The sequence below is a fragment of the Gracilibacillus ureilyticus genome (assembly GCF_900111195.1).
Lineage (GTDB): Bacteria > Bacillota > Bacilli > Bacillales > Amphibacillaceae > Gracilibacillus > Gracilibacillus ureilyticus.
The window spans coordinates 288,356-346,026 of sequence record NZ_FOGL01000001.1 but is presented as its reverse complement, the minus strand read 5'-3'; the positions used below and the strand labels follow the sequence as shown (position 1 = coordinate 346,026).

The following is a 57,671-nucleotide window of genomic DNA, read 5'->3' as shown; positions in this document are numbered from 1 at the left end:
GAGATTGGTACACGAAAAGTAATTCAGGAACATTCCACAATGGGAATAGTTGTCACTACAGATGGAAGTATTGGTGACATCCCCCGAGAGGATTATGTGGAAGCAGAAAACAGAATTGTAGAAGAATTAAAAGAAGTTGGAAAACCATTTATAATGATCGTTAACTCTGTGCAACCATACCAGCAGCAAACAGAATTACTCAGACAGGAATTGACTGAGAAATTTGATATACCTGTTTTGGCAATGAGTGTAGAAAGCATGACAGAGCATGATATCAATAATGTTTTAAGAGAAGTGCTTTATGAATTCCCTGTTCTGGAAGTGAATGTTAACTTACCTAGTTGGGTACTTGTATTAGAAGATAATCACTGGTTGAGAAAAAACTACCAGCAGGCAATTGAGGAAACAGTAAAAGATATAAAAAGATTGCGTGATGTTGATCATGTAATAGGCCAGTTTGATCATTTTGACTTTATTGAACATGCAGCATTAGCAGGAATTGAAATGGGTGAGGGAATTGCCGACATTGATTTACATGCACCTAACGAGCTGTATGACCAAGTGTTAAAAGAGATTGTTGGAGAGGAAATAAGAGGGAAGGACCACCTGCTCCAGCTTATGCAGGAATTTACCAATGCCAAAAAGGAATATGATCAGATAGCTGATGCGTTAAAAATGGTGAAACAAACAGGTTATGGAGTTGCTGCACCTGCTTTGCAGGATATGGCATTAGAAGAACCAGAAATCATTAGACAAGGCCCGAGATTTGGTGTCAGACTCAAAGCAGTTGCACCATCTATTCACATGATTAAAGTAGATGTGGAATCTGAATTTGCTCCGATAATCGGTACTGAGAAACAAAGTGAAGAGCTGGTCAGATACTTAATGCAGGATTTTGAAGAAGATCCCCTATCTATCTGGCAATCAGACATTTTTGGAAGGTCACTAAGTTCTATAGTCAGAGAAGGTATTCAGGCAAAATTGTCACTGATGCCTGAAAATGCAAGATTTAAACTGAAAGAAACATTGGAGCGAATCATCAACGAGGGCTCCGGGGGATTAATAGCTATTATTTTATAACTGGATAACTATTGAAAAGCGTTATGCAATTTGCGTTACGCTTTTTTATTTTTTCGTATACACTCTCACAAAACTGTCAATAATAATTACCGTAATACTAGATTTCATAAAATCAGTAAAATCCTTATATATCGGTATTTGAAATCACTTGCATAGCTCTGGTACATATGATAAGATTCTGATTAATTCAATTAATATTATTTTTCGATTTTCTAAAAAAACTGTTAGAAAAGATGAATTTTTGTTGAATTATATCTGATTCTCAGTTATTATAAGCCTTGTCATCAAACTATTTGGTGATAAACAGCTATAAATTCCAAGATGTTGATTGAATTGTTATAGCTTAATTTTGGGAGGAGGTGAATGTCATGAATAAAACAGATCTAATTAATGCCGTTGCTGAAAAAAGCGAACTTTCTAAAAAGGACGCTACAAAAGCAGTTGATGCGGTTTTCGAATCTATCATGGATTCACTTAAAGATGGAGACAAAGTTCAATTAATCGGTTTTGGTAACTTCGAAGTACGTGAACGTGCTGCACGAAAAGGCCGTAATCCACAAACTGGGGATGAAATTGAAATTCCAGCAAGTAAAGTTCCTGCTTTTAAACCAGGTAAAGCCCTTAAAGATATCGTAAAATAATTATGGTATTACATACGGGCAAAAAGGGTGCATTTTAAAATGCGCTCTTTTTTTACGTTAATAAGAGATTTTCTTCTGGTCTATTTCAAGATCACCTTACGGCAATCCTGAATCTGGAAATGAGAATTTTTGCCCGAAATCATAGATAATATGGCGTGAAATATGTAAAGTTATGATATACTATGTTAATATGATATTGGATTCTAATAAGAATTGCGGTGAGTTTTTTTGAAATCGACACAATTATTTAATTATTATAAAAAACTAATACATAAAAATATTAAAAATGATTATTTATCAGCTAACCTGGAGAAACCAGTTGTTGAGGAATATAAACTATTCGCATTAGATACAATAACTTCCCAGCACTTACAAAAGGATAATTACATTGTTAGTACGATGGTTGTTCAAATGGCGTTAAACACGCATGATCAGATTTTCAAAACTTTTCCTAAAAGCGATAACCAAATTATGAAGAAACAGCAGCTTACAGTATTAGCGGGTGACTTTTATTCTGGTATATACTATCACCTTCTCGCGAAAGCCAAGGATATCTCTTTCGTCCGTATACTGGCTAAAGGAATAAACGAACTTACTCAGCAGAAAGCATATGTTTATTACCGTGACTTCGAACATTCAGAAACATTTCTGGCGGAATATGAAAAGATAGAAACTGCTCTGCTGAATAAAGTAGCAGCCTACTTCAAAATGGAGCAAGGTATTGATTACCTGGACAAATGGATAATGTATAAAAAGCTAAAATTGGAATGGTCGAAATTTCAAAACAGTGAGACAACTTTCTTTCATCAATTATTGCTCCAAAATGTCATTCGTGACAACTCTATGATCAGTTTAGAAGACGTCCTCTTAACAATGTTAAATCAAACAAAAAAGAGTATAAAAAACTACCATGGGGAATTGCCGCCACAATTCGATGTTTTAAAACAGGATTTTCAGCAAGAGATGAGAAAAAATAATTTTCTGCACATTAATTCAGTATTGGAAGAAGGATTATCTAAATGAAACAATCAAAGGAAGAAAGAGTCCACCAGGTTTTTGAAAAAATATATAGTAACTATGACACGATGAACTCTATTATTTCTTTTCAAAAACATAAAACGTGGCGTAAAGATGTCATGAAGCGAATGAACGTACAAGAAGGTATGCGGGCATTAGATGTATGCTGTGGTACAGGCGACTGGTCATTTGCTCTCTCAGAACAAGTGGGAAAAACTGGGGAAGTGATTGGGCTCGATTTTAGTGAGAATATGCTTTCCGTCGCAAAAGAACGTAATAAAACTTTTGATTATAATAATCTGCAATTCATACAAGGCAATGCTATGGAATTACCTTTTGAAGAGAATACTTTTGACTATGCTACAATTGGCTTTGGACTAAGGAACGTTCCGGATTATTTACAAGTCTTAAAAGAAATGCGCCGGGTAGTGAAACCGGGAGGGCTCGTCGTCTGCCTGGAGACTTCTCAGCCTACGATGCCCATATATAAGCAATTATATTATTTTTACTTTAAGCATATTATGCCGTTATTCGGTAAAATTTTTGCAAAAAGCTATAAAGAATATGTCTGGCTGCATGAATCTGCCAAAGACTTTCCTGGTAAAGATGCGTTGAAACAATTTTTTGAAGAAGCAGGTTTAGTAAACGTTCAGGTGAAGAGTTATACTGGCGGGGTAGCTGCGATGCACATGGGGGAAAAGAGAAAAGATAGTAAAAAGTAAAGGTGACTTAGGATGAAGCTTGCTAAAACATACTCATTTATTAAAAAAGATTTAAATCAAATCGAAACAGTGCTTGAAGACTCGATCTATACTGATCATGACGTTTTACGTGATGCTTCTCTTCAACTACTGAAGGCAGGCGGAAAAAGACTTAGACCTGTTTTTGTTCTGTTAGCAGCAATGTTTGGAGATTACAATATTCACCATGTTAAAAAGGTTGCAAGTGCGTTGGAATTGATCCATATGGCTTCACTAGTACATGATGATGTAATCGATGATTCCAATATCAGAAGAGGTAAGCCGACTGTCAAAGCAAATTGGGATAACCAGATAGCAATGTTGACTGGAGATTTCATTTTTGCAAAAGCTTTGGATCAATTCACTGAAATAGAAGAACCCAGAGCCCATCAGATCCTTGCAAAGACGATGATAGAACTTACTTTGGGAGAAATTGAACAGATAAAGGATAAATATAACCTTAATCAGAATTTACGTACATATTTAAGAAGGATTCGACGAAAAACGGCATTACTTATATCATCAAGCTGTCAATTAGGTGCTATTGCTGCAGGTACCTCACGGGAAACGGAAAAGTCATTATTTAAATATGGATATAACATGGGGATGTCCTACCAGATTATTGATGACATTCTTGATTTTACAGGAACTGAGAAAGAGCTAGGAAAACCGGCAGGCGGGGATCTATTACAAGGGAATATTACTTTACCAGTACTTTACGCAATGAAAAATCCGTCGGTCAAAAATGAGTTAATTGAAATGTTTAAATATCCGGAAACTGTCGATAAAGAAATGTTAGAACCGGTGATAGATAAAATATTGAACACGGATGCTGTGGAAGAAGCAAGAATACTTAGTGACCGCTATCTCCAAAAAGCGTATGAATCACTACATAATTTACCGGATATTAAAGCTAAAAAATCTTTGGAAGATATAGCGAATTATATTGGCAACCGAAAAATTTAGAGTGGGGTGAAGGGATATGCAGAGAACTTTTTTAATGATAAAACCAGATGCCGTACAAAGGAATTTAGTTGGTGAAATTGTAAGTCGTTTTGAGAAAAAAGGGTTTAAGCTAATTGGGGCAAAGCTGATGCACATAACTGAACAGCAAGCAGAAAAGCATTACAGTGAGCATAAGGGTAAATCATTTTATAATCAATTAGTAGATTTTATTACTTCAGGGCCAGTCTTTGCCATGGTTTGGGAAGGAAAAGAAGTTATTGCGACAGCTAGAAAAATGATGGGGAAAACCAACCCTCAGGAAGCTGATACAGGAACAATCAGAGGAGATTACGGAGTGGTTACTCATCGTAATATTATTCACGGTTCTGATTCTGAAGAAAGTGCACAGAGAGAGATAGCTTTATTTTTCCATGAGAACGAATTGCTAGATTATAAAAAAGATGTCGATAATTGGCTGATGTAGCTGATAAAGGAACATGAATAAAGGGAGATCATGAATGGACGATTATCAAGCATTTGCACAGAAAGTATACAAAAAGACTGGCCTGGATCTAAGCTTATATAAAGAAGTACAAATGAAAAGGCGACTGACTTCCCTGCGAAACAAAAGAGGGTTTGAAAATTTTGATCAATATTTTGTAGCGATAAATAAGGAACAGCCGCTTCTGCAGGAGTTTCTTGACAAAGTTACAATTAACGTTTCCGAATTTTTTAGAAATCCTGGTAGATGGAAAGTTCTGGAGGATAAGATTTTTCCGAAAATTAAACAGAAACAGAATAAAATCAGAATCTGGAGTGCGGCATGTTCTACTGGTGAAGAACCATATACGCTAGCGATTTTAGCGAATCAGTTCTGGCATTTGAAAGATATTGAAATAGTAGCAACTGATATTGACTTAAATGTGCTTGCACGTGCGAAACAAGGAATATATAACGATAGAGCTGTACAGGATGTGCCGGAAGACTTAAAAGACAAATATTTGAGTCAGGAAGCATATACATACAAAGTAAATGAGAAATTAAAAAAGTGTATTACTTTTAAACAACATAACTTATTAGCAGATCCTTATCCGAAAGGATTTGATTTGATAGTGTGCCGAAATGTATTAATTTATTTTACTGAACAAGCTAAAGAAACGATTTACCATAATTTCAGCCAATCTCTAAAGCAAGATGGTGTGTTTTTTGTGGGAAGTACTGAACAGATATTCAATCCGGAAAAGTACAATTTTAACGTATTGGATACGTTTTTTTATACAAGGAAATAATAAAAACTATAATTAAACAAAAAAAATACTTACATTGTGGCAATGCTATGTTATAGTATTACAAAAAATAAAATATGGGGGGATTTATATGCGTTATTTAACAGCGGGCGAATCACATGGAAAGCAGCAAACGACAATTGTAGAAGGATTACCGGCACAAATGCCGATAACAAAAGAGGATATCAACGATTCTCTTTTACGCCGTCAGAAAGGTCACGGTAGAGGAAAGAGAATGCAAATTGAAAAGGATTTAGTAGATATAGTTGGCGGTATTCGTCATGGATACACACTGGGTTCACCAATCGCATTGGTTGTTCATAATGATGATTTTAAACACTGGATCGATGTTATGGGGGAAGACCCGGTACCTGAAGACCAAAACATCCGAAGAGTTGTTACAAGACCAAGACCAGGCCATGCTGACCTGAACGGTGCGTTGAAATATGGTCACCGCGATATGCGTAATATTCTGGAACGTTCTTCAGCCAGAGAGACAACAGCAAGAGTTGCAGCAGGTGCGGTAGCAAAAACTTTACTTAGAAATTTAGGGATTAATATTATTGGATATGTGAAAGAAATAGCTGGTATTAAGGCAGAGGAAAGAGATGATCTTTCCATTCAGGAAAAAATAGATATTTCCGAAGCTTCACCTGTTCGCTCGCTTGATGACAATGCAGGAAAGAAAATGATGGAAGCCATTGATCAAGCGAAAAAAGACGGAGATTCGATTGGTGGAGTTTGTGAAGTATATATTGAAGGAATGCCAGCAGGAATTGGATCATTTGTTCATTATGATAGAAAGTTAGATGGTCGGATTGCAGGAGCAGTGCAAAGTATAAACGCGTTTAAAGGAGTAGAATTTGGTATTGGATTTGAAGCTGCCCGCAGAAACGGAAGTGAAGTTCATGATGAAATTCTCTGGTCAGAAGAACGTGGTTATTATCGTAAAACGAATCGCTTAGGTGGTTTCGAAGGTGGAATGACAACAGGAATGCCGATTGTGGTAAAAGGTGTAATGAAACCTATACCGACATTGTATAAGCCACTTCAAAGTGTTGATATCGAAACGAAAGAGCCATTCAGTGCCAGTATTGAGAGATCAGATTCTTGTGCGGTACCTGCAGCAGCTGTAGTTATGGAACATGTGGTGGCATTTGAACTTGCTAAAGCTATTTTAGAGCAGTTTCCGAATGACCAGTTTCCTAAGTTGAAGCAAACCATTGATCAATACCGCGAAGAAATCAGGAGTTTCTAAAATGCATAAACAAACGATACAGACAAGCACGATTCAATACGATGTAGTAGTTGGAAAAGGTCTATTATCGAATATTGATCAGTATCTGCCAAAAAAATACAACAATATATTAATTGTTGTGGATGAAGTTGTAAAAGGGATATACGGGGATACAGTTATTGATACATTAAAAAGTGCAGAAAATGTTGCGGTAACCTCTGTACCAGCGGGGGAATCTTCTAAGAGTATAGAGCAATATTACCGCCTGCTCTCTGAAGCCATCGAACATCATTTAGATCGCAAATCATTAATCATTGCTTTCGGTGGTGGAATGGTTGGTGATCTTGCAGGTTTTGTGGCTTCTACTTACATGCGCGGTATTGATTTTATCCAGGTTCCGACAACTATTCTTGCTCATGATAGTAGTGTGGGCGGGAAAGTGGCAATTAACCATCCTAAAGGAAAAAATTTAATTGGCAGTTTTTATCCGCCTGTGGCAGTAATTTATGATGTAGATACGCTACAGTCCTTGCCTGCAAAGGAAATTCGCTCTGGATATGCGGAGGTAGTGAAACATGGATTAATTAGTGATCAGGCATTTTTCGAAGAAGTATTAAATGTAGATTTAACAACACCATTGGATACTGAAGTAACAGTAGACCAGTTGCAAAAGGGTATTGGAGTTAAGGCAAAGATAGTAGAGCAGGATGAAAGAGAAAGTAATATTCGGAAATTTCTGAATTTTGGGCATACTTTGGGTCATGCTATAGAATCTGAATTGGGTTATGGCAAAATAACCCATGGAGAAGCAGTGGCCATTGGTATGTTATTTGCTCTTAAGCTCAGTGAAGAGAAGTTTAACACCAGAATGCCTTACAAAGCTTTATATGATTGGTTATCAAAAAATCAATATCCATTATCCATTTCATGGCCAGGTATTAACCAGCTAATCGATAAAATGAAGTTAGATAAGAAATCGGAAAATTCAATAGTGCAAATGGTATTGCTTGAAGAGATAGGAAAACCATCTGTAGTAAATTTATCAGATCATGAGCTCCGCGCTCATTTAGAAAAATTTATAAGAGAGTTGGATTAAGGTGATCAGAGGAATACGTGGAGCAACAACAGTTAATAATAATGAAGAAAAGGAAATGATCCAGGAAACCAAAAAATTAGTAGAGAAAATGGTAGAATTAAACGATGTAGCACCCGATGACATTGCATCAGTTTTAATTTCCGTAACACCAGACTTGAACGCGACATTCCCTGCAAAAGCTTTGAGATTAATTGACGGATGGAAATTTGTTCCGGTAATGTGTATGCCGGAAATAAGCGTACCAGGCAGTTTGCCGCAATGTATACGTGTAATGATGACAGTTAATACCCACTTAAAGCAAGATAAAGTGGAACACATATATTTGAATGAAGCAGTCAAACTTAGACCAGATCTGGTGGAGAAGGATTAACCAGAAGGAAGAAAGGAAGTAATAATAATGGAAGCGAAACAAGTATTCAAGAATATGTCTCCATATACACCTGGTAAGCAAATTGAAGATGTAAAAAAGGAATTAGGATTATCAAAAATTATAAAGCTAGCATCAAATGAAAATCCTTTTGGTTATTCAGAAAAAGTAAGAGAATCTATCCCTAACATGCTTGATGGATTAGAAATTTACCCGGATGGTTATGCAAAAGCATTGAGGGAAGAGTTAGCCTTACATTTAGGTGTAAAAGAAGAACAGCTGACATTCGGCAGTGGATCGGATGAAGTAGTAGATATATTGTGCCGGACTTATTTGGAAAAAGGGACAAATACGATTATGGCCACACCAACCTTTCCGCAATACAAGCATAATGCCTTGATACAAGGTGCGGAAATTATTGAAGTTCCTTTAATAAATGGTTATCATGATCTTCCTTCCATGTTAAATGCAGTTAATCAGGAAACAAAAATTGTGTGGCTTTGCTCACCCAATAACCCAACAGGTTCATTAATTCCTAAAGGAGAATTGATTCATTTTCTTGAGGGATGTCCTGCAAATGTCTTAGTTGTATTAGATGAAGCATATTATGAATATATTGACAGAGACAAAAACCCTAATAGTGTTTCATTATTGGACAAATATCCTAACTTAGTAATTTTGAGAACATTTTCGAAAGCATACGGATTAGCTAATCTTAGGGTAGGTTACGGAATTGCGTCTGTAGAGATTACCAAGTTTTTAAATATAACACGTGGTCCTTTTAATACCACTACTATCTCTCAGCTATCTGCACTGACAGCAATAAAAGATACTGATTTTCTCGAACATACATATAATGAAAATATGACAAACAAACTCAAATTTATGGATTTCTGCAATGAGGCGGGTTTAAAATATTACGATTCAGAAGCAAATTTCCTTTTTGTAAAATTGCCAACGTCGGGTGATCAATTATTTGATTATTTGCTTAAAAATGGATTTATTGTCCGTTCAGGTGAAGCATTAGGTCATCCAAAAGGTGTGCGAATTACTATTGGATCGAGTGAAAACATGGAAGAATTGCAAACATTGATTAAAAATTATTTAGCAACGGTATGAAAAGGGGACTAAATAGTGGAAGAAACTGTATTAATTGCGGGCCTTGGTTTAATTGGAGGCTCGCTTGCTTTAAATATTAAAGAAATAGAAAATGTACATATTATAGGTTATGATGCCAACAAAAGTACACTGGATTACAGTATGATGAATGGTATTGTTGATGAAACATATGAGGATTTTTCCCAGGCAGTAAGACGAGCTGATATTTGTATCTTAGCAGCTCCTGTTTCCATTACTGTTGATCTTATTTATCAGCTTGATCAAATAGACTTGGAGAAAGAGTTACTAGTTTCCGATGTAGGTTCTGTTAAATCACAAATTATGAAAGCAGCAGAGGATTTAACTTCTGATAAAATCACTTTTATTGGCGGGCATCCGATGGCTGGATCTCATAAAAGAGGCATTCAGGCGGCCAAAGCACATCTATTTGAAAATGCAATTTATGTATTATCCCCTACAAAAAAGAGTACATCAGCCCAGTTAGAAAAATTAAAGGCATTACTTTCACCAACGAAGTGTAAATTTCTAGTACTTGATTCAGAAGAGCATGACGAAATGACAAGTGTTATTTCACATTTTCCTCATTTAATTGCATCTTCGCTTGTCCATCAAGCCCGTAATTGGCAAACGAAACATCCCTATATTCCAAAACTTGCTGCTGGCGGTTTCCGTGATATAACACGGATAGCATCAAGTAATCCATTAATGTGGCGTGATATTTTCTTTCAAAATAAAGAGAAGATGAGTCATTTACTATCTGATTGGATTGAGGAAATGCAACAGTTGAAAACAATGATTGATACTGGTGAAAAACAACAAATCCAATTGTATTTGGAACAAGCTAAAGACTACCGGGATGGACTTGACAGCAAGAAGAAGGGAGCTATGCTGTCCTATTACGATGTCTATGTGGACATATTTGATCAGCCAGGAGCACTTTTGAAAGTTGTAGAGATACTTGCAGAACATGACATAAGTATCAATAATATCGAAATATTAGAAATAAGAGAAGGTATCACTGGTGTTTTAAGATTAAGTTTTCAAAACAAAAATGATCAGCAGCTTAGTCACGCTATCTTAAAGAAAAATAAGTATGAAACTATGATAGAGGAGTAGGAGGGATTAGAGTGTCAAAAACTTTGACTTTTAAAGAAAAGAAGTTACGAGGTACGATAACTGTTCCAGGAGATAAATCAATTTCACACCGTGCTGTCATGTTTGGGTCACTAGCGAAAGGAAAGACGACAATTACTAACTTTTTAGCTGGGGAGGATTGTTTGTCTACAATTGAAGCATTTGAAGCAATGGGTGTGAAAATCACACGTAACAATCAAACTGTTGTTGTAGAATCAGATGGTATTAAAGGGCTAAAAGAGCCGATGGAACCGATAAACTTAGGTAATTCAGGTACAACAGCTAGACTCCTGATGGGTATTCTCTCAGCCTTACCATATCACTTTACATTATACGGTGATCCCTCTTTGACAAAACGTCCTATGGATCGTATAACGAATCCACTAAGAGAAATGGGGGCAAAAATAGACGGGCGAGGAAATGGTAAGTTTTTGCCAATTGCAGTAAGAGGAAGCAACCTAAAGCCTATTCATTACAATACACCAATGAAAAGCGCACAAGTAAAGTCTGGTGTTTTGCTGGCCGGGCTGTTAACAGATGGAAAGACAACAGTTGTTGAAGATACCAAAACAAGAGATCATACTGAAAATATGTTAAAAGCATTTGGGGCGGATATCGCAGTAGAAGGGAACGCTGTCACAGTTAATGGTAATCAGCCATTATCTGCCTGTGATATTGAAGTTCCAGGCGATATTTCTTCTGCTGCATTCTTTTTAGTGGCTGCAGCAATTACGCAAGACAGTGAAGTAAAGATTGAAAATGTAGGTTTAAATCCAACCAGAACAGGTATAATTGATGTATTAGAACTAATGGATGTAGATATTTCAATTAAAGAAAAAAGGACAATTGGCGGTGAGCCGATTGGTGACATTGTGGTTAAGTCATCTAAGCCCAAAGCTGCAACAATTGAGGGAGATATTATTCCAAGAATTATTGATGAAATCCCTGTGATTGCGCTTTTAGCAACACAAGCAGAAGGTACTACTATTATAAAAGATGCTGAAGAATTAAAATTTAAAGAAACGGATCGAATCGAGTCTGTAGTCCAAACATTAAAAGCTCTTGGAGCAGAAATTGAGCCAACAAGTGATGGTATGATCATCCAGGGGAATGCCCGGTTGAAGGGTGCGGAGACGAATTCCTACGGAGATCACCGAATCGGTATGATGATATCTGTTGCATCTTTATTGATTGATGAAAAAGTAGAATTAAATGATGAACAGTGTATTGCCGTTTCCTATCCGACATTCTTTGAAGATCTGGATAAATTATTACAATAAAAGAAATATGTCATGAGTTAAAGAACTCATGACTTTTTCAATAGAGAGGATAATTTTCATAGTTGCTTATCAATGAAAAGTTCGATAATATGTAACATGATTAACGGGCAATTGATTGTTAGAGAGGTGGTAGCCTGTGAAACAAATAGAAGTAGCAATTGATTTAATCCATCAAGGTGAGATGGAAGAAGCTTTAAAACTATTACAGAGTTCCGCGAAGGAAGGCAATATCAATGAAAAATTTGATGTTGTCCAAATTTATATTGAATTAGGTGTACAGGAAGAGGCAAGGATTCTCCTGGAAGATATCATTCAACTAGAGCCAGACAATGCAGAAGCGAAAATATTGCTGGCAGATATCTTTATCAATGATAACGAAGATGAAAAGGCAATAACTCTACTTAATGAGATAGATCCATCGAGTGAAAATTATGTTCAGGCATTATTACAGTTAGCGGATTTGTATCAGTCTCAGGGCTTATTCGAAGTAGCGGAAAATAAGTTAATTGAAGCGAAAAGAATGTCTCCGGAGGAACCGGTTATCGATTTTGCTTTAGGCGAATTTTTATTTTCTATCGGAGAATATCATAAGTCTGTCATATACTTTGAAAAATTAATCAGCAAAACAGATGAATTTGCAGGGATAAATATACAGGCAAGGCTTGCTGAGGCTTATGCGCTGAATGGAGATTTCGAGCAAGCTTTAACTCATTTTCAAAATCTAAAGACAGATGATCCTGAATTGTTATTTAGATATGGATTCCTTGCATACAAATCAGAAAGATATGAAATTGCTATAAAAACATGGGAAAATTTATTGGAATTAGAATTAGAGTACCCATCTGTTTACCGTTATCTTGCCGAAGCTTATGAAGAAGAGGGGTTAATGAAAGAAGCTGCTGAGATGGCTGAAACTGGTGTGGAAATGGATCCTTATAATAAAGAAATGTGGTATGTTGCCGGGAAAATTTTACACAAAACAGGCAGAACTGATGACGCATACCGGTTAATCGAAGAAGCGATTCATATTGATCAGGATTATTATGAAGCGCTGTTGTTTTTAATTGAGTTATACAAGAATGAGGGAGAATTTGAACGACTCATTGATTTACTGGTAAATAAAGTTGATATTAACCAGCTGGATGGTATTTTTCATTGGGAACTTGCTAAAGCATATAATGAAGAAGAACAATATAATGATGCATTAATTGCATACCAAAATGCATACAATAAAATGGATAAAGATATAGACTTTCTTCGTGACTTTGGTTATTTCCTTGTAGAAGAGGGGAGGATTTCAGAGGCAGTCAATGTATTTGATCAATATATAAAGATGGAACCAGCCGATTTTGAAGTAGAACAATATCTCGAGCGGTTAAGAAATCAAGATAGTACTCTCTAATAGGAATGGAGGGGAGTTGGATTTTGGAAACATCCATAAAAGTGAAGGATAAGAAATCATTTATACACTGGTTTCTAGGTAACTTTCAATTAAAAAAACGGGAAAGTGTATGGATACTTAATTACTTGATGAATCATGAACAAGTGCTGTCAAATGTTCACTTTGTACTCGAAGCACGTTTTTGTCCCAGAGCCATGATTATCTCTACCCACTGCTCGAAAGAAATTGCGTTTCGTTTTTATAAAAAACATATTGTTACAACAGATGCAGATAAATCTTTTCATGATATCAGACTGCATAACAAAGAGCCGATCTATATTCAGTTAAATTTTAAAAATTCAAACCAAAGTGTCGAGTATATGAAGGTACTGGAAGACAACCCTTTCATACCAGATGATTATTTTCTTTCTAAACGGGATAAAAAACAAGTTGACAACTGGCTCAATTATACTTTATATGAATTTAGAAAGCAGAAAATAGTAGAAAAAATAAACATGGCACTTGATGAAAGAAATGAAAGTTTATTTAATGAATATGCATCAAGATTAAACAAACTGGAAACTATGTATAAAAATAAGTATAATTAGAAAAGGAATATACTGATCGAATTTCATGGAAACAGTGAGATTCGGTTTTTCTATTTTGTCACCGTTTAACAAGATTCTGGACCTTCTTTATGGGGTCCTGCAATGAATGATAGTAGGGAGAGAAATGTTATGAAATGGGATACAATTGATTTGAAAACATATTTTAAATCAAAGGAATACGTTGATACGGTTTGTATACCACTGGTTCCTTTAAACTTATCTAATGAAACAGATGCAATCAAATTTGCTAATTATCAACAAACAATTCAAATTATAGCAAAAGAGGTTGAAAGAAACTTTACTGGAAGGGTACTTTTAAGTCCTGTATATACATATTTTTCCGAGGGATCGTACGAAGCGGAACAGGAAAGGATTAATCAATGGACAGAGTTAATGTTCGGAGAAGATTTTAAGCATAAGTTCTTTTTAACATTTGATTTAAAATGGAAAAAAGAAGAAAAGGGATTGGATGGAACATTATTGTGGCTGCCGGCTTCGATGATTGAAGATTACCAGTCAGAAGTGACCAAAAAATGGATAATGGATCAGAAAAGCCAGGTAAGTGAATTAATACGCTCATTTTGGCAATGAACTGTTATTCAGTAAATGGAGCTTTATGTTGGGAAGTCTGTATATCTTCTAAAGAGAGTACTCTGATATGACAGATGGGAAAATAGAATTCATAAATTAAATGGAGAATTTATTGACCCTAGCTTAAGTTTACGCTATCATAGTAATGTCCTAGTATAATAAGAGATTATAAAACCATGATGTCGGAATATGTGTAGAGGGGGGTAAATGATGTCAGAGAAAAAACAACAAGTTTCCCGTCGCCAATTTTTAAATTATACTTTAACTGGGGTGGGAGGCTTTATGGCAGCAAGCATGCTTGCTCCAATGGTTCGTTTTGCGATTGATCCGGTACTAAAAGCATCAGCTGGCGGTGATATGCAAGCAGTAGCTGATGTATCAGAAATTACAACTGAACCGCAAAGATTTGAGTGGACAGTGGAACAAGTGGATGCTTGGTATACGTCTGATGTAACACATAGTGCCTGGGTTTATAAAAATGAGAATGATGAAATTGTACCATTATCACCTGTTTGTAAACATTTAGGATGTCAGGTGAACTGGGCAGGGAATGAAGACTATCCAGATCAATTTTACTGTCCTTGTCATGATGGCCGTTATTTAAAAGACGGAACGAATGTACCGAATACGCCACCTGATGCGCCATTAGATTTATTTGAATATGAAGTAAAGGACGGTACTTTATATCTTGGACAACCAGTTCCACGGGAGGAGGTTTAATCAATGCTACAGAAAATGTATGATTGGATTGATGAACGTGTGGACATTACACCGCTCTGGCGTGATATAGCTGATCACGAAGTACCTGAGCATGTAAACCCTGCACATCATTTTTCTGCTTTTGTATACTGTTTTGGAGGCTTGACGTTTTTTGTTACGGTCATCCAAGTATTATCTGGAATGTTTTTAACAATGTACTATGTTCCGGATATTGAAAATGCATGGCGCTCTGTTTACTACTTGCAGACAGAAGTAGCACATGGACAAATTGTTAGAGGGATGCACCACTGGGGAGCTAGTGTGGTTATTGTTATGTTGTTCTTACATACATTGCGAGTTTTCTTCCAAGGTGCCTATAAGAAACCGCGTGAGTTAAACTGGATGGTAGGTGTATTAATATTCTTTGTTATGCTTGCACTTGGTTTAACCGGTTACTTATTGCCATGGGATAATAAGGCTTATTTCGCAACAGTTGTTACCCTTCAAATTGCTGAAGGTGTACCATTTATTGGTGAAATGGCAAAAACTTTACTTAATGGTGATCCGTCCATCGTAGGTGCTCAAACATTGGCTCGTTTCTTTGCGATTCATGTTTTCTTCTTGCCAGCGGCATTATTTGTACTCATGGGAATTCACTTTATTATGATCCGTAAACAAGGGATTTCTGGCCCGCTATAGAATTTAGTAAAAAGGAGGGATTGCAGTGAAAAAAGGTAAAGGGATGAAGTTTGTCGGCGACTCTCGTGTTACCGCTGATAAACAAAAATTTATTCCAAAAGACTATTCGGAATATCCAGGCAGAACGGAAGCATTTTGGCCAAACTTTTTATTAAAAGAATGGCTGGTGGGCGCGGTGTTTATTGTTGGCTTTCTCTGTTTAACTGTTGCACACCCAGCGCCTTTAGAGAAGTTAGCTGATCCGACTGATACAGCATATCTGCCATTGCCTGACTGGTATTTCTTATTTTTATATCAATTATTGAAATATAAATTTGCAAGTGCTTCTTACTTTGTGTTAGGTGCGATTGTTATACCTGGTTTAGCTTTCGGTGCACTATTTCTTGCTCCATTCCTTGATAAAGGAAAAGAACGCCGACCGCATAAACGACCAGTTGCCACTTCTCTTATGATCTTATCGTTTGTTGCTGTGTTCTGGTTAACATATGAAGCAGCTGCTCACGTTGACTGGGAAGCAAAGGCAGAAAACAATAAACCTGAGCCGCCTAGTACGGTGGAGATTGATACAAGCCATCCTGGTTATGCGGCATATGAAAACAGTTGTTTACAATGCCATGGTGGTGAGTTAGAAGGTGGTCCTGCTGCTCCTAGCCTAATTGGTATTGAAAGAAGTGTTGATGAAATTAAAGACATTGCAGTAAATGGTATCGGCAATATGCCGCCAGATCAGTTCCAAGGTACTGAAGAAGAATTACAACAGCTGGCTGAATTTATAGTTTCAGTAAATGAACAAGAGTAGGTTCATACTTAACCCTCGTCACATAAAATGACGAGGGTTTTTACATAGGAGAAGTGAAATCGGATAAAAAAGAGTTTCCGGAATAACGACTGATATGCCACATGTTAAGAGAGGACGTATAAGATGAAAGGACTATTGTTTCACCCGCAAATAATCATGATTGTTTTTATTATCAACTTAATTGGGACCATATACGGATATTACTGGTATTTGCCACAGTTAATGGATACCCCGCTGATATTTACTTTATTTGTCCCGGATAGTCCCACAGCGAGTCTGTTTTTTACAATCTTTTTGTATTTTTATATGAAAGGTAAAAATGTTCCGGTTATTGAGGCGTTAGCGTTTGTATCACTTTTAAAATACGGAATATGGGCGGTAGTCATGAATTTGCTGACATTTAATGTCAGTGGGACACTTAGTTGGCAGGGATATATGTTAATGGCTTCTCATGGTGCAATGGCACTTCAGGCATTGCTGTACTCTCCATTATACAAAATAAAGTTAAGGCATTTATCGTTTGCGGCTCTTTTTGTATTACATAATGAGATCATCGATTATGTTTATGGAATGATGCCTGTTTATGGCAGTTTAACTGAATATTCGGATCATATCGGATATTTTACTTTTTGGTTGAGCATTATTTGTATTCTTACCGTTTACTATGTTTCAATTTACAGAAAACAAAAGTACGATATAGCTGAAACACCTTAACAAGTGGAATATCTTTGTTCTTTCATTCATACATTATCTAAAAGAAGTATGGAAGAAGGGATATCTGTGCGTATAAACTCTATCATTTTCTTCATTATAATTATTTGCTTGTTTCATCAAACTATTCCTCTCGCAGTTCAAGCAAACACAACATCGAATGAACTTTACACATTTGAACGCTATGTACAGGAACAGAGATATCCACAAGCAATTCAAAAATTGGAGCAAATCGAAGATAGTTTGATTACATCTGTACAGAAAACACAGCCGGCAAGGGTGGAAAATTTAGAAGTACTTATTAATAATAATTTGGAGCATCTGCTTAAAGAGAATATAACGGTAACCGAGAAATCCAAAATGGCCCAGCAGCTCGTTGTAATGTATGACGCTTTAATCAACTCAGATGCACCATTATGGCATCGATGGAAAAGCGACCTTGAAACGAATATTCACACGATACTTACCGAGAAATCCATTGATAAAAAGCAGACAGACGAAATAGTTTACAGGTGGGAGGTTATTTCCCCTGTATTAAGTATGTATTTACCAGAAGAAGAATACAATGAGTTAGAGTTGATGTTTATCAATTTTGGGCATATTAACGTTGAGGAGCAGCACAGTGAGTTGCAAAGTGTTTTTAATCAAATGTCCTTAATTAATTTAGAAACCATTCAAAATAGCCAGTTTCAATCATATTCACAGTGGCTCATGTTTATAGTTATAGGTTTTATTTTTCTAACTTTATCGTATGTTGGCTGGGTGCGGTATAAAGCTGAATCAAGTGTTAATCATACAAATTGACAATTCGACTGTTTTTGACTAAAATTGACCTTAGAAAGATATTATATGGAGGTATGAAAAAAGTTGGGATATTTAATCTACTTAGTAATACTAATATTAGTTCCACTTTGGGCACAAGGTAAAGTAAAGAGCACCTATAAAAAGTATTCAAAAGTAATGAATTCAAACATGGTAACAGGTGCACAAGTTGCAAGAAAAATATTAGATGATAATGGACTATTCGATGTAAGAATAGAAGAAATAAAAGGTGTACTCTCTGATCACTATGATCCGAGAAAGAAAGTTGTTCGATTATCTAGTGATAACTATCATGGATATTCAGCTGCTGCTGCGGCAATCGCAGCACATGAAGTAGGACATGCTATCCAGGACGCTGAATCCTATGCATTTTTGCGTTTCCGCCACAGTTTAGTGCCAATAGCTGGCCTGGGTGATAAGATGTCGTTCATCTTTATTATTGCGGGTTTTATTTTAGGTCAAATGAACTTAGTACTAATTGGTGTAATCTTTATGTCGTTTGCTGTTTTATTCCAGCTGGTGACCCTGCCAGTGGAGTTCGATGCATCCAACAGGGCGATGGCGCAATTAGTATCCTCCGGAATTATCAGAAACAATGAAGAACGTCAAACTAAGAAAGTGTTAAATGCTGCCGCACTTACCTATGTGGCTGCTGCATTGGTTGCATTAGCAGAACTAATCCGTTTTGCAGCAATGTTCTTTCTATCCAATGACGATTAAAAGACAGATGTTACTACATCTGTCTTTTTCTGTTATATTCATTAATTTCTTACGTCGCAATAATAAAAAAATGAAACATTACAATTTGAAATGTTATACTTTGTTCGAGGAGGGTTTACGATGTATAATAAAGACAGTGTATCGGATATGCAAAAAAGAGTAGATGATTTTATCTCTCAATTTGAAGAAGGTTATTTCTCTCCATTAAGTATGCTAGCAAGATTTACAGAAGAGGTTGGCGAATTGGCCAGGGAAGTGAATCATACGTATGGGGAAAAGCCTAAAAAGGCGACGGAAGAAGAGAATTCCATCGAAGCAGAACTTGGTGATTTACTGTTTGTTCTTATCAGTTTTGCTAATTCTCAAAATATCTCTTTAGATGAGGCATTTGACCGTACAATGGAAAAGATTGAAACAAGAGATAAGAACAGATGGACAAAGAAAGAATAGGGGGTTATTTTCATATGAATAAAATTAGAGTAGTTGTGGCTGGACCACGGGGTAAAATGGGGTCAGAAGCATTAAAAATGATAGAAAGACAAGACGACTTGGAACTGGTTGCATGTCTCGATCATAAATTTGAGGGAAGAAAGATTAACGAGGTAGCTGATTTCACATCACTTGATGCAATAATTTTTACGGATATTCAAGATTGTCTGGATAATGTGCAAGCGGATGTGTTAATCGATTTGACAACACCGGAATATGGTTATCTACATACAAAGACTGCAATTGAAAATGGAGTTAGGCCTGTTGTTGGAACGACTGGTTTTACTGAGGATCAATTAGATGAATTAACAGAATTATCTGAAGAAAAGGGAATTGGTGTGATCATTGCTCCAAATTTTGCATTGGGAGCTGTTCTAATGATGCAATTTGCTAAATGGGCTGCTAAATATTTTCCTGATGTTGAAATTATTGAAAAGCACCACGATAACAAGTTAGATGCCCCATCGGGAACTGCTGTTAAGACAGCTCAACTGATAAAAGAAGTAAGAGAACCGAAAAAGCAAGGACATCCGGAGGAGAAGGAAACAATAGAAGGTGCGCGTGGAGCAGACGTTGATGGTATGAGAATTCACAGTATGCGTCTGCCAGGATTAGTAGCACATCAAGAAGTAGTTTTCGGTGCAAAAGGGGAGAATTTAACAATAAAGCATGATTCTTTTCATAGAGAGTCCTTTATGACAGGAGTCAAGTTAGCTGTTGATCAGGTGATGAAACTGGATTTATTAGTTTATGGATTAGAAAATATCTTAGAGTAGGTGAATGAAATGAAGATAGCATTAATTGCACATGATAAAAAGAAAAACGATATGGTTAATTTCACTACAGCATATTCTTCCATATTAGAAAAACATACGCTGTATGCAACAGGAACAACAGGAATGAGAATTCATGAAGCAACAGGACTACCTGTTGAACGTTTTCAATCAGGTCCACTTGGCGGAGATCAGCAAATTGGTGCTAAAATAGCCAATAATGAAATGGACCTCGTTATATTTTTTAGAGATCCATTAACCGCTCAACCTCACGAACCTGATATTACCGCATTAATCCGTCTTTGTGACGTTTACCAGATTCCACTAGTAACGAACCTCGGTGGAGCCGAAGTCATGATACGTGCTTTAGACGAAGGTTTATTTGATTGGAGAAATGTTCAATAAGTAAAAAGAGGAAGGACTTTTTTATGTTAAAAATAGGTATAACCTGTTATCCTTCAGTCGGTGGATCTGGGATTATTGCTACAGAATTAGGAAAGATGCTTGCTAAACAAGGGCACGAGGTCCACTTTATTACATCGAGCGTGCCATTTCGATTAGATTTATCTGATTCAAATATATATTATCATGAAGTGGAGATGAATCATTACCCTGTCTTTCAATATCCACCTTATGATTTGGCACTTGCAACAAAAATGGCAGAGGTAATTGATGCAAATAAGCTGGATATTATACATGCACATTATGCAGTGCCTCACGCAATTTGCGCTTTACTGGCGAAACAAATGGCAAAACACCCGGTGAGAATTGTTACGACATTACATGGGACAGATATAACGGTGCTAGGTATTGATTCCAGCATGAAAAAAATGATCCGTTTCGGGATAGAAGAATCGGACGCAGTTACTGCTGTTTCGAAGAGTCTTGTCAATCAAACAAAGGAAATGATTGGTGTGACGAAAGATATCAAGGTTATATATAATTTTATAAATGAAAAAGAGTATGTAGAAAAAAATGAAACAAGTTTAAAACAGCAATATGGCATTGATTCAAATGAAAAAGTACTAATACATATATCTAATTTTAGAAAAGTTAAGCGTGTAGACGATGTTGTCCGAGCTTTTAACCTTGTTAATAAACAGGTTCCTTCCCGTCTGTTGCTAGTTGGGGACGGACCGGAATATAACAACATTGTTGAACTTGTCCAGCGATTAAATTTGGAAGAGAAAGTGCACTTTTTAGGGAAACAAAAAAACATACCGCAATTATTGTCTATGGCTGATATCAAATTATTATTGTCTGAAAAGGAAAGTTTTGGTCTTGTTTTATTAGAGGCAATGTCGTGCGGTGTGGTATGTATCGGTACAAACATAGGCGGAATACCTGAAGTAATCAAAAATGGCGAAACAGGTTATATCGAGGAGCTGGGGGATATATACAGTATATCAAATCGAATAATATGGTTATTATCAGATCCTAATCAAATGAATAAGCTAAAAGAAAACGCAAGCAGATATGTGAAGCAAAATTTTTCCTCGCAAATGATCCTGAAAGATTATGAGCTGATTTATTATAAAGCACTGGGTGAAGAAAATGAATGAAAGTGCATTTCAAAAGGCACGTCCATTAATTCAGGTCTTTATAAAACAGCAATATGAAGCCTATATTATTGGAGGAGCAGTTAGAGACCATTTGCTAGGTAGACATATTTCTGATATTGATATTGCCACCTCAGCCCGTCCAGAAGAAGTTATGAATCTTTTTGAAAAAGTCATTCCTACTGGTATTAAACACGGAACGGTACTTGTTCAATACGAAGATGAATCTTATGAGGTCACAACCTTTAGGCAAGAAAGCGATTATGAAGATTACCGACATCCCAATCAAGTTCAATATGTTATGGATATTAAAGAAGATTTGGCAAGGAGAGATTTTACTTTTAATGCCATAGCGATGGATGTCAATTTCTCTATCATTGACCCATTTGATGGGACTACTGATATACAAAAACAAATAATCCGAACTGTAGGTAATGCAAATGAACGTTTTAGTGAAGATCCATTGAGAATGATGAGAGCTATCCGTTTTAACAGTCAGTTAGGTTTCTCGATAGAAAAAAAGACAATGGAGGCGATAAAACGAAACGCCTCCTTGCTTTCTCATATTTCCATGGAACGAATTGCAGATGAATGGAAAAAACTTCTGTCTGGAAAGTTCTTTTCTAAGTGTATCGATATTTTATTTTACACAGGATTATATAATTATTTGCCAGTTATTGCAGAAAATAGGACGATTCAGGAGAAGATTAAACAATTGAAAGAACCATTACCTACCTTTTCTGTAATGATCGCCTATTTAACAATATCCCAGCCGGAAGTTTCAGTTAGTGAATGGACAAACTCCTGGAAATTATCCAATATGACCAAAAGAGAAAGCATTCAGTTAATGGAAGCGATAAATACGTGGAAAAATGGCGAAAAAAATTGGGCGATTTATAACCTGCCAAAAGATCTGTTGAATCAATTTGTTTTGCTATACAATTTACTATATAAATCCGCAGTCTCTGAAAAAGAAATCTATGAAATGAAAGCAGCACTTCCAATAAGCAATAGAAGCCAACTGGCATTCAAAGGTAACCATGTTCTGGAAATATTTCCTGAACGTACACCAGGTAATTGGATTAAAGATTTACTGACTGAAGTGGAAAAATCGGTCATAAATGGACAACTGAAAAATGATAGAAAAATGATAAGTGAGTGGGTAATGGATGAAAGAGACAAAGAGGGACCAACTAATTGATATATTAGCACAATGTGATGAAGGGTTTATATCGGGACAGGAACTGTCAAGGAAACTTGAAATTTCAAGAACTGCTGTCTGGAAACATATAAATGAACTGAAAAAGGATGGCTACCAGTTTGAGGCTGTCCCGAAAAAAGGATATCGTCTGCTGTCACACCCTTTAGCAGTTAATGAAACAACATTAAAATGGGATCTGCAAACAAAGTGGTTAGGACAAAAGCTTGTTTTTAAGGATGAAGTGGATTCCACGCAGGATATAGCCCATCAATTAGCAAGAGAAGGTGCAGAGAATGGTACAACGATCATTGCAAACAAACAGTTAAAGGGAAGAGGAAGACTTAATAGAAAGTGGGTCTCTCATCACGATGACGGAATTTGGATGAGTATGATAATAAGGCCGGAAATGGCTCCATATCATGCCTCACAAATGACATTATTCACAGCGACCTCTCTCGTTGATACGATAAGAAAGTTTGCAGATCTTCCAATTAAAATAAAATGGCCCAATGACTTATTTATGGATGGAAAGAAATTTTGCGGAATATTAACCGAGATGCAGGCAGAATTAGATCATATAGAATATATGATAATTGGTATCGGCCTTAATGTGAATCAGGAGATAAACTTATTCCCTGAGGAAATACAGAATAAAACGACTTCATTAGCGGCTCAGACACAGTATAAATGGGATAGAATTCGGCTCATTCAGCAATTATTAGCAGATTTTGAAACAAATTATCAAGAATTTCAAGCGTGTGGCTTCTCTTACGTCAAAGATAAATGGACCAGTAATGCTTATAAGTTAGGTGAAAGAGTTTATATAAAGATGCCGAAGAAATCATTTGAAGCAACTATAGAGGGAATCACCGATGATGGTGCATTACTCGTAAACACAGCAGATAACATCGTAGAAAAGATCTATAGTGCAGAAATTCACTGGTAAGGAGCAATAATAAATTGAAAACAACAATACAACTCAAAGAAATGAAGAGAAATAATGAGAAAATTACGATGGTCACAGCTTATGATTTTCCTTCGGCGAAATTGGCCGAACAGGCAGAAGTGGATATGCTGTTAGTTGGAGATTCACTTGGAATGGTCGTTCTTGGCTATCAATCTACCATTGAAGTTACAGTGGAAGATATGATCCATCACGGAAAATCAGTGACACGCGGTGCACCGTCTACATTTGTTGTAATAGATATGCCGTTTATGTCCTGCCACTTATCTTTAGAAAAAGCGATGGAACATGCACAAAAAATAATGCAACTAACGAATGCTCAGGCGCTAAAAGTGGAAGGTGCTTCTCCGCTGATTTTGGAACTGGTTGAGCGATTAACAATGGCCGGAGTACCTGTAATTGGACATTTAGGTTTAACACCGCAATCAGTTAATGTTTTAGGCGGATACCGTGTACAGGGGAAAGATAGAGATTCAGCAAGGCAACTGATTACAAATGCGAATAATCTTGAAAAAGCAGGTGCAATTAGTATTGTATTAGAGTGCGTACCATATCAATTAGCAAAGCATATAACAGATCAATTATCTATTCCTACTATTGGGATTGGTGCTGGTGCTGAATGTGACGGACAAGTACTAGTCTACCATGACATACTGCAATATGGCGTGGAATTTACTCCTGCTTTTGTTAAAAAATATGCGGAAGTAGGGAAGATTACCAAGGATGCGATTGCTAAGTATTGTGCAGATGTGAAGGCACAGCAGTTCCCAGGAAATTCTCACCGTTTTACAATGGACAGCTCCTTGCTCAATGAGATCACAGGTGAGGTGAAGTAGGTAATGAAAGTGATACGCAGTTTACATGAAATGACGGAAGTAGCAACTGAAGAAAAGGCTAGAGGCCACACTATCGGATTTGTACCTACTATGGGATATTTACATGAAGGACATGCCAGATTGATTGATGAATGCAGAGAAGAGGCAGATGTTGTTATCGTAAGTATATTCGTCAATCCACTGCAATTTGGACCTGGAGAAGATTTCGAGAGATATCCAAGAGATGAGAAACGCGATAGCAGGATCGCAGAAAACCATGGTGTGGATTATTTATTCCTCCCAGCTGTAGAAGAGATGTATCCGGGGAATCCGTCAGTATCTGTCCATGTACTTAACCGTACCAGTATACTGTGCGGCAAAAGCCGTCCAGGTCACTTTGATGGTGTAGTTACCGTTCTGGCAAAACTTTTCCATATAACAAAAGCTGATATGGCATATTTTGGCCTGAAAGATGCACAGCAGATTGCTGTCGTAAAAGGAATGGTCGATGATCTGAATTATCCTGTAATGATTCGGCCTGTACCAACTATTAGGGAAGATGACGGCTTAGCTAAGAGCAGTCGCAATGTTTATTTAACAGAGACAGAAAGAATAGAAGCTTCACAGTTAATCAGGTCTTTACAAGCTGGACAGCAATTAATTATTGACGGTGAGAAAAATCCTGCTAATATATTAAATGAAGTGAAAAAATATATTAAAAAACATACAAATGGATCAATTGACTATGTTGAGCTGTGGTCATATCCGGCTCTGAAAGAGGTAACCACGATTGATCAACCGGTCATTATCGCTATTGCTGTGAATTTTAGTAATGCGAGGCTAATCGATAATTTAATCCTTAATCATTATGGTGAAATGGTTACTAATCCTTTTCAATAGGTATCATTCTAGGGGGAAATAAGATGTTACGAACAATGATGAAATCAAAAATTCATCGTGCAACGGTAACAGAAGCCAATCTGAATTATGTTGGCAGCATTACAATAGATGCAGAGATATTAGAAAAAGCAGGAATATTACCACATGAAAAAGTTCAAATAGTGAATAATAATAATGGAGCAAGGTTAGAAACATATGTCATTCCTGGAGAATATGGCAGTAAAGTTATTTGTTTAAATGGGGCAGCAGCTCGTCTAGTGCAACCGGGAGACATTATCATCATTGTTTCATATGCTCTTGTTTCAGACGAGGAGCTAGAAGGGTTTAAACCGAGGGTTGCTATAATGGATGAGAATAATACAGTAATACAACTAATTGATCAGGAACCGCCATTATCTGCATTGTAGGCAAGTATGATTACAAACCTTAAGCACCCCGATAAGTTTTACTAATGGTCATAGGAAAACCCTTATGATCAAATGTCTCACTTTATGTATGAGAAACTCTTATCAATTTGATAAGAGTTTCTTTCTATACATCATTAAATCATTAAAGTTAATAACAGAAATATGGGGTGAAGTGAATGAATAAGTATGCAATACTTGATGTAGAAACAACAGGACATGCCCCGTCAAAAGATGACAGAATTATTGAGATAGGTATTGTTATTGTAGAGAATGGAGAGATAATTCAGGAATATAATCAACTAATTAATCCCATGAAAGAAATCCCTACATTTATTTCCCAGCTAACCTCCATTAAAAACGAAGATGTTATGGATCAACCAGTATTCGAAGAGGTTGCGGGCGAAATTATGGAAGTACTATCAGGGACCATATTAGTTGCACATAACATCAACTTTGATTTAAATTTTGTGAATGCAGAATTAGAACGGATAGGTTCGGCCAAACTCCAGCCATATAAGATAGACACTGTTGAGCTGTCAAGAATATTTTTTCCAAAAGCGCCTGGCTATAAATTAAATGAGTTAGCTCATTTTCTGTATATTACTCACGATATGCCTCACCGTGCAATATCGGATGCATTGGTAACCGCAGATCTGTTTTTACTAATTTTGCAAAAACTGCATTCATTACCAAACCATTTACTTGAACAGTTAGTACAATTATCAAGTAAGCTAACGTCCGACTTAAGCCTTCTTTTGCCAAATCAACCTGTGCTTTCCCGAGACGATTTGTTGACAGTGAATGGCATCCTTCTTAGGAAGTTACCGGAAAAGAATAGAGAAGTAAATTTTGAGTATCCTTCTTATCAGGAATTTCTTGATCAGATATATGGGGAGAATGGTTTTCTTGCTAAGTTTTATCGGAATTATGAAGTACGGGAGGATCAATTGTTTATTAGTGAAACAATCTATGATCATTTCCAATCTCATAAACATGCAATAATAGAAGCAGGTACAGGAATAGGGAAAACTATTGCTTACTTAATTCCCTCTGTATATGAGGCATTAACAACAGGAAAACCCATCGTTATCAGTACATCGAACGTTAATTTACAAACAAAATTATTAAAAGAGGATCTGCAGCAAATCAATCATTTTTTTAACAGTACCATTCGGGCATCGGTGGTTAAAGGGAAAAATCATTATTTAAGTTTAACAAAATTCGATGCGTTCTTACATGATCCAGCCCAGAATTCCTATCATCATCAGCTGGTTAAAGCGATGATATTAATCTGGTTAACTGAAACGGAAACTGGTGACTTAGATGAAATTCAATTTCCTAAAAAAGACCAGTATATAAGACAGCAGCTTGTAGTAAATAACAAGCATGAAGATATAACCTGGGATCAGTACAGTTTCTATGAAAGAATTAAACAGAAAGTTGATCAGTCTCATGTCATCATTACAAATCACTCATTAATATCTCTTGAGCTAAAAACAAATGAAACAGTGATTCCGGAATATTCGAAACTGATTTTAGATGAGGCACATCATTTTGATATGATTGCATCAAAGTATCTTGGCGAATCATTAAATTATTTTGAGTTGATCGCATTCCTGCAGCGTTTAAAGATGGAACTGGACAAGAATGAGATAACAGAAGGGAACGATAAAGAGCTGCTGACTGGAATTAAGTATGAAGTGGATTCATTATTCCGGTTATTGTTTCTTTATGTTAAAAATGCCAGTACAAATGAACGTTCATTTAATGATAAAGGGAGGATGCAGCGAATATGGGATCCGGCGCATCCATCTAATGACACAACAGTTATTGAAGATGCGGTTCGACGTGCATTAATGGAGATGGATAAAATATCTGTCCGATTAAAGGATAGTAAGGGCTCCTCTAACTCACTCATTGGAGAACTCGTTTCTTATATGGAAAAAATGAAACAATTATTGCTTGTTAATAAAGGACTGTTTGTAACATGGTTGGAGATTGAACAAAATGGGGCTCAAAATGCAGTTTACATTAATCGGGAACTTTTTTCAGCTACTGAGAAGCTTGTTGCCAAGTTGTTTGAAAAAAAACAAAGTATAATATTAATTAGCGCAACACTGACAATCGGTAATTCCTTTGATCATTTTCGAAACAGACTGGGTATTGCAAGGGAAGAGGTCAGTTGTTTTCAACTGGAATCACATTTCCCATATGATCAGAATGTCCAGTTAATGATTCCATCGGATTTCCCGGAGATTAAGTATCCAAATAATGAAGATTTTATTTATGCCGCCTGTGAAACATTGATTTCCCTTGCAACTGTTCTTAATGGTAAAATACTTGCACTATTCACTTCTTATGATATGTTGAAGAAAGCTTACTATGTTTTAAAGGAATCTAATGAGTTAACTGACTACATTATTATTGGGCAAGGTATCTCTTCGGGGAGTAGAAATCGATTAATCAAGCACTTCCAATCATTCTCCCAATCGATCCTTTTAGGTACAAACACTTATTGGGAAGGAATTGATATACCTGGAGAAGATCTTTCTTGTGTTGTCATTGTGAAGTTACCGTTCCAATCACCAAATGATCCAGTGTTTGAGAAGAAATCGGTGTATTATAAACAGATAGGCAAAAATCCATTCATGGAACTGTCCTTACCTAAAGCTGTATTTCAATTTAAGCAAGGATTCGGGAGGCTGATCAGGAGAGAGACAGATAAAGGGGTTATTTTTGTTTTAGATGAGCGTATCATTACAAAAAAATACGGTAGATATTTTACAGAATCGATACCAGATGTTCCAATCCACTTTGAATCAACTCATAAGCTTATAAAAAAAGTAAATGATTGGTTCTGATAATTAATTTATCTTGTGTCATCCTATATATAAACACGAGAAAGCAGGATGGCTGAAATGAAAGGTAAATTGATCATTGGGTTTTTGATGATATGTTTGTCTATTTTGTTACCAGTAATTCTCTCTGCAGAACAGCAACCAGTCAATCAGGAAATTGATATTATTTTTTTAAATTTACCGAATGGGGAAGCCACATTAATAAGGACGGAAACTGGAGAAAATGTACTAATCAATACAGGTGCTCCGTCAAGTTACCAAAACCTTCTTCACCAATTGGAAGGATTGAAGGTAAACAAAATTGATCAGTTAATATTGACGAGTTTCAAAAAAGAATATGCGGGTAATACAGAGGCAATTATGGAAAAATTCCATGTTTCCAAATTCCTCTTTCCAGGTAACTATCCGAAAGACCAGACGGAATTTCCTGAGGATTCGGTTTTCGCTTACTGGCCAAAAATAAAAAACACATCTTTATCTGAAAATGTAAAAATAAAATTTATTGATGAGAATGCAGATGACGAAGCAACTTTTTTATTACAATACGGCAAAGAGTCTGTCCTTTTTCTTAATGATAAAGAGATATCATTTGAGGAGAAATTGTATGCGAGTATGCAGCAAATTGATATCATAAAAATTGCTGCATTTGGGAGTGGCGAATCACCTTCCCAGCAATTACTTCGGCATCTTGATCCATATCTTGGTATTATTTTTTACAGTCCTTCTTTTGACATTAATGAAGACCTTGTTGAAAGGTTGTTTGCCTCTTGGATAGACGCTTATTTTCTAAAACAGACCGGAAGTATATACATTCGATTAACAAAAGAGGATTATGAAATTATGTCCTGAAGATCTAATCATGCACAGGAAATATGATAATCTTAAAAAATTTTCATATTTCCCGTGTTAATTGCATTTTTTAGTTGAAAAAAAATCAAATCTCACTCAAAATAGAAAAAGACAGTTGTTTCTAAATAGTTGGGGGTGTCAGAAATGAATCAATCAAAAATTATTACACTATCCACAGTGAAGATTAATTATTCTGAAGATCTGTATAAAATTGTTGATAGTTTAAACCGAACGCTAAAAGAAGATGATTTAATGTTCGGACTAACATTAAGTGAGGAAGATCATGAGAAGGCTGTTTTCACCATTTATCGAACTTAAGAAAAGTATTGTCATAAGTACCATCGCTCTTATTCTGTTAGGCGGTGTGTTACTATATTGTTTACATATTTACAATCAGATTATGGAAGACAAAACCGCTCGCTATGAGGCGGTGGAAGATTATTTGATGGAACAGGAACCAGCAATCGAACAGATTAGCCGTATGGACCGGTATCATGGGGATCTTCTCTATTATGTGGCAGAAGCTGAAATACAAGGAAAGGCTGTTTATATTTATATTACGGAGGAAGATGGATTCCAACACGAAATATATAATAAGGATGAATTATATTCTGAAGAAGAAATTCTTTCTGAATGGAAGAACTCATGTACCAACTGTGAATTGATAGATTCACAAATTGGAATGTTAAATGGGTACCCAGCATTGGAAATAACCTACTCGTTTGAAGAAAATTTAGTATATGATCATGTAATATTAGAAGATAAATCGAAGTATTCACTAACAATTAACCCATCATTAAAATAGAGAAAGGTGATATACATGGAATTAGCAAATAGAGTGCAAACATTAACTCCTTCATCCACATTGGCTATTACTGCAAAAGCAAAGGAATTAAAACAAGCAGGTCATGACGTTATAGGGCTTGGAGCAGGAGAACCGGATTTCAATACACCAGACCATATATTAGACGCTGCATCTAAAGCAATGTATGATGGTTTCACTAAATATACACCAGCCGGTGGAACAATAGAACTAAAAAAAGCCATTCAAGAAAAAATGAGCACTGACCATAACCTCGATTATGACCTTGGTCAGATTATCGTTACAATTGGCGCCAAACATGCCTTATATACTTTGTTTCAGGTATTATTAGACAAGGAAGATGAAGTTATCGTCCCTTCACCTTATTGGGTAAGTTACCCAGAGCAAATAAAATTAGCTGAAGGTAAACCGGTATTTGTCGATGCGCTTGAGGAAAATGAATTTAAATTAACTCCAGAGCAATTAGAAAATGCAATAACTGAAAAGACAAAAGCGGTGATTATAAATTCACCAAGCAATCCTACTGGTGTAATGTATGAGAAAGAAGAACTGCAAGCACTAGGCGAAGTTTGTTTAAAGCATGATATTTTTATTGTTTCTGATGAGATTTATGAAAAGCTAACTTACACTGCTACAGAACATGTTTCCATAGCAGAGCTGTCTGATTCTTTAAAAGAAAAAACAATCATCATTAATGGGGTTTCTAAGTCTCACTCCATGACAGGGTGGAGAATTGGATATGCTGTTGGTAATAGCAGCATTATTAAAGCAATGACAAATTTAGCATCCCATTCCACTTCAAATCCGACATCTATTTCACAGGTAGCTGCTGAAGCTGCATATACAGGTACACAGGAGCCAGTAGCAGAAATGAAAGCAGCATTTAGTGAGCGATTAGAAAAGTTGTATGAATGGATAGTGCAAATACCTGGAATCGAATGTGTAAAGCCAAAAGGCGCATTCTATTTGTTCCCAAATGTCAAAGAAGCTGTGAAAATGAATGGATTTAATTCGGTTGATGAATGGGTTTCGGCTTTATTAGAAGAAGAAAAAGTAGCTTTAGTACCAGGTTCAGGTTTCGGAGCACCCGATAATGTTCGTTTATCATATGCAATCTCTTTAGAACAGCTAGAAGAAGCGGCAAATAGAATTAAACGTTTTGTCGAAACTCACCAATAATACATCATTGTTGATGGAGGATGTCAGATGAAAACAACTATTAATCAAGTAAGTAAGTACTTAGACCAGGAAGTTACAATCGGTGCCTGGTTAGCGAATAAACGATCCAGCGGAAAGATCGCATTTTTGCAGTTACGGGATGGTACCGGGTTTATACAGGGTGTTATTGCTAAGGCAGATGTACCAGAAGAAATCTTCACTACTGCCAAATCATTGACACAGGAGTCTTCCTTATATGTTACTGGTACAATTGTTAAGGATACACGGTCGCCATTTGGTTATGAAATGCAAGTGAAGAAGATAGAAGTTATCCATGAAGCAAAAGATTATCCGATAACACCAAAAGAGCATGGTACGGAATTTTTAATGGATCATCGCCATTTATGGCTTCGTTCTAAAAAACAGCATGCCATTATGAAAATTCGTAATCAAATCATCCAGGCAACCTATCAATTTTTTGCAAAGGAAGGATTTATGAAAATAGACCCTCCGATATTAACTGGTTCCGCAGCTGAAGGGACTACGGAGTTATTTCATACACAGTACTTTGAAGAAGAAGCCTATTTATCTCAAAGTGGACAGCTGTATATGGAAGCAGCAGCAATGGCACTTGGCAAAGTTTTCTCTTTTGGACCGACATTCCGTGCAGAAAAATCGAAAACGAGAAGACACTTGATAGAATTTTGGATGATTGAACCAGAGATGGCTTTTACAACTCATGAGGAGAGTTTAGAGGTACAGGAACAATATGTTCAATATATCGTGGAATCTGTACTGCAAAACTGTCAATTAGAATTGAATACATTAGGAAGATCTGTTGAAAAATTAGAGAAAATAAAAGCTCCTTTCCCAAGAATTACCTATGACAAAGCTATTGAACTTCTTAGGGAAAAAGGTTTTAATGATATTAAGTGGGGGGAAGACTTTGGAGCACCTCATGAAACAGCAATTGCTGAGAGTTTTGAAAAACCTGTATTTATCACACATTATCCTAAAGATATCAAAGCGTTCTATATGAAACCAGATCCGGAGAGAGACGATGTTGTTTTATGCGCTGACTTAATTGCGCCGGAAGGGTATGGCGAAATTATTGGCGGGTCTGCCAGAATCGATGATCTTTCATTAATGGAACAAAGATATATAGAGCATAATTTAGCTGGAGATGCTTATAAATGGTATCTCGAATTAAGAAAATATGGCAGTGTTCCCCATGCGGGATTTGGATTAGGATTAGAACGGACTGTAGCCTGGATTTGTGGAGTCGAGCATGTTCGGGAAACTATTCCTTTCCCTAGGCTGTTAAACAGGTTGTATCCTTAATCTTCAAAGAAAAGTAATAATTCATTGTAATAATCCTTTGCATATATTTTGTGCAAAGGATTATCATGTTTTTACACAAGGTGGTGAATAAAATGACAGGAAACTATAGTGAAATAATCGGAGATCAAATTTTCATTCCCAAAGCCCTTATGTTAAATTATCAGAAACTTGGCATAAATGAACATCAGTTAGTATTGCTATTGTTTATTCATATATCACAAACAGCAGGTATCCAATTTCCCACGCCAGAGCAGTTGGCAGAAAAGATGTCCATTTCAACGGAGGAGTGTTCCAAACATCTTCGTAAACTTATCCAGTTAGGGTATCTGGAAATCGAAGAAGATGATACAGGTGGGGTGTTGAAAGAAATGTACTCACTGGAAACTCTCTGGCATAAAATTTATGCTGGTGGCAATCAGGAAACATCAACGGAAGAAGTACAAATCGGCGAAATGTTCCGTCGCTTTGAACAGGAGTTTGGGAGACCGTTATCTCCATTTGAGATTGAACGGATAAACCAGTGGTTAGATGAAGAGAAATACTCTATTGATCTGGTGTATGCTGCACTTAGAGAAGCAGTATTAATGAGTAAACTTAATTTCACTTATATTGACCGGATACTGATTGACTGGAAAAAGAAAGGGGTAAGATCTTTAGATCAAGCTAAACAGACAAGTAAGTCCTTTCATGAATTCCAGAAAAGTGAGCCAAAACAGGATAATTCGCATAGAAAGAAGCTTTATTATAATTGGTTAGAAGAGTAACAGGGGGGGCCAGTGTTGTTAACTAAAACACAAATTAGACATGTATTAGATACTATAGGCGAAATGTTTCCAGATGCAGAATGTGAGTTGAATCATCGCAATGCTTTTGATTTACTTATTGCAGTCGTTTTATCTGCACAATGTACGGATGCACTAGTGAACAAAGTAACAAAGGATTTATTTCAGAAATATCATACGCCGGAAGACTATCTGGATGTATCATTAGAAGAGTTGCAGCAGGATATAAAATCAATTGGACTATATCGTAATAAGTCAAAAAATATCCAAAAATTATGTCGGACCCTTATTGAGGAACACAATGGAGAAGTTCCTGAATCAAAAGCAGAGTTGGAAAAGCTTGCGGGAGTTGGACGTAAAACTGCAAATGTAGTGGCATCCGTAGCTTTTAATGAACCCGCTATCGCAGTTGATACCCATGTGGAAAGGGTCTCCAAACGACTTGGTATCTGCAGATGGAAAGACAGCGTATTAGAGGTTGAAAAAACATTAATGAAGAAGATACCTATTGAAGAATGGAGCGACACTCATCACCGCCTGATTTTCTTTGGTCGTTATCATTGCAAGGCTAAAAGTCCACAATGTGATGTCTGTCCATTGCTTGATATTTGCAGAGAAGGGAAAAAAAGAATGAAACACAGCATGTCATAATTAACATGCTGTGTTTTTTATCTTTTTATTTGCTATTGTTCATTTTCACTTTCAATGTTTTCCTGTGATTGTTCGCTGTTACCATTCTGTGAGGCGGCATTCGCGTCATTTTGTTGTTCCTGCTGATTTTGCCCCTGATTTCCGTTATTCTGACTGCCATTCTGATTTTCGTTGGAATTGCCTTCGTTCGTATTCCCATTCTGTTGCTCTTCTTGCTGTTCTTCTTGCTGCTCATCTGGTGGTTCATTATTTTGTTCGTCTTCTTCCAAACCTTGTGTGTTAATCTGAATAGAAGAAGAAGGACCTGTCACGCCACCCTCATTTCTTAGCACTGGTGTTACAGTAACTGTATAAATTCTTCCAGCCTGTAATTGCGTAAGGTTTAAGGAAGTTTGATTTGTTGTAAATTCATCCACGATATTTCCTGCTTCCGTTAAACTGATCCTGAATTCGATTGGGCCATTAGGTTCATAAGCCCAGGTTATTAATGAAGATAGATTGTCTTGATCAAATGTTTGCTGCAGTTGCTGGACAGGAGGTATGTCTTCATTTTCTCCCCCTGAAACCTCTACCGTAACAGTTGCCGGTTCACTCGTTGTATCGCCTTTCCTAGCAACAACTTCAATCGTATAGGTTCCACCTTGCTCAATGTTGCTAATTTCTAATGAAGTACTTTCTGTTTCCGTAACATTACCTGCAGAGCCATCTGCCGCAACAGAAACTTCAAAAGTGGTGTTTTCCATATCTTCATATTCCCATTCCACATTTATTCTTTCTTCCTCTTCATCATATACTGCGGCTAGATTTGTAACTGGATCCAATTGATCAAATTTCTCAGAGACAGCACTTGGCTCATGACCTTTAACAAACAACTCTGTTACAATTTCTGAACTTGGTGTATATTCACTTGGTCGTTTTGCAGGGTTAGATCCTTTTTCTACTGCTACTTCCACAACAGAATCTGGTTTTTGAAAATCAGCTGTTTCCACATCACTGGACACGTGTTGCATTAATTCCCTGAAAATGTGTACAGGTAATTGGGTATTATTAATTGGTTTCCGTTCTTTACTATATCCACTCCAGATGGAAATTGTATAATTTGTGGTATATCCGGTAAACCAGGAATCAGGACTTCCATCTTGATCTTTTAAGTTCGTTGTACCGGTTTTACCAGCGATAGGTAAACCACTAATATTTGCATTTGTTCCAGTTCCGTTTTGAACAACGGATTTCAGCATATCTGTTACCATATATGCAGTAAAATCGGACATGGCTTCTTCAGGCTCTGAAGCTAATTCTTCCGTACGTCTGTCGGGGTATTCTACTTTTAATACTGAATAAGGCTCATGATACGTACCATTGTTTCCAAATGCAGCATAAGCCCCAGCTATCTCAATCGGAAGTACACCAGTATCTGTTCCACCAATAGCATCTGTAATCGTAACTTGGTTATTGGCAAATTCAATGCCTAAGCCTTCTGCAAATGTCTGTGCATTACTGTAGCCAACTTCATCAAGCGTTTTTACTGCAGGAACATTTAAGGATTCCTGTAAAGCGTATCTTGCAGACATCCATCCTTGATATGACCTGTTCCAATTTCGTATAACACTATCTGTCCCTTCTATAGGGAATGGTTTGTCATCATTTAGCTGGTGATATGTCGACCATTGCAAATACTCAATAGCAGGGCCGTAAGCAACAATCGGCTTCATGGTAGATCCACCTTGCAGTCCATCTCCATCAATGGCAAAGTTCCATCCATCACTATCACGGTTACGTCCACCGCCAATTGCTCTGATTGCTCCTGACTTCGTATCGAGTAATGTTATACCAACCTGAATATCAGGGTCTGCACTGTAATCAATCGGGTTATTTTCTTCATTACTTAATAGAAATTCTGTATATTCCTGTGCTTCCGGATCAAGTGTTGTATACACCTGCAGACTGTCTTTATAAATATCTGCACCGGTTTTTTCTTCCACTTCTTTTCTAACCTGTTGGATAAAACTTTCATACTTTACATACTGTTTCTTGCTGTCAACTAGTAATGCAGCAACATCCGTATCTCTTACTTCATTTGCTTCCGCTTCACTGATCTTATTATGCTGTACCATTAAGTTCAGTACGGTATTCATTCTTTCCTTTGTTAGATCAGGATTAACGAAAGGGTCATATGCGGATGGGCGCTGTGGAAGTCCTGCTAGTATAGCGGCTTCGGCTAATGTTAAATCATTTAAATCAGTTTTGCCGAAGTAAACTTCCGCAGCAGTGGCGACTCCGTAGGCACCTGCTCCATAATAAATTTTATTGACATACATTTCAAAAATTTCTTCTTTTGAATATTTCCGCTCTAGTTGTAATGCAAGCCATTGCTCCTGAACTTTACGCTTTAATTCTTTGTCATTCGACAGGAAAGATCCTTTCACTACTTGTTGCGTAATTGTACTGGCACCCTGTGCACCGAATCCATCCCTGAAGTTTGCAAGTACCGCAGCACCAATTCTTTTGAAATCAATACCAATATGGCTCTTGAATCGAACATCTTCTGTAGCTAATATTGCATCTTCAAGAATCTTCGGTATGTCACTATATTGGACGGTTGAACGTTTTTCTGTTCCTAAATCCGCAAAAATGTCTCCATTAATATCATATAACTTGGTAGACGCTGGGGCTGATAGTTCCGACACATCCAAATCCGGAGCAGTAGCCACATAGTAACCGAACAACCCGGCTACACCTATTCCGATTAACAGGATGCCAATGATGACTATTCTTATCAACTGTTTCCAAGTTGATTTTTTCTTTTTTTCTTTATGTTGTTTCTGTTTTCTTCTTGCCATTCTTGATTGACTATTTTCAGCCATTATTCTTTTCCTCCGTTCTACATATAATACTTTTCAATCACATTTAAGTAATCAACTCTCGTGTGAAATTGAATTGGTATTATATATCCTTCCTTTTTCACAGTATCTAAAGGAATAGATTTCCTGCCGCCATTAAACTGTGCTTCCCATTTTATAAATAATTTTTCAGCAGGATAATAGTAAGTTTCCTGGAGCATACTAAATCTGATTATAAGAAAACAAATCGCTCCATGCTCGACAACTTGTTTCATATGATCGATTTGATGCTGGTGAATGTTACTTATAGGGAAGGATGTTTTGTTTTTTGTTTCTTTAGCTTCAAAATCAATGTATCTTCCCTTAAATACACCGTTATAATCTGTTGTCGAAGTTTGCTTAAAGTAAGCTTCCTTAATAACAGCAGCGCTTCTGCGTGGATAATCAACTTTTACAATCTGCAATGGTGTAGGTTTTTTGTGTATGATAGCCCTGTTGGTTTCTCTGTAATAGTTATTTGTTTCATTAATATCCTCTTCTAATGTCATCCCCCGATTACTGTATATAGTTTCATTGTAAACAGATGGTTTTGCAGCATTTACCGAGCTTCTTTTTCCGTTCGGATAATGCATAGTTTCCCCCCTAAATGTTAGAAAAGTACAATAGAACGCTGTATTCCTTTCCTAACCATAAAATAACTAGGCATTCAGTACACTAGTTTGGATTTAGCTAGATTCATCATACGCTATGCTGGTAAATTGTTCAATAAAAAAAGCTAAGCTTCATATTGATGCAATACTATATGTATAAATTCGATAATAAGGACAAATTTGTGAGGGTTATAGTATATTGTTCGAACAACAGAAAGAATACATACGTGCTATGGCAAAAAATCGACAATGCAATGTGCACTGTCGATTTTTCGGACTAATTTACCTGTAACTTTTTAAGTTGATGGACGGTTTGGTCCATTTAACTTTTTGTCATTCTGAACAGGTATTGCTGAATCCTTCTTCTTTTTGTTGTCTTTAGCTCGTTTGTTTACACGCATAATTCTTCCTCCTTATACATAATCGGTTTCCTCACAAGAGCAGGAAACTTACTATTCATAGTTTGACTCATTTTGAAGAAAAAATTCACCAAAATAGAAAAGCTTTGTCAGACTAATACTAGTTTTGTCATACTGGAAGGATTTCACTCTCTTTTATTGAATTATGAGTTAGAAAATGAGTCTTCATTATATTTAATAATGCGAGGTGAACAAATTGGTAGCTAATAAAAAAATAGTCAAAACAGATAAACTCATTAACAGGTTAGATAAATTAATGGAATTAATGAATGAGATCGAAAATCATGCTGCTGTATCATTTTCCTACAATAAACAACAGGAAAGTGTTAATATGTTAAAGAAGATAGTTTAAGTACAATTGTACTGGAGAAAAGGTGATTCGCTTTGCAGCTACTTGATCAGATTATTCAACTGGAACAGATTCTAGAACAACTTAAACACCATTACTTAACAAACGAACGACCAGAAAACAAACGCGATCCCGAGTTCTTTCAATTTGTTAAGGAAACTACCAGTCCCGTTTTTGATCAGATCGATCAATGGTATGAAAATGCTCTTTTGTTTATTAAGGATAGGGAAGTACATGTCCATCCCCAACAATTACAATCAACAGAGGATAATTTAAAGATATTGTTACTGCACAGTTATTACATTGATGTCCGCAAAAAAAGATATATGGAATTATATCAGTCAATCAAATATGTTTTTGATTTATTGAAGAAGGATATAAACAAATAATCATGCGCTGGTGGTGAAAGATTTAATGGAAAAGCAGGAATTAATTAATTTAGCGAAAAAGGCAAGAGAAAAAGCATACACGCCATATTCGAAATTTAGAGTTGGTGCCGCATTATTGATGAAGTCAGGAAAAGTATACTCGGGGTGCAATATTGAAAATGCAGCATATCCTGTCACGGTTTGTGCGGAAAGAACCGCGATTTTTAAAGCAATTAGTGATGGAGAATATGATTTTGAGGAAATGGCAGTAGTTGCAGATACCGAAAGGCCAGTCCCGCCATGTGGATCATGCAGACAAGTATTGAGTGAATTCTTTCCGAAAGATTCTCTTATTCATACGAGTAATCTGAACGGCAACGTAAATACTGTTACAATGGAAGAATTGCTTCCATTTTCTTTCGAAGCAAGTGATATGGGTACCCAGAATTAAAAGGTTTGAATAGAAATTGATAAAAATGCGGAAAGTAGGTAGTTGTCTTAGACAAACTTCACTATCATGACATACGCTAGTATAGATCAAATATAGTGAGGTGATAAATGATGAGAAGAAGACCATGCATGCCGATGAATACGATGCCTGCTAATACGGTTGTTCATCCAACAAAGTACAATCAGGTACACACGTGCAGTGAAAGTGTTGTCAATCATATTCATCCATCACACACCAATTGTGTGAATCATCATCTGGTGAAAAATGTTCACTATTATCCGCATACCACTTCAAATCAGTATACAGTAGATCAAATCAATGTAAATGGAGGGCCAGTCCCGCCAATGTACAATCAGATGGGGATGAATCCAGGTAACTTTCCACGCTAATGATAAAAAAGCTGTCAAATGGCAGCTTTTTTATCATGTAAAAACTAGCCACTCTTCCTCTGATCTATTATAATTTAAATGATATGTTACCAAAATGGGAGCGGAAAAAGATTGATAAAAGTATTAGCAATTACCGGGAACAAACCGAACGAACTTACAATTACAGGTGAGAAAGACGAGAGAATTGGTTATATAAAAAAAGCATTGAAAAAGAAACTTATCATGTTCATTGACAATGGATTAGAATGGGTGATAACTACAGGACAGTTAGGGATTGAACTATGGGCTAGTGAAGTGGTTTGTGAATTAAAAGAAGAATACTCGATTAAGTTAGGTATATTTCCGCCATTTCTTGAATATTCATCAAGATGGCCGGAGATTTACAAAGAGAAACTTGAACAAGTGATGCTCGAAGCAGATTTTTCACAGCCGCTGTACAATCAGCCATATAAAGGACCTTATCAATTTATAAATAAAGACAATTGGCTCATTCAAAAATCTGATGCATGTTTAATTCTTGGAGATGAGGATTATCCTGGCACTGTGGGTTTTTTCCTGGATAAAGCAAAAAAGGCGGTAGAAGTGCAACAGTATCAAATTTACTGGATTACTCCTTTTGACCTTGAAGAGATCGTCAAAGAGGAGCAGGAGATTCAAGGATTTGAGTAGATACTTAAATTTTATTGACAAGCACAAGTTAATTTGAAAAAATGAAATAAGGTATTAGTGGCTGGTAGAAGTATCATGTAATGTAATGGACCAAATATATGTTTAGTTTTTAAAAAGAGGTGGATGGAATGGCAAATCAATTATTGGGAAAAGATATTCTTGAAAAGAACTTTAAGACATCCATGCGTGGATACAATCAGGAAGAAGTGGATGAATTTTTAGATACGATCATTCAGGATTATGAATACTTTCAGCAGGAAATAAGCCGGCTGCGAACAGAAAATGACCGGTTAAAGAAAAATACAGAGACGAGGCTGCGTGCAACACCGTCGAATCACCAAGTGAATTATGATATTTTAAAAAGACTTTCCAACTTAGAAAAAGCTGTATTTGGAAGGAAGTTTGAAGAAGAGTAAGCATTTAGGAATTCTTTCCATTGACTATTTATGATAGCATGTTACAATAATATTGGCTTTAAAATAATAGTAGTAATTTGAAGAATGAATGGAGAAGTAATCGCTGCATATAACTTTATATGTAGAGGAAAGTCCATGCTCACACAAGCTGGGATGCTTGTAGTGTTCGTGCTTGACGAAATCATAAGTCAAGGTAACCAGATAATGGTTAACGGCAGAGAAAGCACCTACGTTCTTATTCGAATATGGTGTCAGTATCTTGAAAGTGCCACAGTGACGTAGCTAAACAGGAAACTGTTTAGGTGGAACGCGGTAAACCCCTCGAGTGAGCAACCCAAATATTGGTAGGGGCATCTTCTATTAGGGAATTTCAGAACCGAACGAAGGACAAGCTGACTGCTTGTAGACAGATGATTACACCTTTGGTACGAGGCTGACCACCGCTGGCAGTACGAGAAGGACAGAACATGGCTTATGAACATTCATTCGGTCAATTAATGCTTAAACAGAGACCCCTTTTCATTTTGAAAGGGGTTTTGATATTATATAAAGGAATTCCAAACAATAAAAGAATACATAAAAGGGGCCGTTTTATGAAAAACAAATTCACTCTGATAGCAACAGCAGCGATGGGACTTGAGTCCATCGTTGCAAAAGAAGTAAAAGCACTAGGTTATGAGGATGTACTGGTGGAAAATGGAAAAGTTATTTATGAGACAGATTCGTTGGGAATTGCACGGTCCAATCTATGGCTACGTACGGCAGATCGAGTGAAGTTGCTAGTTGGGGAGTTCGATGCACGGACCTATGACGAACTTTTTGAAAAGACAAAGGCTCTCCCGTGGGAGAAGTATATTCCTGAAGATGGAGAGTTTCCTGTTATCGGTAAGTCACATAAGTCCACATTATATAGTGTTCCTGACTGTCAATCGATAGTTAAAAAAGCTATTGTGGAACGACTGAAGCAAAAACACGGTGTGGCAAGATGGCTAAAAGAAACAGGGGCACTTCACAGAATAGAGGTTGCTCTATTAAAGGACAAGGTTACTTTGACGCTGGACACCTCTGGCAGTGGACTGCATAAACGCGGCTATCGGGTAGGGCAGGGGGAGGCTCCTTTAAAAGAAACTTTGGCAGCTGCACTTGTACAATTAACGAATTGGACACCTGATAAAACGTTTTATGATATATTCTGTGGATCGGGAACGATACCGATCGAGGCTGCACTAATTGGGCAAAATATCGCCCCGGGATTTAACAGGGAGTTTGCTTTTGAAAACTGGGACTTTATCCCTTCGACTGTACATGAACAGGCATTAGAAGAGGCGGAGGATATGGCGAATTATGACCAGCCGTTAGATATATACGGGACTGATATAAGTCATAAATTGATCGGTATAGCTAAAGAAAATGCAATGGAAGCGGGTCTGGGCGACTTAGTTACATGGAAACAAATGCAGGCAACCGACTTTCATACTAAAGAAACAGGTGGATACATTGTCAGCAACCCGCCATATGGGGAACGGTTAGGAGACCGTAAAGAAGTAGAATCAATGTATCGGGAGTTAGGTAAAGCATTACAGCAATACCCGACATGGAGTGTCTATATTCTGACTGCAAACGAAGAATTCGAGAAGCTTTTCGGTAAGGAAGCTTCCAAAAAACGCAAATTATTTAACGGGTTTATTCGAACAGATTATTACCAATATTTTGGAACCCGCTAATAAGTTGAATTTAAATGAGGGATAATGGTGAAAAATAATGAGTTATTAGCATACTTTCTAGAAAACCTCTGGACAAAAGGTTTTAAATTGACGGATGAAGAAGTACAATTCATCTATTTTGGTATGAAGTATACCAATACTACCGCTAAACAAGTGAAAATCGCATTATCCCTCACCTTGCAACTGAAATTACAATTTGATGGAAGCTTTTATATCAGTTTATTAGAATTATGTCAGAATCATAATATAGGGACAATGAGGGAAGCACGAAATGCCCTGAAGGAGAAACAAATTATATAAGGACTAAGTTGTGCGGTTAATCAGTGCTTTTCGTGCTAACTGATCTGCATGATGATTCTGTTTTTCCGGTATCCATTTAATAAAAAAATACGGAAATACTTCGGACATTTTTGAAATCTTTTCATGATATGGCTTAAATACCTTGTTTTTCACAAATTGTTTTTCAACAGTTTCCACAACTAGTTTAGAGTCAGAGCGAAACGATAAAATTTCATTCGGGAAAAACTCCTGACAGTAGGAAAGTGCCTCAATTACTGCAATAAATTCAGCCTCATGGTTAGAGAATTCCCCAATAAATTTAGAGATCGTAAATGATTCTGTCTCATTTTTTATATATACTCCAATCCCGCTTGGACCGGGGTATCCTTTCGTAGCTGCATCTGTATAGACTTTAAGCACGCTGATCACCTAGTTTCCATTTCTTTGCAATATATATAAACGGAGTATCTATGATAGAAACAATAAACTTAATTAGATAGGTTGTTAGTAATATCTCCAACCAATCTTCCAGTTCATACAACCCGTAAAAAGCGATACTGCAAAAAATAAACGTATCAATCAGTTGACTTAGCATTGTACTCACATTATTTCTTATCCATAGAAACTTCGTATCAGGGAGCATCTTTTTAAATTTAGCATAAATCCAGACATCGATATATTGACTTACTACATATGCAAGCATACTTCCGATCGCAATATTCGGAATTACGTCAAATATTGCTTCAAGTGCAGGTTGCATTGTATCCGATTCATGCGGGGAAAAACGAATAGCAATCTGCATGACAACCGTCATAATTAACAAGGTGGAGAAGCCCATCCATACTGCTTTCCGGGCATCGTTTTTACTATGATTTTCATTTAAAATATCTGTTGCCAGAAAGACGGTACCATACATAATGTTACCAAGAGTAGCAATAAGACCGAACATTTCTACTGTCTTTAAAACCTGGATGTTCGCAATCACTGTTGCCATCCCGATCCATACAAACAGTCCGGCACGTCCAAAAAAACGGTACATGACAACTAAAATTGTAAAATTAATGACCGCAAATATTATCCATAATAATTCATTAGGCAATTGTATAACTTCCTTTCTGCTTTTCTCATACAAAATTACCATAATCCATTCACCAATGTAAACTTAGAGCATCAGAAAAGGCGATGAACGAATCATCGCCTTGTTAAGTACTATTTTCTTTCTACATTTGCAGCTTGGGGACCTCTTTCACCTTCGACAATTTCAAAAGTAACTTCCTGGCCTTCTTCTAACGTTTTAAATCCTTCCTGCTGGATGGCGGAATAGTGTACAAACACATCATTTCCATCCTCGAGTTGTATAAATCCGTAGCCTTTCTCAGCGTTAAACCACTTTACAATACCATTTTCCATGCTTGTCTTCCTCCCTAAAACCTTTTGTGTAATAGATTATGTCATCTTCACAAACGAAATGTTTGGGTATTGGAATGCAGTCATGCTTTATGAAATAAAAACCGATAAATAGCAAAAAGACAGCTTCAATAGAAGTTTAGGATCCGCTTACATTTTTTCTACTGAAGCTGTCTTATATAAATGAATCCCAGACATCTCATTTGCTTGAGTTTACTATAGCTCATTTTGCAGTTGGCGTCAAGAATCTCTCATCCTTCTGCGTATCTGTTTGAAACAGTTTTAAATTATGCTATTTTATAGTAGTAAGTATGAGTATAAGGATTTGAGAATATGTCAATAAAAATTGGATTAACTGGTTGGGGAGATCATCCGGCACTTTATTCCCAATCAAGAAACAAGCATAAATTAATAGAATACAGCTCTCATTTTCCTACTGTTGAAATAGACAGTTCTTTTTATGCTATTCAGGATAAACAAAGATATCAAAAATGGACAGAACAAACGCCTGATTCATTTTCTTTCGTTATAAAAGCATATCAGACATTAACAGGTCATGACCGTCAAAATATTACGAATAGAGAAATGAAGTTAATAATGGAACAGTTTAAACAATCGTTTGAACCTGTTGTTGAGGCTAATAAACTGAATATGGTCTTGTTTCAATTTCCCCCGTGGTTTGGTCTGACAAAACAAAATATCATTAAATTGCAAAAGTTACGTGAATGGGCAGGAGATCTGCCAGTAGCATTAGAGTTTCGTAACAGGACCTGGTTTGAAGAATACCGGGATAATACAATGGATTTTCTCCGGGAAGAAGACTGGATACATGTCATTTGTGATGAACCACAAGCGGGAACAGGCTCTATTCCAATCGTTCTTGAAACGAGTAATAATAATCAGGCTCTTATTCGTTTCCACGGCAGGAACGTACATGGCTGGAATAATCATGGACAGGAAAACTGGCGTGAAGTTCGTTTCTTATACAGATATAATGAAAAAGAACTCCTGGAATGGGTAGAACGTATACAAATATTAAAAAAGCAGGTAGACCATATTACCATTCTATTTAACAATAATTCTGGCGGGGATGCGTATGATAATGCTAAACAGTTAATCAACCTGCTAGACATCCGGTATGAAGATCTGCATCCAAAGCAAATGGATATATTTGATGAACTATTCTGAGATAACTCTTTTGGCGCCTAAATAACGTTCTGACCAATACGCTTGGTCTAATGGACTTATTTCCACACCGTTGGAGGCTCCTGCATGAATAAATTGGCCATTGCCAATATATATCCCTGCATGGGATGGACCTGGCTTATATGTTTCAAAAAATACGAGATCTCCAACTGCAGGTTGTGCAATGGGTTTTGTTGCATTCCACATTTCATTTACTGTTCTCGGCAACTGAACATTATATTGATTGAATACAAATTGAATGTACCCACTGCAATCAAAGCCCGCTGAAGTGGTACCGCCCCATACATAAGGAACCCCGTAATAGGCTTTTGCTGTGGAAATTATTCCTTGCAGGTTACTGGATGCTGCAGGGATGCTTTTTTCATTACTGGATTCGGGTACAGTCTGATCGGATGAGTTAGATGTTTGAATATATGTATGTTCAGTTTCGCTTTGCGCAGAAGATATCGTAATTTCGTTTTCAATGTGAACTGTTTCTATACCTCTGTCTTGCTTATAAGCTTGTAAAGCCTTATCTGTTACAGGACCATATAAGCCGTCAATAGAAGATTTGTAGTAACCATAATAATTAAGTGCTTCCTGAAGTTTCTCCACGTCTTCTTTATTCGTTTCATCAGCAGAATCGTTGCTTATATGTGCTGTCAGGATATTTTCATAAGTTTGTGCTTCACGCTGAATGATCCTTTGTATCGTTTCCTTATCTGCTTCACCGCTAATTTTCATTTGCTGGTCTTTCTGAAATTTTTTCAGGGCGTATTCGGTCAATGTACCAAACTTTCCGTCTATTGAAGAATCATAATAAGATAGTTTCTGCAATTTTTTCTGAAGTACTCTTACGGTATCATGATGCATTCCATATGATAACACTGGTGCCTGCTCAAAAATTTCATTTTCCACTTGTGAAAATGAGGCATCGATATAAAAAGAAAATGGCTGACTGAAAACAAAACTGTATGCAACGGAGTGCTTTACGACGGTTGACAAGTGATCGTGTAATAACATAAATAAGCCCTCCTCTTGAATAATGCTTAACAAAAATGTATGCTTAAATAATTAGAATATGATGTGAGGATCTTTTTGTTATATTTTTGTAATATTATGTATTAATGAGAGGCTGAAGATAATGAGTACAAATGAGCAGGTATATTTAGATTTATGTAAACGAGTATTAAAAGAAGGTAGTAATAAAGCTGACAGAACGAATACAGGTACTTTATCCGTATTTGGCCATCAGATGCGATTTGATTTAGCTGAGGGATTTCCACTCCTCACCACTAAAAAAATTCCTTTCCGCTTAATTGTAAGTGAGTTATTATGGTTTATTAATGGAGATACAAATATCCGTTTTTTACTCGAACATAACAACCATATCTGGAATGAGTGGGCTTTTCAGAAATGGATTGAAAGTGAGGATTACCGTGGTCCTGACATGACTGATTTTGGCCGCCGGTCACTGAGTGATCCTGTCTTTAAAGAAGTATATGAGGAACAAATGAAACTGTTTGTTAAAAGGATTCTGGAAGATGAAACGTTTGCTCGGAAATATGGAGATCTTGGTTCTGTTTATGGTTCCCAGTGGCGTACATGGAAAACCTCGAAAGGTGACACGATTGATCAACTAAAACAAGTTATAAAATCAATAAAGGAAAATCCATATTCCAGGAGACATATCGTTACGGCATGGAATCCAGAAGATGTTCCTTCCAACATGGCGCTGCCTCCATGTCATACGATGTTTCAATTTTATGTGGATGATGGAAAGTTAAGCTGCCAGTTGTACCAACGCAGCGGGGATATTTTTCTAGGGGTTCCGTTTAACATTGCCAGTTATGCTCTTCTGACCTGTCTTATTGCGAAAGAATGCAGTTTGGAACCAGGAGAATTTATTCATACACTTGGAGATGCGCATATTTATTCCAATCACCTGGAACAAGTACAAACTCAATTATCCAGGGAACCGAAACCATTGCCAACTCTTAAGTTAAAAGATTTTTCATCTGTATTTGAGGTGCAGATAAAGGATATAGAATTAGAAAATTATGAGGCGCACCCTTCAATCAAGGCACCAGTCGCTGTATAAGGAGGAAGAATATGATTTCATTATTGTTTGCTATGGACAGGAACAGAGTCATTGGTAAGGATAACGATCTTCCGTGGCACTTGCCAAATGATTTAAAGTTTTTTAAAGAGTTGACAACAAATCAATCTATCATTATGGGGAGGAAGACCCTGGAGTCGATGAATGGTCCATTACCAAACAGAGAGAACATTGTGTTAACAAGGGATAAACATTACGATCAAGAGAATTGCATGATTATCCATTCCATTAGTGAACTGCAGGTAATGAATGACAAGCAGTCTGATAAAGAGTGGTTTGTCATTGGTGGCGAGAATATATTTAGGCAGGTACTTCCGATTGCGGATCGCATCTATATGACGTTTATTGATGAATCATTTGATGGAGACACGTTTTTTCCGGAAATTGATGAATCAGAATGGGTAGTGACAAGTAAAAAAGAAGGAATTGTAGATAAGAGGAACAAATACCCGCACATATTTATTCAATATGATCGAAAAAAATTCTGATAATTTTTATTTGCTCAAGACAAGCTAGACAAAACGTGGTAAGATGGGTATGATAATAAACAAAAAGATATAAAAAAGGTGGGCAAATCAAATGTTATCCTCTATTGGAATTCCAGGGTTGATTTTAATCTTAGTAATTGCACTAGTAATTTTTGGGCCTAAGAAGCTGCCGGAAATCGGGAAGGCAACTGGTGAAACTTTGCGTGAATTTAAAAAATCTGCACGTGAATTAACTGACGAAGAAAAAGAACAGAAAAATTCCTAATGCCACTTTCAATGGACTGAGGTGAAAGTATGTTATCTAATATTGGCTTTCCAGGATTGATTTTAATCTTAATTATTGCATTAGTAATTTTTGGGCCATCTAAACTTCCGGAAATCGGGAAAGCAGTTGGCAGCTCTTTAAGAGAGTTTAAGAAAGCGACCAATGACATATTAAATGATGAACAAAAAGACCAGAAAAAATGATTCTTAAAGGTGTAAAAGTTACGATCCTTTTACATCTTTTTATTATACAATAAAAAGGGTATCCATTTTGCAGAGGTTTATGGTTGATCTATGAAGGAGTTATAATAGAATGAAGCAAGATAAATCGTATGATAAAGAAATGGGTTATCTCGACCATTTTGCGGAGTTACGTAATCGGCTAATTGTTACAGCAGTGATCTTTGTACTTTTTTTTGTTTTAGGTCTTTATTTCGTAAATGATATCCGCGACTTCTTTTTAAGTGATATAGATATCACATTGAACTTAATTTCTCCTGAAGAAATTATATGGGTAATTTTCACGATTGCTTTTACAGTGGCTATAACAGGGACTTTGCCGTTTTTATGCTTACAGTTATGGTTGTTTGTAAAACCAGGTTTAACACGGAATGAACGACGTGTTTCGGCATGGTATATACCGGCAGTCTTTCTGCTGTTTATAGCTGGTTTGGCCTTTGGCTATTACATTTTTGTAAAATTAATCTTACCATTTGTTTTATCACTCAATGACGGAATATTCGAAACACTGTTCTCAGTAGAGAGTTATTTCCGTTTTATTTTCCAGGTAACGATTCCTTTTGCCATTTTCTTCGAGGTACCTGTTATTTCTATGTTTCTAACAAGCCTTGGTATAGTAACACCGCACTTTTTAAACAGAACTAGAAAGTACGCCTACTTTATCCTGATAATTATTGGTACAATGATTTCTCCACCAGACTTTATTTTACAAATTGTTGTCGCAATACCGCTTATTGTACTATATGAAATCAGTATTGGGTTATCAAAGATAGTTTACCGGAAAAAAGAAGAGCGGCATGAAGCATTTATGAAAGAATCTTGATGAGGGGACAAATTTACAATGAAATCATTCTATCAGTATATGTTACGTTACCGGGGGGCCAGGACAGCTGGAGATGAGAGCAAATTAGCGGAGTGGATGTTTGAATCACACGATTTCCCTATACACTCTACTGATTTTGACGAAGTTAGCAGTTATTTTGAATGGAACAACCCTTTTCCCGGGTCACTCCAATTATTCGATAAATTATGGCAGGAATATAAACGTGATTCTTAACCATGAGCCTGGCCTCATGGTTTTTTTATTCTTCTATAAAAGGAACATTCGTTCTTGTATTAATAGACCAGAAATATAAGTTCATTTATAATGATAGATAAATAGTTTAACAGGGTTGGTGATTGTGATGAAAATTATTCATACAGCTGATTGGCATTTGGGTAAACTGGTTCATGGTTTACATATGACTGAAGATCAATCATATATATTAGATCAATTGCTGGAAATTCTGGAGAGGGAGAAGCCTGACGTACTTATTATTGCAGGAGATTTGTATGACCGTTCTGTTCCTCCCAGGGAAGCAGTAGAGTTGTTAAACCGGATATTAACAACAATTTGCACCGAATTAAATATACCGATTATGGCGATTTCGGGTAATCATGACAGCCCTGACCGCCTCGGCTTTGGTTCCTTAATATTTCAATCAAGGCAGCTGTATTTGCATACAACTATTGAACAAGCCTTTCATCCTGTTTTGTTGAATGATAAAGCGGGTGCGGTCCATTTTCATTTAGTCCCATATTTTGAACCTGCGGAAGTAAGGGATTATTTTGATGATAACAATATACAAACACATCATCAGGCAATGGAAAGGGTTGTTAATGAGATAAAAAGAACATTCCAGCCAAATGAACGGCATATTATTGTTGCTCATACTTTCGTTGCAGGCGGAATGGAATCAGACTCTGAAGAGCGGTTAACGATGATTGGCGGAAGTCCGTATGTGGACGCCTCTTTATTTGATAGTTTTGATTATGTGGCACTCGGACACCTTCATGGTCCTCAAAAAGTCTTTCGAGAAACAGTTAGATATAGCGGGTCCATTCTCAAATATTCCTTTTCGGAAGCTAGTCATAAAAAATCGGTAACTTCAGTTGAATTGGAAGCGGATGGAAAGTGTCACATTGAGCAACTCCCACTTAAGCCTTTAAAAGATATGAAATCAGTAAAAGGCTACTTTCAGGATTTAATGAATGAGAAGGTAATATCCCGAACGGATGATTATTTACAAATTGAACTACTGGACAATGGACAGATTCTTGATCCGGTATCGAAATTAAGAAATATATTTCCCAACCTTCTGCGCTTAGAAAGAAAGAAATACCTTCTTGGCCTATCCATAAAAGATAAAGAGAAAATACAACAAAAACAGGAGATGTCACATGAACAGCTTTTTCAGGCATTTTATCAAGAAATCAAGGGCGAAGAATTATCCAGTAAAAGATCAGAATACATTCGGAAAGTGATGTCTTCATTATTAATCGAAGAAAGGGGGAAATAAATTGCGTATCTTAACATTAGAACTTACGGCATTTGGGCCATATCGGAACAAGCAGCTGATTGATTTTACTAAGTTAGAAGAAGAAACTATTTTCCTTATTACTGGTCCAACAGGAGCGGGGAAAACTAGCCTCTTTGATGCCATCTGTTACAGTCTCTATGGTCGAGCAAGCGGGACTGACAGGGATCAGGATACTTTTCGCAGTCATTTTGCAACAATTGACGATTTAACGAGTGTTACGCTCACTTTTTCTTTACATCAGAAGATATACCGTGTAACAAGGTCACCAAAACAGCAAAAACCAAAAGCAAGAGGAGAAGGTTATACAGAAGAGCCAGCTAATGCCTCTCTCTATCAGTTAAATAATGACCAAAATTGGGATTTACTGGAGTCAAAAATTAAAGAAGTAAATGAATCGTTACAGGAGATGATTAATCTTGATTATGAACAGTTCCGTAAGATGATTATGATTCCTCAAGGTGAGTTTCGCAAACTCATTTCGGAAAATAGCAAAGAGCGTGAAGAAGTATTACAGAAGATTTTCCGTACTTATTTCTACCGTGATATGACCGAGAAAATGAAACATGATGCAAAGTTACTAAAAGAGCAAATAGAGAAGTTGGAATGGAAGCTGCAACAGGAGCATTCCAAGATATCAGCAGAGTTGTTAGAAGTGCAGGAAGGTCAATCCCTCGTTGAACAACTCGAATCAAAGATAGAAAAATTAAAAGTGGAACGTGAACGTATAAAACAAAATAGAGAACAATTAATAGAGCAGCAAGAGAGATTAGAGAAAGAATACTATGAGAAAAAGCAGATTGTCGATTTGTTTTGCCAGCTAGACGAAAAAAGGGCTGAAATGGAACAAATGAACAAGCAAGAACCGTTGATTCGCGAAAAGAAAGAGATTTTACATTTCGGGGAATTAGCGAATCAGTTATTGCCACTGGAAGACCAGTTGAAAAGTAGAGAAGAAGAATGGCAGGAACAAACAAAACGCCACAAAGAGTTGCAGGAGCAGCTATTAAGAAAAAAAGAACAATTTATGCAAGTTGAGGAAAGATATCACCAGCTGGAAAAAGAAAGTGAAACAAGGGAACAAATGAGAACAGAAATTGAAAAAAAGAATGAAGGACTCAAAAAATTTGCAGAATATCTCAAAATCAACCAAAAGTCTGCATATTTGTCTTCAACTCTTAAAGAGAAACAACAGAAAATTCATTCACTGGAAAAAACGATTGAACAATTAACCATTGAGAAAGAACGAAGCTATCAATTGAATGAAGAGATTCATCAATTTCAGCAAACCATTCAAGAGGAAACTTATAATAAAGAAAATTGGGAGCGGAGACTGTTAATTTGTGAGGATATTATCAATGAAGCTAATCTTTTGGATGGGATGAGAAAAGAATATCTTCAAATTAATAATGAAATCAGTAAACTGCATGACCAGGTGGAAAAACAAAAAGAAAAATGCCATCAAATAGAGCAGGGTTATCATCGGAATATTGCACAACTTCTTGCCAGTACACTGGAAGATGGAAAAGCATGTCCTGTTTGCGGATCAACCAGTCACTCTCAAGTAAATAATAATGAGACAAATGTAACGAGCCAGCATGAATTAGAGGAGGAACGACAAGTTCTTCAAAAATTGGAAGAGGATTGCATCAGGCTGGAAAGGAAGAAGTATGAAATAAAAGAGCAAGGTGAAGCGAAAAAATCGATTATAGCCCGATATTATCAATCATTGGAACAATCTCTTCAGGATATGGAACTCAATGACCTGCATAAAAAGATGGATGTATATAAAAATCAACAGATGAAAAGAGAACAAAAGATACAGGAATCACGTGAGGCACTAGCGGCATTAAAAACATCCAGGAAAGATGTCCATGTTATCCAACAAACAATTGACCGAAAGAAAGATGAGAGAAATGAGCTTAGCAACAATGTAAATCAGCAAATGGAGCAATTGAAGCAGTTACAAATAAAGCTTGCAACACTAGATAACCAGCTTCCAGAAGATGTTACTTCTCTTGAAGAATATCAACAACAAGTGGAACAGCTGGAAAAAGAATATCAGGTAAAAATGGAGCAGTGGAAAGAATCGCAACAGCAATTTGACGGTTTGAAACAAGAGTTAACGGAAATATATACTATCACCCAACAAACAGAACAGTTTGAACAACAGCTCCGTAAAAACTATGACAACCAATTAGTTTTATTTAAAAAATCTTTAAAAGAGAAGAACTTCGATTCGATAGAAGCGTATAAGAACGCACTGATTTCTGAAAAAGAGCAGAAAGAACTATCGGAAACTATTGAAAAATATGAAGAGAAAAGAAAGATAAACGAACAGAGAATAGAGGAAATTAGCGCTGCTCTAAAAGATGAGGAGCAGCCGGATCTCCAACCTTTGAAAGAATCAATGGTTGAATTAAATGATAAACAAATTTCACTATCAAAAGAAGAACAATCTATTGAATGGACACTTAAACAATTACAACAAACAATAAAGACAGTGAAAACACTTGAAAAAGATTTAGAGACAGTGTCTGATGAGTACTACCATATTGGAGAATTAGCTAGTCTTGCAAAAGGCGATAACCCGCAAAGACTATCGTTTGAACGATTTGTTTTATCTACATTTCTAGATGAAATTTTACTTCAGGCAAATATCAGGCTTGATAAGATGACTGATCACCGCTTTCAGTTAATTCGCAGTGAAGAGGTAGCAAAAAGAGGAGCACAAAGCGGATTGGATCTGGAAGTACTTGACCATTATACAGGCAGAAAAAGGTCTGTGAAAACTTTATCAGGCGGAGAAGGTTTTAAAGCAGCCTTAAGTCTTGCTCTTGGTATGGCAGATATTATTCAATCACATTCCGGGGGTGTTCAGCTTGATACATTATTTATTGATGAAGGATTCGGTACTCTTGATGAAGTTTCACTTGAACAAGCAATAGATTGTTTAAAAGACTTGCAACAGGACCACAGGGTGATTGGAGTTATTTCCCATGTTACGCAACTAAAAGAGGCAATAAAGGCGAAACTGGTCATTCAAAGCTCGAATGAAGGATCCAGTGCTCAGTTTGTTCTTCATTAAGTTTCATATTGTTACAAAAAGGAACAAGTGAACCGTTCAGCTATGTCATATTATGCGCTTGCCCAGGAAATAATCCACTTTATTTTATATTTCCTGTTATGGAATGCCTATACGGAAAAAAGGCAGGGATCATATACTATCCTCAGAAGATAAAGAAGGGATAGATGTGTATGAATATGTTTCGGCCTCCAAATCAGCCGCCAATGTTTCAGCAGCAGCCGTTTCAGCATGGTAACTTTATGCAAATGATGCCACAGCGTGGAGGTCTGCCGCAACAATTACCCGTTAATCAAAAAGGTATTCAAGGCTTGTTACAAAGATTTTTACCTGGAAAAGCTGCAACGACTACTGCAGGTTTTAGTGGAAGTACCGGCGGGTCCAATTTAATGGGGACATTAAATAATGTTCAGCAAGTATTGAAGGTGGCTCAGCAGGCTACTCCATTAATTAAAGAATATGGTCCGATGATAAAAAATGCACCTAAAATATTTAACATGATGAAAGCATTAAATGAAATAAACAAAGAAGATGGAGATAATGAAGATAAGGAATTCAATGAATCTGTTGATGAATTAAATATGAAAGACGTTCAATCTGAAGAAGAATTTCAGTGGGATACAGAAGAGCAAGAGTATAATACAGAAAGGACAGCAGAGTCCCGCCCAAAACTGTTTATCTAAACACGATAAACTAAACCTGAAACAGACCACTTGCTTTTTTTTTAAATCAGCCGCACAATATTACTAACATGATGTTAGGAGGGTAATTGATGGGTAATCAATCAATTGAAAAAGCTATTTTTGCAGGTGGCTGTTTCTGGTGTATGGTAGAACCATTTGATGAGCAGCCAGGAATTATTAGCATTACTTCTGGGTATACAGGTGGAGATAAGCCTCATCCAACATATGAAGAGGTTTGTTCAAATACGACAGGTCACCGGGAAGCCGTTGAAATTACTTTTGAACCGGAAGTTTTTCCATATACAAAGTTACTGGAGTTATTTTGGCAGCAGATAGATCCCACAGATCCTGATGGACAATTCAATGACAGAGGGGACTCTTACCGGACAGCGATTTATTATACGAATGAAAAGCAAAAAGAATTAGCAGAATCCTCTAAGAAGAGTTTAGCGGAAAGCGGTAAATTCGATCAGCCGATTGTTACGGAAATACTTCCAGCAAAGCCTTTTTATCCTGCAGAAGAAAAACATCAGGATTATTATAAAAAACAGAGTTTTCATTATCAGCTCTATAAAAAAGGATCAGGAAGAGCTGACTTTATAAAAAAACATTGGAAAAAGAAATTTTCTAAAGATGAGCTTAAGAAAATACTTAATCCGATTCAATACCATGTTACACAGGAAAATGGTACTGAACGTCCATTTATGAATGAATATTGGAACAACAATAAAGAAGGTATATATGTAGATATTGTGAGCGGGGAACCTCTGTTTTCAACAACTGATCAATACGACGCCGGCTGCGGATGGCCAAGCTTTACTAAACCATTGAACAGACAAAGGATTAAAGAAAACCTTGATACATCTCATGGTATGAGAAGAATTGAAGTGAGAAGCGATGAAGCAGATTCCCATTTAGGTCATGTTTTTGATGATGGTCCGATCGACCAGGGGGGGATGCGTTACTGTATTAACTCTGCAGCACTTCGTTTTATCCCAAAAGAGAAACTTGCCGAAGAAGGATTAGAACAATTTCTACATTTGTTTAACTAATTTCCCTAGTAAAAGAACTTGTTAACACCAAGTTCTTTTACTTTATTCTAGAGGTGTGAGTCGCATTGAAATCAATTGTTATGAAATATATAAAGATGTATGGTATTGCTCTCATAATAACTGGTGTCTTTTTCATATTTAAACTGCCTCTTCCCTGGATATTAGGTCCATTAATTGGCGTTTTTCTTTTAAAACAGTGGGGGAATTCGAGCTATCAGTTAAATGAGGAAGTACGCCATATCAGTTTCGGAATTACCGGGGTACAAATTGGTGCAACGTTTACTGCTGCGACCATCTCTCAGGTAATGCCGTATTTCCTGCCATTCTTATTTTTTACCATCGCTCTTATTGCAATCTCGATGTTGAGCGGTGTTCTGATTGCAAAAATTGCGAAAATGGAGCAAATTACCGGTGTACTTGGCAGTGTACCTGGAGGATTATCCGTTATGGTAGCAATGAGTGATTCTTTGAAATCGAACACAGGACTAGTAGCTATCTTCCATACTATCCGGTTACTAAGTGTATTATTTATTGTGCCGATTATCGCTACCTATATCTTCTCAGAACCAGTTGCAAATAGTTATAAAGATATAACGGCAGTTCATACTGCACCTGTTTGGACAGTCTTTTTTTACGGGGTTTTTTATTTCCTGGCACACCTGCTCCAATACAAAATACCTGCAGCACATGTGTTAATCCCAATGATTTTCATTGCCATCTTCAATATATTTGGAGTTCCAATCATCTCATTGCATCCTTTGCTATTTCATTTCGCTCAAGTCTCTATTGGTATTCATTTAGGTTTATCAATCGATTGGAAGGATATAAAGAAAGCCGGAAAATATACGATGCTTTATTTTTGTTTTACTTGTGCTATTATTCTCATATCCGTTCTGTTTGGTTACATTTTTTCTTCCATGTCAGGTTTAAGTTTTGCCACAGGAATGCTTAGTATGGCACCGGGCGGGCTTGTGGAAATGGCTATTACCGCACACGAAGTAGGTGCAGATCCAGCGATCGTCGGATCTCTGCAATTAGTTAGAATGTTACTGATTATTTTAATCATGCCATATATATTAACAAGGATTTGGAGTAAACAATAATAACATTATGTAAACTAATGTCTGCTTGTATTAATCTTGAATAGTGGTATCATAATACTATAGAAGGAGGTAAGACTAATGATACACAAAACGTGGGAAAATCATGTAACAAATAAAACAATTAAGTGCATTCACACAAATGCTAAAAAATATAAAGTGAATTCTGTCCTGACAAAAGGTAAAGAGTATGAAGTGAAAAATGAGACTGAGGAATTTTACTTTATTATTGATAACACAGACCGCATTGCCGGATTCCGCAAAGAATATTTTGAAGAGGTCTGATGTTTAAGTTTAATTTATTGTGGAAAATATAAATATTAGGTACATTTAATCATGTGGAACTTTTTATAGATTCACCTTAGGAGCTGATATTTATGAAAAGAATACTATTAATTCGGCATTGTGATGCAACGGGGCAACATAAGGATTCTCCGCTATCAAAAGAAGGAAATGTACAGGCATATGAATTAGCGAAAGTTGTGAAACAGTTAAGTTTTCCTGTTGATCGAATTATTTCCAGTCCTTATTTGAGAGCAAAGGAAACCATTAGACCTCTTGCAAGTGAATTAGAAATAGAAATAGAAATTGATGA

The 57,671-nt window shown here is 36.6% G+C and carries 68 protein-coding genes and 1 other RNA gene (2 of these 69 running past the window's edge); 62 read left to right on the top strand and 7 right to left on the bottom strand.

The window, feature by feature from the left end; genetic code table 11:
* From spoIVA to nth, 39 genes are all read left to right on the top strand, one after another.
* On the top strand, positions 1–1,080 hold the 3' portion of the coding sequence (gene spoIVA / locus BMW36_RS01715) for a stage IV sporulation protein A (protein WP_089738346.1). 399 nt of this gene lie to the left of the window's left edge; the window shows 1,080 of its 1,479 coding nt (coding positions 400–1,479); its start codon lies off the left edge, out of view; the stop codon is at positions 1,078–1,080.
* A gap of 368 nt (positions 1,081–1,448) precedes the next feature.
* Positions 1,449–1,721: an HU family DNA-binding protein gene (locus BMW36_RS01710; protein ID WP_033405291.1), complete on the top strand. Its 273-nt coding sequence runs from the start codon at positions 1,449–1,451 to the stop codon at positions 1,719–1,721.
* Between the two features lie 228 nt (positions 1,722–1,949).
* Entirely contained in the window at positions 1,950–2,744 is a 795-nt protein-coding gene (locus tag BMW36_RS01705) for a heptaprenyl diphosphate synthase component 1 (protein WP_089738345.1), read from the top strand.
* Entirely contained in the window at positions 2,741–3,460 is a 720-nt protein-coding gene (gene menG, locus BMW36_RS01700; protein WP_089738342.1) for a demethylmenaquinone methyltransferase, read from the top strand. The genes BMW36_RS01705 and menG overlap by 4 nt, the downstream gene beginning before the upstream one ends.
* Positions 3,461–3,472: 12 nt before the next feature.
* On the top strand, positions 3,473–4,444 hold the full coding sequence (gene hepT, locus BMW36_RS01695; protein WP_089738340.1) for a heptaprenyl diphosphate synthase component II: 972 nt from the start codon (positions 3,473–3,475) through the stop codon (positions 4,442–4,444).
* 16 nt (positions 4,445–4,460) lie between these two features.
* Positions 4,461–4,907: a nucleoside-diphosphate kinase gene (gene ndk / locus BMW36_RS01690; protein ID WP_089738338.1), complete on the top strand. Its 447-nt coding sequence runs from the start codon at positions 4,461–4,463 to the stop codon at positions 4,905–4,907.
* Positions 4,908–4,941: 34 nt separating this feature from the next.
* On the top strand, positions 4,942–5,712 hold the full coding sequence (locus BMW36_RS01685) for a CheR family methyltransferase (protein ID WP_089738337.1): 771 nt from the start codon (positions 4,942–4,944) through the stop codon (positions 5,710–5,712).
* An 88-nt stretch (positions 5,713–5,800) separates the two neighbouring features.
* Positions 5,801–6,967, top strand: a complete 1,167-nt coding sequence (gene aroC, locus BMW36_RS01680; RefSeq protein ID WP_089738335.1) for a chorismate synthase — start codon at positions 5,801–5,803, stop codon at positions 6,965–6,967.
* 1 nt (position 6,968) lies between these two features.
* Positions 6,969–8,042, top strand: coding sequence for a 3-dehydroquinate synthase (gene aroB / locus BMW36_RS01675; RefSeq protein WP_089738333.1), 1,074 nt, complete (start codon positions 6,969–6,971; stop codon positions 8,040–8,042).
* Between the two features lies 1 nt (position 8,043).
* Entirely contained in the window at positions 8,044–8,412 is a 369-nt protein-coding gene (gene aroH, locus BMW36_RS01670; RefSeq protein ID WP_089738331.1) for a chorismate mutase, read from the top strand.
* Positions 8,413–8,439: 27 nt separating this feature from the next.
* The gene (gene hisC, locus BMW36_RS01665) at positions 8,440–9,528 is read left to right on the top strand and encodes a histidinol-phosphate transaminase (RefSeq protein ID WP_089738329.1); all 1,089 of its coding nucleotides are present in this window, start codon (positions 8,440–8,442) and stop codon (positions 9,526–9,528) included.
* A gap of 15 nt (positions 9,529–9,543) precedes the next feature.
* Complete coding sequence (locus BMW36_RS01660) at positions 9,544–10,644, top strand: prephenate dehydrogenase (RefSeq protein WP_175480322.1); 1,101 nt, start codon at positions 9,544–9,546, stop codon at positions 10,642–10,644.
* A gap of 11 nt (positions 10,645–10,655) precedes the next feature.
* A complete protein-coding gene (gene aroA, locus BMW36_RS01655) occupies positions 10,656–11,942 on the top strand; it encodes a 3-phosphoshikimate 1-carboxyvinyltransferase (protein ID WP_245711551.1) in 1,287 nt (428 codons plus the stop codon).
* A 136-nt stretch (positions 11,943–12,078) separates the two neighbouring features.
* Entirely contained in the window at positions 12,079–13,344 is a 1,266-nt protein-coding gene (locus tag BMW36_RS01650) for a tetratricopeptide repeat protein (protein WP_089738326.1), read from the top strand.
* Positions 13,345–13,367: 23 nt separating this feature from the next.
* Entirely contained in the window at positions 13,368–13,931 is a 564-nt protein-coding gene (locus BMW36_RS01645) for a ReoY family proteolytic degradation factor (protein WP_175480321.1), read from the top strand.
* Positions 13,932–14,060: 129 nt separating this feature from the next.
* Positions 14,061–14,522 (top strand): DUF2487 family protein, encoded by a 462-nt coding sequence (locus tag BMW36_RS01640; RefSeq protein WP_089738321.1) that lies wholly within the window; start codon positions 14,061–14,063, stop codon positions 14,520–14,522.
* Positions 14,523–14,732: 210 nt separating this feature from the next.
* Positions 14,733–15,242 (top strand): QcrA and Rieske domain-containing protein, encoded by a 510-nt coding sequence (locus tag BMW36_RS01635; protein WP_089738320.1) that lies wholly within the window; start codon positions 14,733–14,735, stop codon positions 15,240–15,242.
* 3 nt (positions 15,243–15,245) lie between these two features.
* Positions 15,246–15,920: a menaquinol-cytochrome c reductase cytochrome b subunit gene (qcrB, locus tag BMW36_RS01630; RefSeq protein WP_089738318.1), complete on the top strand. Its 675-nt coding sequence runs from the start codon at positions 15,246–15,248 to the stop codon at positions 15,918–15,920.
* Positions 15,921–15,945: 25 nt separating this feature from the next.
* Positions 15,946–16,719 (top strand): menaquinol-cytochrome c reductase cytochrome b/c subunit, encoded by a 774-nt coding sequence (locus tag BMW36_RS01625; RefSeq protein ID WP_089738316.1) that lies wholly within the window; start codon positions 15,946–15,948, stop codon positions 16,717–16,719.
* 123 nt (positions 16,720–16,842) lie between these two features.
* Positions 16,843–17,433 (top strand): lipoprotein heptaprenylglyceryl N-acetyltransferase LhaT, encoded by a 591-nt coding sequence (lhaT, locus tag BMW36_RS01620; RefSeq protein WP_089738315.1) that lies wholly within the window; start codon positions 16,843–16,845, stop codon positions 17,431–17,433.
* A gap of 66 nt (positions 17,434–17,499) precedes the next feature.
* On the top strand, positions 17,500–18,234 hold the full coding sequence (locus BMW36_RS01615) for a sporulation protein YpjB (protein WP_175480320.1): 735 nt from the start codon (positions 17,500–17,502) through the stop codon (positions 18,232–18,234).
* 63 nt (positions 18,235–18,297) lie between these two features.
* Positions 18,298–18,972 (top strand): zinc metallopeptidase, encoded by a 675-nt coding sequence (locus tag BMW36_RS01610; RefSeq protein ID WP_089738310.1) that lies wholly within the window; start codon positions 18,298–18,300, stop codon positions 18,970–18,972.
* Positions 18,973–19,092: 120 nt separating this feature from the next.
* Complete coding sequence (locus BMW36_RS01605) at positions 19,093–19,422, top strand: nucleotide pyrophosphohydrolase (RefSeq protein ID WP_089738308.1); 330 nt, start codon at positions 19,093–19,095, stop codon at positions 19,420–19,422.
* A gap of 14 nt (positions 19,423–19,436) precedes the next feature.
* The gene (gene dapB / locus BMW36_RS01600; RefSeq protein ID WP_089738848.1) at positions 19,437–20,237 is read left to right on the top strand and encodes a 4-hydroxy-tetrahydrodipicolinate reductase; all 801 of its coding nucleotides are present in this window, start codon (positions 19,437–19,439) and stop codon (positions 20,235–20,237) included.
* Positions 20,238–20,246: 9 nt separating this feature from the next.
* The gene (gene mgsA / locus BMW36_RS01595; protein WP_089738307.1) at positions 20,247–20,639 is read left to right on the top strand and encodes a methylglyoxal synthase; all 393 of its coding nucleotides are present in this window, start codon (positions 20,247–20,249) and stop codon (positions 20,637–20,639) included.
* Positions 20,640–20,662: 23 nt separating this feature from the next.
* Positions 20,663–21,796, top strand: coding sequence for an N-acetyl-alpha-D-glucosaminyl L-malate synthase BshA (gene bshA / locus BMW36_RS01590; protein WP_089738304.1), 1,134 nt, complete (start codon positions 20,663–20,665; stop codon positions 21,794–21,796).
* The gene (locus BMW36_RS01585; protein WP_089738302.1) at positions 21,789–22,994 is read left to right on the top strand and encodes a CCA tRNA nucleotidyltransferase; all 1,206 of its coding nucleotides are present in this window, start codon (positions 21,789–21,791) and stop codon (positions 22,992–22,994) included. The genes bshA and BMW36_RS01585 overlap by 8 nt, the downstream gene beginning before the upstream one ends.
* Complete coding sequence (locus tag BMW36_RS01580) at positions 22,963–23,940, top strand: biotin--[acetyl-CoA-carboxylase] ligase (RefSeq protein ID WP_089738300.1); 978 nt, start codon at positions 22,963–22,965, stop codon at positions 23,938–23,940. The genes BMW36_RS01585 and BMW36_RS01580 overlap by 32 nt, the downstream gene beginning before the upstream one ends.
* 14 nt (positions 23,941–23,954) lie before the next feature.
* A complete protein-coding gene (panB, locus tag BMW36_RS01575; RefSeq protein WP_089738298.1) occupies positions 23,955–24,794 on the top strand; it encodes a 3-methyl-2-oxobutanoate hydroxymethyltransferase in 840 nt (279 codons plus the stop codon).
* A 3-nt stretch (positions 24,795–24,797) separates the two neighbouring features.
* Positions 24,798–25,673 carry a pantoate--beta-alanine ligase gene (panC, locus tag BMW36_RS01570; RefSeq protein WP_089738296.1) on the top strand — a complete coding sequence of 292 codons (876 nt, stop codon included), beginning with the start codon at positions 24,798–24,800 and terminating at the stop codon, positions 25,671–25,673.
* Between the two features lie 23 nt (positions 25,674–25,696).
* Entirely contained in the window at positions 25,697–26,080 is a 384-nt protein-coding gene (gene panD / locus BMW36_RS01565) for an aspartate 1-decarboxylase (RefSeq protein ID WP_089738294.1), read from the top strand.
* A 176-nt stretch (positions 26,081–26,256) separates the two neighbouring features.
* A complete protein-coding gene (gene dinG, locus BMW36_RS01560; RefSeq protein ID WP_089738292.1) occupies positions 26,257–28,941 on the top strand; it encodes an ATP-dependent DNA helicase DinG in 2,685 nt (894 codons plus the stop codon).
* Between the two features lie 57 nt (positions 28,942–28,998).
* Complete coding sequence (locus tag BMW36_RS01555) at positions 28,999–29,787, top strand: ComEC/Rec2 family competence protein (protein ID WP_089738290.1); 789 nt, start codon at positions 28,999–29,001, stop codon at positions 29,785–29,787.
* A 144-nt stretch (positions 29,788–29,931) separates the two neighbouring features.
* Positions 29,932–30,105: a YpmA family protein gene (locus BMW36_RS01550; protein WP_089738288.1), complete on the top strand. Its 174-nt coding sequence runs from the start codon at positions 29,932–29,934 to the stop codon at positions 30,103–30,105.
* Positions 30,071–30,592 carry a hypothetical protein gene (locus BMW36_RS01545; RefSeq protein ID WP_089738285.1) on the top strand — a complete coding sequence of 174 codons (522 nt, stop codon included), beginning with the start codon at positions 30,071–30,073 and terminating at the stop codon, positions 30,590–30,592. Before BMW36_RS01550 ends, BMW36_RS01545 begins: the two co-directional genes overlap by 35 nt.
* 15 nt (positions 30,593–30,607) lie before the next feature.
* Positions 30,608–31,789 (top strand): pyridoxal phosphate-dependent aminotransferase, encoded by a 1,182-nt coding sequence (locus tag BMW36_RS01540; RefSeq protein WP_089738283.1) that lies wholly within the window; start codon positions 30,608–30,610, stop codon positions 31,787–31,789.
* Positions 31,790–31,816: 27 nt separating this feature from the next.
* On the top strand, positions 31,817–33,109 hold the full coding sequence (asnS, locus tag BMW36_RS01535; RefSeq protein ID WP_089738280.1) for an asparagine--tRNA ligase: 1,293 nt from the start codon (positions 31,817–31,819) through the stop codon (positions 33,107–33,109).
* Between the two features lie 92 nt (positions 33,110–33,201).
* Positions 33,202–33,873, top strand: a complete 672-nt coding sequence (locus BMW36_RS01530; protein ID WP_089738277.1) for a DnaD domain-containing protein — start codon at positions 33,202–33,204, stop codon at positions 33,871–33,873.
* A gap of 15 nt (positions 33,874–33,888) precedes the next feature.
* A complete protein-coding gene (gene nth / locus BMW36_RS01525; RefSeq protein ID WP_089738275.1) occupies positions 33,889–34,542 on the top strand; it encodes an endonuclease III in 654 nt (217 codons plus the stop codon).
* A gap of 32 nt (positions 34,543–34,574) precedes the next feature.
* On the opposite strand, the gene BMW36_RS01520 is transcribed toward nth, so the two are convergent.
* From BMW36_RS01520 to BMW36_RS20475, 3 genes are all read right to left on the bottom strand, one after another.
* Positions 34,575–37,406, bottom strand: coding sequence for a PBP1A family penicillin-binding protein (locus BMW36_RS01520; protein WP_089738273.1), 2,832 nt, complete (start codon positions 37,404–37,406; stop codon positions 34,575–34,577).
* Positions 37,407–37,423: 17 nt separating this feature from the next.
* Complete coding sequence (gene recU, locus BMW36_RS01515) at positions 37,424–38,014, bottom strand: Holliday junction resolvase RecU (protein ID WP_089738271.1); 591 nt, start codon at positions 38,012–38,014, stop codon at positions 37,424–37,426.
* Between the two features lie 314 nt (positions 38,015–38,328).
* Positions 38,329–38,433: a spore protein gene (locus BMW36_RS20475; protein WP_217640944.1), complete on the bottom strand. Its 105-nt coding sequence runs from the start codon at positions 38,431–38,433 to the stop codon at positions 38,329–38,331.
* A gap of 214 nt (positions 38,434–38,647) precedes the next feature.
* On the opposite strand from BMW36_RS20475, the gene BMW36_RS20245 reads away from it, so the two are divergent.
* The 9 genes from BMW36_RS20245 (at position 38,648) to BMW36_RS01475 (ending at position 43,117) form a co-directional block, all read left to right on the top strand.
* Positions 38,648–38,803 carry a hypothetical protein gene (locus tag BMW36_RS20245; RefSeq protein WP_175480319.1) on the top strand — a complete coding sequence of 52 codons (156 nt, stop codon included), beginning with the start codon at positions 38,648–38,650 and terminating at the stop codon, positions 38,801–38,803.
* Between the two features lie 32 nt (positions 38,804–38,835).
* Positions 38,836–39,189 (top strand): DUF1798 family protein, encoded by a 354-nt coding sequence (locus tag BMW36_RS01510; RefSeq protein WP_089738269.1) that lies wholly within the window; start codon positions 38,836–38,838, stop codon positions 39,187–39,189.
* 25 nt (positions 39,190–39,214) lie between these two features.
* Complete coding sequence (locus BMW36_RS01505; protein WP_089738267.1) at positions 39,215–39,619, top strand: cytidine deaminase; 405 nt, start codon at positions 39,215–39,217, stop codon at positions 39,617–39,619.
* Positions 39,620–39,726: 107 nt separating this feature from the next.
* Positions 39,727–40,008, top strand: coding sequence for a CotD family spore coat protein (locus BMW36_RS01500; protein WP_245711550.1), 282 nt, complete (start codon positions 39,727–39,729; stop codon positions 40,006–40,008).
* 111 nt (positions 40,009–40,119) lie between these two features.
* Positions 40,120–40,677: an SLOG family protein gene (locus BMW36_RS01495; protein WP_342707239.1), complete on the top strand. Its 558-nt coding sequence runs from the start codon at positions 40,120–40,122 to the stop codon at positions 40,675–40,677.
* Positions 40,678–40,805: 128 nt separating this feature from the next.
* A complete protein-coding gene (gene gpsB / locus BMW36_RS01490; protein ID WP_089738262.1) occupies positions 40,806–41,093 on the top strand; it encodes a cell division regulator GpsB in 288 nt (95 codons plus the stop codon).
* Between the two features lie 88 nt (positions 41,094–41,181).
* Positions 41,182–41,573, top strand: an RNA gene (gene rnpB / locus BMW36_RS01485) — RNase P RNA component class B.
* Positions 41,574–41,686: 113 nt separating this feature from the next.
* Positions 41,687–42,817, top strand: a complete 1,131-nt coding sequence (locus BMW36_RS01480; protein WP_089738844.1) for a THUMP domain-containing class I SAM-dependent RNA methyltransferase — start codon at positions 41,687–41,689, stop codon at positions 42,815–42,817.
* A 24-nt stretch (positions 42,818–42,841) separates the two neighbouring features.
* Complete coding sequence (locus BMW36_RS01475) at positions 42,842–43,117, top strand: DUF6123 family protein (RefSeq protein ID WP_245711549.1); 276 nt, start codon at positions 42,842–42,844, stop codon at positions 43,115–43,117.
* Positions 43,118–43,120: 3 nt separating this feature from the next.
* Here BMW36_RS01475 and BMW36_RS01470 read toward each other — a convergent pair whose 3' ends face one another.
* The 3 genes from BMW36_RS01470 to BMW36_RS01460 form a co-directional block, all read right to left on the bottom strand.
* Positions 43,121–43,516, bottom strand: coding sequence for a ribonuclease HI family protein (locus BMW36_RS01470; protein WP_089738260.1), 396 nt, complete (start codon positions 43,514–43,516; stop codon positions 43,121–43,123).
* Positions 43,509–44,195 (bottom strand): queuosine precursor transporter, encoded by a 687-nt coding sequence (locus tag BMW36_RS01465; RefSeq protein WP_175480334.1) that lies wholly within the window; start codon positions 44,193–44,195, stop codon positions 43,509–43,511. Before BMW36_RS01465 ends, BMW36_RS01470 begins: the two co-directional genes overlap by 8 nt.
* A 110-nt stretch (positions 44,196–44,305) precedes the next feature.
* Positions 44,306–44,506: a cold-shock protein gene (locus BMW36_RS01460; protein WP_089738257.1), complete on the bottom strand. Its 201-nt coding sequence runs from the start codon at positions 44,504–44,506 to the stop codon at positions 44,306–44,308.
* Between the two features lie 330 nt (positions 44,507–44,836).
* Here BMW36_RS01460 and BMW36_RS01455 point away from each other — a divergent pair, with 330 nt between their 5' ends.
* Positions 44,837–45,691: a DUF72 domain-containing protein gene (locus BMW36_RS01455; RefSeq protein WP_089738256.1), complete on the top strand. Its 855-nt coding sequence runs from the start codon at positions 44,837–44,839 to the stop codon at positions 45,689–45,691.
* Here BMW36_RS01455 and BMW36_RS01450 read toward each other — a convergent pair.
* Positions 45,683–46,711, bottom strand: coding sequence for a C40 family peptidase (locus BMW36_RS01450; protein WP_089738254.1), 1,029 nt, complete (start codon positions 46,709–46,711; stop codon positions 45,683–45,685). The two genes, BMW36_RS01455 and BMW36_RS01450, sit on opposite strands and share 9 nt — an antisense overlap.
* Positions 46,712–46,832: 121 nt before the next feature.
* Between BMW36_RS01450 and BMW36_RS01445 the strand changes: the two genes are divergently transcribed.
* The 13 genes from BMW36_RS01445 to BMW36_RS01385 form a co-directional block, all read left to right on the top strand.
* Positions 46,833–47,789: a thymidylate synthase gene (locus tag BMW36_RS01445; protein WP_089738252.1), complete on the top strand. Its 957-nt coding sequence runs from the start codon at positions 46,833–46,835 to the stop codon at positions 47,787–47,789.
* An 11-nt stretch (positions 47,790–47,800) separates the two neighbouring features.
* A complete protein-coding gene (locus BMW36_RS01440; RefSeq protein ID WP_089738251.1) occupies positions 47,801–48,295 on the top strand; it encodes a dihydrofolate reductase in 495 nt (164 codons plus the stop codon).
* 91 nt (positions 48,296–48,386) lie between these two features.
* Positions 48,387–48,560 (top strand): twin-arginine translocase TatA/TatE family subunit, encoded by a 174-nt coding sequence (locus tag BMW36_RS01435; protein WP_089738248.1) that lies wholly within the window; start codon positions 48,387–48,389, stop codon positions 48,558–48,560.
* Between the two features lie 29 nt (positions 48,561–48,589).
* The gene (tatA, locus tag BMW36_RS01430; RefSeq protein WP_089738246.1) at positions 48,590–48,763 is read left to right on the top strand and encodes a twin-arginine translocase TatA/TatE family subunit; all 174 of its coding nucleotides are present in this window, start codon (positions 48,590–48,592) and stop codon (positions 48,761–48,763) included.
* Positions 48,764–48,872: 109 nt separating this feature from the next.
* The gene (tatC, locus tag BMW36_RS01425) at positions 48,873–49,622 is read left to right on the top strand and encodes a twin-arginine translocase subunit TatC (protein WP_089738244.1); all 750 of its coding nucleotides are present in this window, start codon (positions 48,873–48,875) and stop codon (positions 49,620–49,622) included.
* Between the two features lie 18 nt (positions 49,623–49,640).
* A complete protein-coding gene (locus BMW36_RS01420) occupies positions 49,641–49,856 on the top strand; it encodes a YozE family protein (RefSeq protein ID WP_089738242.1) in 216 nt (71 codons plus the stop codon).
* Positions 49,857–49,983: 127 nt separating this feature from the next.
* Positions 49,984–51,138, top strand: coding sequence for an exonuclease SbcCD subunit D (locus tag BMW36_RS01415; RefSeq protein WP_089738241.1), 1,155 nt, complete (start codon positions 49,984–49,986; stop codon positions 51,136–51,138).
* 1 nt (position 51,139) lies between these two features.
* Complete coding sequence (locus tag BMW36_RS01410) at positions 51,140–54,244, top strand: AAA family ATPase (protein ID WP_089738238.1); 3,105 nt, start codon at positions 51,140–51,142, stop codon at positions 54,242–54,244.
* Between the two features lie 170 nt (positions 54,245–54,414).
* Positions 54,415–54,924: a VrrA/YqfQ family protein gene (gene vrrA / locus BMW36_RS01405; RefSeq protein WP_175480318.1), complete on the top strand. Its 510-nt coding sequence runs from the start codon at positions 54,415–54,417 to the stop codon at positions 54,922–54,924.
* Between the two features lie 89 nt (positions 54,925–55,013).
* Positions 55,014–55,976: a peptide-methionine (R)-S-oxide reductase MsrB gene (gene msrB / locus BMW36_RS01400; RefSeq protein ID WP_089738235.1), complete on the top strand. Its 963-nt coding sequence runs from the start codon at positions 55,014–55,016 to the stop codon at positions 55,974–55,976.
* 65 nt (positions 55,977–56,041) lie between these two features.
* On the top strand, positions 56,042–57,079 hold the full coding sequence (locus tag BMW36_RS01395; protein ID WP_245711548.1) for an AbrB family transcriptional regulator: 1,038 nt from the start codon (positions 56,042–56,044) through the stop codon (positions 57,077–57,079).
* A 78-nt stretch (positions 57,080–57,157) separates the two neighbouring features.
* A complete protein-coding gene (locus BMW36_RS01390; protein ID WP_089738233.1) occupies positions 57,158–57,361 on the top strand; it encodes a DUF6501 family protein in 204 nt (67 codons plus the stop codon).
* A gap of 92 nt (positions 57,362–57,453) precedes the next feature.
* Positions 57,454–57,671 carry the 5' portion of a histidine phosphatase family protein gene (locus BMW36_RS01385; protein ID WP_089738231.1) on the top strand. 331 nt of this gene lie beyond the right edge of the window, so 218 of the gene's 549 nt are visible here — the first part of the coding sequence; the start codon lies at positions 57,454–57,456; the stop codon falls past the right edge of the window.

Excerpts from the sequence above, each read along its gene's own strand:
- BMW36_RS01710 (WP_033405291.1), top strand. The coding sequence starts at position 1,449 with ATGAATAAAACAGATCTAATTAATGCCGTTGCTGAAAAAAGCGAACTT.
- menG (WP_089738342.1), top strand. The coding sequence starts at position 2,741 with ATGAAACAATCAAAGGAAGAAAGAGTCCACCAGGTTTTTGAAAAAATA.
- hepT (WP_089738340.1), top strand. The coding sequence starts at position 3,473 with ATGAAGCTTGCTAAAACATACTCATTTATTAAAAAAGATTTAAATCAA.
- ndk (WP_089738338.1), top strand. The coding sequence starts at position 4,461 with ATGCAGAGAACTTTTTTAATGATAAAACCAGATGCCGTACAAAGGAAT.
- BMW36_RS01685 (WP_089738337.1), top strand. The coding sequence starts at position 4,942 with ATGGACGATTATCAAGCATTTGCACAGAAAGTATACAAAAAGACTGGC.
- aroC (WP_089738335.1), top strand. The coding sequence starts at position 5,801 with ATGCGTTATTTAACAGCGGGCGAATCACATGGAAAGCAGCAAACGACA.
- aroB (WP_089738333.1), top strand. The coding sequence starts at position 6,969 with ATGCATAAACAAACGATACAGACAAGCACGATTCAATACGATGTAGTA.
- hisC (WP_089738329.1), top strand. The coding sequence starts at position 8,440 with ATGGAAGCGAAACAAGTATTCAAGAATATGTCTCCATATACACCTGGT.
- BMW36_RS01640 (WP_089738321.1), top strand. The coding sequence starts at position 14,061 with ATGAAATGGGATACAATTGATTTGAAAACATATTTTAAATCAAAGGAA.
- BMW36_RS01635 (WP_089738320.1), top strand. The coding sequence starts at position 14,733 with ATGTCAGAGAAAAAACAACAAGTTTCCCGTCGCCAATTTTTAAATTAT.
- qcrB (WP_089738318.1), top strand. The coding sequence starts at position 15,246 with ATGCTACAGAAAATGTATGATTGGATTGATGAACGTGTGGACATTACA.
- lhaT (WP_089738315.1), top strand. The coding sequence starts at position 16,843 with ATGAAAGGACTATTGTTTCACCCGCAAATAATCATGATTGTTTTTATT.
- BMW36_RS01605 (WP_089738308.1), top strand. The coding sequence starts at position 19,093 with ATGTATAATAAAGACAGTGTATCGGATATGCAAAAAAGAGTAGATGAT.
- dapB (WP_089738848.1), top strand. The coding sequence starts at position 19,437 with ATGAATAAAATTAGAGTAGTTGTGGCTGGACCACGGGGTAAAATGGGG.
- mgsA (WP_089738307.1), top strand. The coding sequence starts at position 20,247 with ATGAAGATAGCATTAATTGCACATGATAAAAAGAAAAACGATATGGTT.
- bshA (WP_089738304.1), top strand. The coding sequence starts at position 20,663 with ATGTTAAAAATAGGTATAACCTGTTATCCTTCAGTCGGTGGATCTGGG.
- BMW36_RS01585 (WP_089738302.1), top strand. The coding sequence starts at position 21,789 with ATGAATGAAAGTGCATTTCAAAAGGCACGTCCATTAATTCAGGTCTTT.
- BMW36_RS01580 (WP_089738300.1), top strand. The coding sequence starts at position 22,963 with ATGAAAGAGACAAAGAGGGACCAACTAATTGATATATTAGCACAATGT.
- panC (WP_089738296.1), top strand. The coding sequence starts at position 24,798 with ATGAAAGTGATACGCAGTTTACATGAAATGACGGAAGTAGCAACTGAA.
- panD (WP_089738294.1), top strand. The coding sequence starts at position 25,697 with ATGTTACGAACAATGATGAAATCAAAAATTCATCGTGCAACGGTAACA.
- dinG (WP_089738292.1), top strand. The coding sequence starts at position 26,257 with ATGAATAAGTATGCAATACTTGATGTAGAAACAACAGGACATGCCCCG.
- BMW36_RS01555 (WP_089738290.1), top strand. The coding sequence starts at position 28,999 with ATGAAAGGTAAATTGATCATTGGGTTTTTGATGATATGTTTGTCTATT.
- BMW36_RS01550 (WP_089738288.1), top strand. The coding sequence starts at position 29,932 with ATGAATCAATCAAAAATTATTACACTATCCACAGTGAAGATTAATTAT.
- BMW36_RS01545 (WP_089738285.1), top strand. The coding sequence starts at position 30,071 with ATGAGAAGGCTGTTTTCACCATTTATCGAACTTAAGAAAAGTATTGTC.
- BMW36_RS01540 (WP_089738283.1), top strand. The coding sequence starts at position 30,608 with ATGGAATTAGCAAATAGAGTGCAAACATTAACTCCTTCATCCACATTG.
- asnS (WP_089738280.1), top strand. The coding sequence starts at position 31,817 with ATGAAAACAACTATTAATCAAGTAAGTAAGTACTTAGACCAGGAAGTT.
- BMW36_RS01530 (WP_089738277.1), top strand. The coding sequence starts at position 33,202 with ATGACAGGAAACTATAGTGAAATAATCGGAGATCAAATTTTCATTCCC.
- BMW36_RS01520 (WP_089738273.1), bottom strand. The coding sequence starts at position 37,406 with ATGGCTGAAAATAGTCAATCAAGAATGGCAAGAAGAAAACAGAAACAA.
- recU (WP_089738271.1), bottom strand. The coding sequence starts at position 38,014 with ATGCATTATCCGAACGGAAAAAGAAGCTCGGTAAATGCTGCAAAACCA.
- BMW36_RS20475 (WP_217640944.1), bottom strand. The coding sequence starts at position 38,433 with ATGCGTGTAAACAAACGAGCTAAAGACAACAAAAAGAAGAAGGATTCA.
- BMW36_RS01505 (WP_089738267.1), top strand. The coding sequence starts at position 39,215 with ATGGAAAAGCAGGAATTAATTAATTTAGCGAAAAAGGCAAGAGAAAAA.
- BMW36_RS01500 (WP_245711550.1), top strand. The coding sequence starts at position 39,727 with ATGATGAGAAGAAGACCATGCATGCCGATGAATACGATGCCTGCTAAT.
- gpsB (WP_089738262.1), top strand. The coding sequence starts at position 40,806 with ATGGCAAATCAATTATTGGGAAAAGATATTCTTGAAAAGAACTTTAAG.
- BMW36_RS01480 (WP_089738844.1), top strand. The coding sequence starts at position 41,687 with ATGAAAAACAAATTCACTCTGATAGCAACAGCAGCGATGGGACTTGAG.
- BMW36_RS01475 (WP_245711549.1), top strand. The coding sequence starts at position 42,842 with ATGGTGAAAAATAATGAGTTATTAGCATACTTTCTAGAAAACCTCTGG.
- BMW36_RS01460 (WP_089738257.1), bottom strand. The coding sequence starts at position 44,506 with ATGGAAAATGGTATTGTAAAGTGGTTTAACGCTGAGAAAGGCTACGGA.
- BMW36_RS01455 (WP_089738256.1), top strand. The coding sequence starts at position 44,837 with ATGTCAATAAAAATTGGATTAACTGGTTGGGGAGATCATCCGGCACTT.
- BMW36_RS01450 (WP_089738254.1), bottom strand. The coding sequence starts at position 46,711 with ATGTTATTACACGATCACTTGTCAACCGTCGTAAAGCACTCCGTTGCA.
- BMW36_RS01445 (WP_089738252.1), top strand. The coding sequence starts at position 46,833 with ATGAGTACAAATGAGCAGGTATATTTAGATTTATGTAAACGAGTATTA.
- BMW36_RS01440 (WP_089738251.1), top strand. The coding sequence starts at position 47,801 with ATGATTTCATTATTGTTTGCTATGGACAGGAACAGAGTCATTGGTAAG.
- BMW36_RS01435 (WP_089738248.1), top strand. The coding sequence starts at position 48,387 with ATGTTATCCTCTATTGGAATTCCAGGGTTGATTTTAATCTTAGTAATT.
- tatA (WP_089738246.1), top strand. The coding sequence starts at position 48,590 with ATGTTATCTAATATTGGCTTTCCAGGATTGATTTTAATCTTAATTATT.
- tatC (WP_089738244.1), top strand. The coding sequence starts at position 48,873 with ATGAAGCAAGATAAATCGTATGATAAAGAAATGGGTTATCTCGACCAT.
- BMW36_RS01420 (WP_089738242.1), top strand. The coding sequence starts at position 49,641 with ATGAAATCATTCTATCAGTATATGTTACGTTACCGGGGGGCCAGGACA.
- BMW36_RS01415 (WP_089738241.1), top strand. The coding sequence starts at position 49,984 with ATGAAAATTATTCATACAGCTGATTGGCATTTGGGTAAACTGGTTCAT.
- vrrA (WP_175480318.1), top strand. The coding sequence starts at position 54,415 with ATGAATATGTTTCGGCCTCCAAATCAGCCGCCAATGTTTCAGCAGCAG.
- msrB (WP_089738235.1), top strand. The coding sequence starts at position 55,014 with ATGGGTAATCAATCAATTGAAAAAGCTATTTTTGCAGGTGGCTGTTTC.
- BMW36_RS01390 (WP_089738233.1), top strand. The coding sequence starts at position 57,158 with ATGATACACAAAACGTGGGAAAATCATGTAACAAATAAAACAATTAAG.